Below are 57,671 nucleotides of genomic sequence, written 5' to 3'. Positions count from 1 at the left end.
AACTCATAAAAACCGATAGAGCTTAGCTTATCATTAAAGCCCGCGTAGCGGCAAAGCTGGCAAGCCTCGTCGCCGTAAAAGCCGTTTGGCGTAGCATTGGCATTCCCCATCGCATCGGCCGAACGGATAGCGCCCATATCAAAACTGATCATATTGGCATTACGGATAATCGGTTCGGTAACGGCTACCTGTCCGCTTAGTTCCCCCAGCCGGGTAGTGTCAAAATACAACTTGTCCATTACCCGCAGGCTGTCCTGGTTCACAAAATAGGTTTGATAGCCCAGGTTACTATAGTTAAACAGGTAATTAGGTTCGTGCAGAAATATTTTATTAAGGTACGATGCTGATGTAGTTTCAATGCTCTCGCCGGCGGTATCGTCTTCCAGGTCGAAGCGGGGATCAATCACCACCAGGTCAACCTTTTGTTCCAGTTCGCCATAGGCCAGGTATTGCGCGTAGGTAATGTCCTGCCCGCCGCCGATAATGATAGGCAGGATATCCTTTTTGATCAGTTCGGCCACAACGGTTTTCACCGCATAATAAGTATCGGTTACCTTGGCGCCCTGGCGGATATTGCCCAAATCAACTATTTTAGAGTTGTAATGCCCCTCGTAAAGCTGGTATAATTTTTCGCGCACATAATCCGGACCCAAAGCACAGCCCGAATTGCCGACGGCATGGCGGTCGTCCTGCACGCCGATGATGGCTATATCTATCTTTTCATTTTCAAGATCGGGGAAACCGACCGAAAAATGCTCGATCTTACTACCCAAATGGCTGTTGTAGTACCCGTTTTTAGGAACAATGGTTTTTAAGTCGACCGGCGAAAAGAAATCAGACAAGGACATACTTTGCAAAGGTAATATTTTTTGAATGTGCAGATGTGCAAATATGCAGATATGCGAATGGAGGAAATGCGTGCTTTGATTAATTATAACATCCAAAAATAATCTGCACATTTGCACATCTGCAATATGCACATTAAAGAAAAATGATCCTTATAACTGGCGCAACGGGTTTCCTGGGTTCGGAAGTAGCAAAGCAACTGGCTGAAGCCGGTAAGCCTGTCCGCTGTATTAAACGCGCTAAATCTGTTATCCCGGCTTTGCTGGTTCCTTACAGCCAGATTATTGATTGGGTTGATGCCGATATACTGAATTATTCAGATTTGGATGATGCCTTTGCCGGCGTTACGCAAGTGTACCATTGCGCTGCCTGGGTATCCCTTAAAACAGCCGATAAGGAGCCTATGATCCGCACTAATGTAGAAGGCACGGCTAATGTGGTTAACCTGTGTATGCTGTATGGAGCAAGGCTGGTGCACGTAAGTTCGGTAGCGGCTATTGGCGACGCCAAACCCGGCGAACTGATCACTGAAAATCACCACCTGGACCAGGCTGTCAGTCATGACGGTTATGCTACCTCTAAACTGGAAAGTGAGATGGAAGTATGGCGGGGTATTGCCGAGGGTTTGGATGCCGTGATTGTTAACCCATCTATTATTATTGGGCCTAATGCAGGTACTGAAGGTAGCGGCGCCTTGTTTGAGACGGTGCGCAAAGGCCTGAAATTTTACACATCGGGCAGCATTGGATTTGTGGACGTAGCAGATGTGGCTAAATGCATGATCGCCCTAATGAACAGCGATGTCCGCGATGAACGCTTTATAGTTAGTGCCGAAAACCGCGGGTATAAAAATATCACCACCGAAATTGCTAAATGCTTTAACCTAACGCCGCCTCAAATGCTGGCCAAACCCTGGATGATGGAACTGGCCTGGCGCGGCGCGGCATTTTGGGCTACTGTTAGCGGCGGCACACCCGCCATAGATAAGGTATCGGCACAAAGCGCCAGCGTGGAACGCAATTACGATCACAGTAAGCTGAAGAAAGCCATCGCCTTTAATTTTAAGCCCGTTAGCCAATCGGTAGCGGAGGTTTGCGCGCGTTTAAACGTGTAGATAAATAATCCTGCCCTCTTTCCGCCGCAGGCGAAGAGCGGGCAGACGGGCGGAGCCTCGTCGGGTGAGTCGCGGCGGTAATGCAAAGCCGGCGAGTTAACTCACCCGCTCATCGCTTCGCTGGGGCACCCTCTTCGCCTGCGGCGGAAAGAGGGGAAAGTAAGACTATTTAAACCAGTTAGTCTTCGGCAAGCACCCGCCCGGTCAAGCGTCCACGCTTGACTGTACTTCCTGATTAAGCGTCCACGCTTAATTTATTTCGTAAGCTTGAGATTTGACATACCTCGTAGAGGTTAAAGCTTTGTAGAAAATAATCAGAACGTTTCTCTGCTCCTTTAGGTGCAGCACTCCGTGTTGTGTACCTACGGCACACTGTTAAATTTAATACATGTTTCTACAAAGCTTTTGCTCCTGGCGGAGCAAGAAATCTCTAAATAATGAAATAAAAGGTCAGCATCACCGGGCTATAATTAAATCACCTATCCTAAAACATATTGCAATATATTTGCGGCTTATAAACTATTTAACCAGTTAAAGGTCTATACGCTATTAAAAAAGATATGCCGCAAAATTACTATCGACAAAAAATTACTGCCTTTTTAGGTTTTACCCTTGTTTTTACGCTGGCCTTTGCCTGCGCGAAGGCGCAAACCAATACAGGCGCTAATGAGGCTGGCGGCTTTAAATTTAAAACGGTAGTTATTGATGCCGGGCATGGCGGTAAAGACCCCGGCGCGCATGGCGTATCGGCCAAAGAGAAAAATGTGGCGCTGGGTATAGCCCTGAAACTGCGCGATGCCATTAACGAAACGCTGCCCTCGTTAAAAGTGATCATGACCCGCACTACCGATAAATTTGTGGAACTGCAGCAACGCTCGCAAATTGCTAATGATGCCAAGGCCAACCTGTTTATCTCCATCCATTGCAACTCAACGCCGCAGCGTACCGGCACCCGTAAAGGGACATTGCTATTGGTGTATGGCTACCACCGTAAAGGCGAACAATTAGAGGCCCTGCGCGAAAACTCGGCTATTTACCAGGAGAAAGATTACAGCAAAAAATACCAGGGTTATAAGGATAATGACCCATCGTACTTCATTTTATTAAATGCCTTTATGCAAACCTACCGCGAGCAAAGCATTAAGTTTGGCCGGCTGGTAAGCAAGGAGTTCAGCGAGCAGGATAACCGCCGGGGCGAAGGGGTGCACGAACAGGGTTTGCTGGTGCTGGCCCATAGCGCCATGCCATCGGTACTGGTAGAAACAGGGTTTATCAATAACCCGGATGAAGAGAAATACCTGGCATCAGACGAAGGGCAGAACGAGATAGCGCAATCTATACTGCGCGCGCTGAAGAAGTACAAGAAAAGTTTCGACAGGGACTGATTGCTGCAGGCAGTAAATATTTACGCAGACCTATAAATCCCTCCGCATAAATATTAAATTTGCTGAAACCAATAAAGCCCAATACCCTCTTCTTAATGCTATCGCCATGAAAAATATTTGTTTTTTGCTGCTTGTAATGATGTGTTTTGAAACGTACGCCCAGGACGGCCCGGTAGTTAAAACGGCTAATGGCACGCTACAGGGTGTGGCCGAAGTGAGCGGCATCCACTCCTTTAAAGGCATCCCGTTTGCACAACCGCCGGTTGGTAGTTTACGCTGGCGCGAACCGCAGGCACCCAAAAACTGGGAGGGCATACGCAAGGCCGATCATTTTGGCCCGCAGGCCATGCAGCGATATATTTATAGCGACATGATGTTCCGCAGCGATGGTAAAAGCGAAGACTGCCTGTACCTGAATGTGTGGACCCCGGCCAAATCAGCTAAAGAGAAACTGGCCGTACTGGTATATTTTTATGGTGGCGGCTTTACCGCCGGCGATGGATCGGAATACCGTTATGATGGCGAGACGCTGGCTAAAAAAGGAATTATAACCGTTACGGTAAATTACCGCTTAGGCATCTTTGGTTTTATGGCGCACCCTGAACTGACTAAGGAATCGACAAACCATGCATCGGGCAATTATGGTTTGCTGGACCAGCACGCGGCGCTGGTTTGGGTGCAAAAAAACATAGCGGCCTTTGGCGGCGACCCTAAAAAAGTAACCATCGGCGGCGAATCGGCAGGCTCTATGTCGGTTTGCGGACAAGTGGCATCACCCTTATCAAAAGGCTTATTTATTGGCGCTATCGGCGAAAGCGGGGCGTTATTAGGTAACCTGTCGCCTATGCCCCTGGTTACTGCCGAGCAAAATGGGGTTAAGTTTGCCACCACGGTGGGTGCCACATCGTTAGTCGATTTACGCAACATCCCGGCCGATAAACTGCTGGAGCTATCGGCCAATGCCCGGTTTGGTACTACTGTAGACGGCTATTTTTTACCCGAAGCACCAAAAGCCATTTTTGAGGCCGGCAAGCAAATGCATGTAAATTTATTAGCCGGCTGGAATTCGGAAGAATCAGGCGCGGGCAGCATCTTAGGTAAAGCTGAACCAACCGTAGCTAATTATACCGATGCTGTGCAAAAGCTATACGGTGATAAGGCTGCGGATATATTAAAAGTATACGCCCCGGCAAGCGATGCCGAGGTGCGGCAGGTAGCTACCGAACTGGCATCAGACAAGTTTATCGCTTTCAGCACCTGGAAGTTTATCGATATGCAAAGTAAAACCGGCGGGCGTCCGGTTTACCGTTATTATTTTACCCGCAAAAGACCAACTACAGTAAGCGGAAAGGTAAATACCGGCTTTGGCGCGGTGCATTCGGCCGAGATTGAATATGCGCTGGGCAACCTGCCTACCAATAAAGTTTACGCCTGGACACCGGAAGATTATCGGGTATCGGAAGCTATGCAATCGTACTTCGTTAATTTTGTAAAAACAGGGAACCCTAACGGGCCGGGCTTAAGCAATTGGGAAATTGTAGTGCCCGGTTTGCCTCGGGTAATGATGATAGATGTTAATTGCCGGCAAAGAATGTCGGCTACCGAGGCCAGGTATCAGTTGCTGGATAGTTTTTAACCGGAGAGATTTCTACAAACGAGATGCCACGCAGGGGCATAAATTTTTGGTTAATCATAATAACATCGACTGTGACAATAAGCACCTATTTTGAACCGGATTTGGACAGTGCTTGGTAGGATTTACCATCTAAAATTGCCTGTATACCGGCTGCAATGTCATAAACATTCCCCTGTCTTTGATTAGATAGGATAATGATTGTTCTGCCTTTGGTAGCATCCGTTAATTCCAATGCCTGGTAATGCGCTGCTATACCGTCATGCGTATGTTTAATAAGCTTATTGCCTTTCATTATACCGGCGCCCAGGCCGCATTGCTTGTCAGGTCCAATCGGAGTGAGGATTTTGCGAGTAGACACGGGATTGATCAGGCAAAAACTGGTGATACATTGTGACCATTTGTAAAAATCGTCTACGTTTAAACTGGTCCAACCCGATATGGGCACTTCAAGTCCATCCTGTTTAAAATCATTATTAAATGATCTGGCCACAAAAGTATCGCTATCAGTAGGATCAATCACCTCATTGTTGATACCTGCTTCTTGGAACATATTCTGCTTTACGAATTGATTAAAAGTAATACCAGTTACTTTTTGAATTATCTGTCTGCGTAAAAAAGTATTATTATTATTGTATGCATAACTACTGCCAGGTTCAAAATCTAATTTGTGCAGGGAGTCCAGATTCTTCCAATTATCCGAATCACCATGAACAGTCTGGTATTTTATTTCAGGTAGTCCACTTGTATACTGTAATAAATTTTTGATACTAATTTTTTCTGCCCATGCCGGTAAATTCGGGAAAAACTTAGATACCTTATCATTGATACTTAATTTACCCTGCTCTTGAAGCATCATAATGCCTACTGCATCAAACTCTTTCGCTATCGACCCAATATGAAAGCGATATTGCAGGGTAAGCGGAATATTTTTCGACGCATCTGCAAATCCGATTGCCTTTCTAACAATCACTTTTCCGTGATTGGCTATTAATATATTCCCATTGAAAAGGCCTGCTTGGTTTGCTTCGTGTAAATAAGTATTTATTAAAGCTGCTTTATCATTTTGGGCAAATGTTCGGGTTCCTATTAAAAATATTGTTAGAAAAATAAGTGAAGTACTTTTGTGAATTTTTTTCATAAACTTTTATTTGTCCGTAAGACGCGGTAAAAGTTTATTCGTTACATATTTCAGACGATATTAAAGCCATTTCCTGCCATCCAAATCATTAGGTAGCAATATCCTGGCCGGTACACCCTTAGCCAGCAATCGTATCATGCTCGTGGCTGAATTGTGCGCTACACTGCATGCAAGCCTGGTTTAATTAAACCACTTTTTGTGAATGGCCAGCTTAATGGCCGATGCTTTGTTGGTTACATGTAGTTTTTCGTAAATATTAGCGGTATGCTTGCGTACGGTGTGCGGACTGATAAACAGGCGTTCGCCTATTTGCTGGTAATTTAGTCCGTCAACAATGCGCTGCAATATCTCTATCTCGCGCGATGACAGGATGCAATCGTTTTGCGCGGCCACCGATTCTTCGGGCTTGCTGGTATTTTTTAACAAGGTTAAGGCTTTCTGCGCTATCCGCGGCGACATGGGCACGCTGCCATCGTAAACGCACTCGGTTATGGCCCTTACAATATGCCCTATCTTTTCGTCCTTGAGTAAGTAGCCGCAGGCTCCGGCCTTAATGGCTTCAAACAGTTTTTCGTCGTCATCAAAAACGGTCAGCATCAGGCATAGCACTTCGGGGTAAACTTCGCGGGTGATACCTACGGTTTCAATGCCATCCATATTGGGCATCTCAATATCCATCAGCACTACCTGTGGTAATTGCTCGGGCTTCAGCATTTTCATGGCCTGCAAAAACTCGTCGCCATCGGCGGCTTTCAGCACAACCGCTATCTCTTCGTAATAAGCTAACTGCTCGCATAGCGTTGTTCTTAACAAGCGCTTATCGTCAACAACTGCAATTCGGATGCCCATTTCGGTTGGATTAAAAAAGGATGATCAATAAGTTTAGTATAAACATAGGTATTTCCAAAGTAAAAATGGCTGCCTCTAAAAAGAGGCAGCCCACACCTCACACGCCTACAGGTTGCACTTGCTGAACCTGAAGTTAGAGTTTTTTTATAGGTAGCGTTTAAAAAGTAAAGCCTAAGCGCAGGCCAACAAAGCCGGCGCTGCTATAACCTTCGTACCTGATGCTTGGATCAAACGCGCCTAAATGCGCGCCTACGCCAAATGAGTAAGTAAAATCGGTACTGCTAACCGATGACAGGCTTGAAGTGGTAGTAGATGGAATGTATACCCTGGCTATGGTAAAACCGGCTTCGCCCAAACCATACAGGGTACCGTTAAACATATATTCGTAACCCGCTTTAATGGGTATGTTAAGCTGGGCCTTTGTGTTTACGCCGGTCATGCTTTTAGGGATGAAGGCCATAACACCGGTAGTACCGGTAACCGCGCTGTTATCGCTGATAGGCACGGCAACACGTAAGGTTGCACCCGCACCTACTTTGTAGCCCGCGTTGGTGGGTAAAGCGCCTTCAAGGCCAAGGCCGATACGGAATTTTTCGGAAGATTTGTCCTGTGCCGAAGCAGAAAGTGCAACAACTGATAACAACAGGGCGATTGCGAAGGTAAAGTTCTTTTTCATTTTGATTAAGTTTTTGATGGTTGATTAAAGTGTTAATTAATTGTGTGAAAGTGTCTGTTAAATCACACTGCTAAGCAACGGCTTATTGGCAGGCACATCAATAACTCATATGTAGTATTTTTAAAATCAATTACTTATGCTATTTTGCATGATAGATTTCGGGCAGAGAAAGGTACCCCTGATCAGCGGCCGGTAGCAGATCCATCTGCTACAACCAACCAATTATAAAAGATACGGGGGGCGTAAAGCAACCCGGCAAAATACCCCATATGTAGTATTGACGGCAATGGAAAAATGGCGTCAATTAGTACTGTACACCTTACACCAATTTGAACTATCCATGCGCAACCTAATTGGCCATACAAAAGCCCTGTTGATTACAACAGTGTTGTGGAGTAGCTCCATATCTGCAACGGCACAGGTAAAACGGATTACCGATAGCCTTGAAAACATTTTGCAAACAGGTACCGTAACCGGTAACGCACGTATTGATATCACCAATAAGTTAGCCACTTATTTAGTAAGAAAAAGCAGCGACCGCGCCAAAGCGTTTGCCAGCCAGGCCTTAGCCGAATCTATCAAAGCCGATTACCGCGAAGGTGAAGGGATGGCTTATATGACATACGGTATGATATACCAGCAAAGCGGGGTGTTAGATTCGGGCTTGTTATATGCAGATAAGGCTGGTAAAATACTTCCGGGTATCCCTAAAAGAGTTATTGAAGCCGGGGTTTGCTACCAGTTAAAAGCCATGATGCTGAGGATGAAGGATAAAAGCAGCGATGCGATAACCGCTTATATGGAAGCTATCAGGTACTTTGAAAAAGGGAATTATAAACCGGGCATAGCCGACGCCTACGTTGGGATAGCGGCCATGTTTGTAACGCAAACCCAGTATCTTAAAGCAATAGAATATCATCAAAAGGCCCTGAAGCTTTATACAGAACTAAACCTGGTGTCCTTTATTTCGCAGGAGACCGGTAACCTTGGTTTAGTTGAATCGAGGTTAAAGCATTACGATAAATCATTAAACTATTTTAAACAGGCGCTAAAAATACTGGAAGGAACGGACGATCAATCGGGGGTAGCGGATATTTACAACAATATGGGCGAAACCTATTTTGATATGAAAAACTATCAGCAAGCCATTAACTGTTTAAAGCAGGCCGAAACCATCCGTAAAAAAATAGATGAACCTAAAAACCTGAGCTATACGCTAAACTACCTGGGGATGGCTTATGAACAACTGGGCGATAAAGTTAAAGCGATAACCTATATGAAACAGGCCCACAGCCTGGCGGCAAAGCTGAATAATACCAGGCAGATACAGGATTCGTTTGAGGCCATGTCGGCTTTTTACGCGCATAACCGCCAGTTGGATTCGGCCTACTTTTTTAGCAATAAATTCAGGTTGTTAAAAGATTCGATTGATATTACCGACAATAAAAAAGCATTTAACAGTCTGCTGGTAAAATACGAAACCGAGAAAAAACAGCAGCAGATCAACTCCTTAAACCAGGAAAATACCATCCAAAAACTGTCTATCATTAACCGCAATAAAACCATTGGGATAATTATTGGCTTTATTTTGCTTGCGGGCATAGTTGGCGCATTGTTTTACAACCGTAATAAATTAAAACAAAAGGCCCAAATGCAGCAACAAATGCTGGACCAGCAGGATAACCTGACCAAAGCGGTAATTGAAGCCGAAGAAAAAGAACGCAAACGCATCGCCAGCGATTTGCATGATGGCGTAGGGCAGTTGTTTTCGGCCGTAAAGATGAACCTGGGCGGACTGATAGACCGGGTTAAAATGGAACGGGAGGAAGACCGTTTCCTGGCCGAGAAAACCATGGCGCTGGTAGAGGAAAGCTGCAAGGAAGTAAGGGTAATATCGCACCAGATGATGCCTAATATGCTGCTGCGGTCGGGCATAGCATCGGATGTGAAAAGCTTTATCGAAAAGATAGACTCGGAGCGGTTAAAGGTAAATGTGGAAGCTATTGGTTTTAAAAACCGCATTGAAAGTAATGTGGAAACGGTTTTGTACCGCGTGATACAGGAAACGGTAAACAATGTGATTAAGCACTCTAAGGCATCTAAACTGGATATTATACTTAACCGGGATACTGCCGGCATTACCGCTGTAGTAGCCGATAATGGTATCGGGTTTAATGCCGATCATAAAGATAGTTTTGATGGCATTGGCCTTAAAAATATTGCCACCCGTATTGAATATCTGAAAGGCACGGTGGTTTATTACTCATCGCCCGGTAAAGGGACTTCGGTAAACATTTGGGTGCCGGTTGCTTAGTCAACAGGTAAACCGTGCGCTAATCTCCATCGCCTGCGCTTAGCTTATAACTGTTTTTTATTATTTTTGCCCCAAGGCTGGGGTATGATTCCATTTTCATGGTCAGCTTCCTTAATCACACACCATGAGTTCAGCCGTTAAACGCGGGTTTATTAGAACCCTTAAAATAAGTGGCATTATAGTAGGCAGCTTATTGCTATTGATGTTCCTTCTGCCTTTTGTATTTCCGCAAACTTTTACTAAGAAGGTTAATTTGTGGGCTAACCAGCGTATTAACGGGCATGTTTCATTTTCGGGTACCGGTTTATCGTTCTTTAAGCATTTCCCGGCGCTTACCTTAACGCTTTATGATGTCAATCTTCAGGGGAGCGCGCCCTTTCAGCACGATACCCTGGTGGCGGCAAAGGAGATCTCTTTGGGCATAGATATTTCATCGATATTTAAAAGCAAGATCAATATTAACAAAATATACCTTAGCCAGGCGTTGATTAATATACAGGTAGACAGCGCCGGCAGGGCTAATTACAATATATATAAATCTGGCGCCAGCCAGACCAATGCGCCTGCCGATAGCAGCGGGGCATCATTAGGTATCGAACAAATTTTAGTTGAAAAAAGTCGCCTGGTTTATAATGATGAATCATTGCCCATGAAAATTATTGCCCGCGGTTTCAACTATAGCGGCAGCGGCGATTTAAGTAAGGATGTATTTGACCTGCATACCCATACCAATATCCAATCGTTCGATTTTTATTATGCTAAGCAGGCCTATATCTTATCAAAAAAGGTTAATGCCGACCTGGTAACCAAAATCAATACCAAATCGCTGGCATTTATATTTCAGAAGAACGATTTGATGATCAATGAACTTCCTGTACAGTTTACAGGCAATTTCGCTTTCCTGCAAGATGGGTATGACATGAATTTTAAGGTAGACTCGCACGAAAGTGACCTCAGTAATATGTTTACGGCTTTACCCTCATCATACCAAAAAATGCTGGAACATACCGATGTAAATGGCACGGGGCATATCCAGCTAACGCTGGCCGGTAAATACATTGTAAAGGATAACATTAAACCCAACCTCAGCATTAACTTAAGTGTGAGAGATGGTTATATTAACAGCCAAAAATCGCCTTCGCCGGTAAAAAACCTTTTCATTAATATGGATGCGAAGGTGCCTGGGTTAAACCCCGATAGCTTATACCTCAATATCGATTCTGTTTATTTTAATATCGATAAGGATTATTTTAGTTCGGTAATTAAAATAAAAGGGGTTAAACAACCGGATATCTACGCCAAAATAAATACCGAAATAGATCTGGAAAAATGGAACAAGGCGTTCGGCATAAAAACGGTTGATTTGAAAGGCCGCTACGCGCTCCATTTATTAGCGCAGGGTAAATATATTACCGCGCCGGTGCGTACGGGTTTGCGCAAGGTTGATACATTGCCTGTTAGTATACCCAGTTTTAGCTTACGCTCATCTTTTACAAATGGTTATCTGAAGTATGCTTCGTTACCGCGCGCTATAGATCATATTGCGTTTGATGTAACGGCCGATTGCCCCGATCATAACTACAAGCATATCAAACTGGCTTTGGCCAACCTAAATATCAAGGCGCTGGATAATTATATCAAAGGCAATTTTAATTACAGTAATACTGACAATGCCCCGGTTGACGCGGCACTGGAAGCCAGGTTTAACCTGGCTGATCTGAAAGAGATCTATCCGCTTGATAGCATCAGTTTACAAGGCAACCTTAGCGCAAGCCTGCATACCAAAGGCAGTTACCTGCCTGCCAAAAAGCGCTTCCCGGTAACCGTGGCTAATGTTAGTTTAAAAAATGGCGCTATTCAAACCAGGTACTATCCGCACCCTATTCAAAACATACAGGTAAGCACTACTATTAATAACAGTACGGGCACGCTTGCAGGCACCAGTATTTCTGTTAAGCCCATTTCCTTCAGCTTTGAAAACGAGCCGTTTTTTGTAAAGGCCGAATTGCACAATTTTGATAACGTAGCGTATGATATTGCAGCTAAAGGCACCCTTAACATTGGTAAAATTTACCAGGTATTTGCTTTGAAAGGTTACGATGTAAAAGGGACCATTGCTGCCAATTTTAATTTAAAAGGTAAACAAAGCGATGCGGTTGCCGGGCGTTACGATAAGTTATTTAACTCGGGCACACTTAAAGTGAACAGTGTTGCATTAAGTACCGACTTATTCCCCAAACCATTTATCATTAGTAAAGGCCTTTTTAGCTTTAATCAGGATAAAATGCGGTTTGATGCTTTTACGGCTAAATATGGTACATCGCAATTGGTGCTGGATGGCGCTATTTCAAATGTAATAGATTATGCCCTAAAGCCGGGCGCGGTTTTGAAAGGCGATTTTAACCTGCAAAGCGATCATATGGTAATGGATGACTTTATGGCTTTTTCGGGTACAGATATGCCCGGGGTATCAGCCGGCAAAACAAGCGGTGTGATCATGGTACCGCAAAACCTGGATGTGAGTATTAATGCCTCCGTAAAAAAACTAACCTATAATGGCTTGCTGATTAACGATGCCAAAAGCCAAATGACCATTAAGCAGGGAAGTGTAGCTTTAAAACAAACCGGCTTTAATATGATTGGATCGCCCGTAAGCATGGATGCCGATTATACTAATAAAGGCCCGCAAAAGGCGTTCTTTAATTATCACATCAACGCTAAAGATTTTGATATTAAAAAAGCGTATAACCAAATTAAACTATTTCATGATATGGCTACCTCGGCCGCGCATGCCCAGGGATTGGTATCGTTAGATTACCGCCTGAGCGGGCGCTTAAACAATAATATGGAGCCGGTATACGCATCGCTGAATGGTGGTGGGGTATTGTCTGCATCAAAAATAAAAATGCACGGGTTTAAATTGGCCGGGGCAATTGGCAGCAGCACCAATCACGATAGCCTTTCCAATAACCCCGACCTGACCAGGGTAGAAATTAAAACTACTATCGCCAAAAATATCATTACCATTGCCCCAACCAAAATGCGTATGGCCGGCTTTAGGATCAGGTTTGAGGGGCAGGCCAGTTTTGATAAGGCTATCAACATTAAGTTCAGGTTAGGCTTACCTCCTTTAGGTATTTTAGGTATCCCCATGACGATTACCGGCACACAGGATAAGCCCAAAATACGTTTAGGTAAAGGTAAAAAAGAAGACGAACTGCAAGGGGCTGCTGATGACGGGGATTAATGGCGTAATGATAAGCTTTATCTGATAATAGTTATTGATCCCGAAAGTACTTGTCCGCCTACATTTAGCCTGATCACATAGTAGTATGTTGCGGCGGGCAAGGGCTGGCCGTTATAGGTGCCATCCCAGGGTTTGCCGTAACCGATGGAATGATACATCCCAATCCCATAACGGTTGTAAATATCAACTACCACGTCAGTATAAGCCGATAAGCCGTTAATGGTCCATAGATCGTTAACTCCATCGCCATTGGGGGTAAATGTATTGTTGATTACAATAACCGGCGATACTTTTACAAGGGCCTGATCGTAGGCGGTACAGCCCAGGGCGTCAGTTATTGTTAAAGTATAAAGCTGGTCGTTATCGCCGCCGGTAATAACCGGGTTTTTTAAGGTGTTATCATTAATGCCAATATTAGGCGTCCATAAGTAAGTTACATTTTCATCGCTTACTGTTGGCTGTAAAACAATGGTATGGTCTTTTAGTACATATCTTGTCCCTCCGGCATATACTGTAGGCGGCGGGGTGAATTTGATAATCATCTCATCTGCGGGTATATCGCATACGCTGGCATTATTATAGGTTAATGTAAGTTTTACCGAGCCGCTTATAGTATCTGCTGCGCTTGGCTTATAAGTGGCATTAACCTGGCTGGGCGATGAGAATGTGCCCGTACCCGATGTAGTCCAGGTTGCGCTGCCCGGTTTTAATAAAGTTCCGCTTAATACTACGCCGGTGGTTTGCGCGCAAACTTCCTGATCGGGGCCCGCATCAACCGCCGGGGTAGGGCCAAAGGTAATAACGGTATTAGCCGAAGCCGGGGTGCAATCATCCCTACTGGTAGATGTTAAGGTAAGTATAACCGAGCCGTTGGCTTTATCCTGTGCCGATGGGATATATTGATTATTAAGTTGATCTAACGGAGCGCTAAACCTTCCGGTGCCTGTTGTTGGTTGCCATATCCCGGTGGTAGTGCCGCCGGATACGGTACCGGTAACATTTATAGCGTTTTGTGTTATACAAACTGTTTGATCGGGACCGACAGTTACTACCGGCCTGGCATTTATTGCAACACTAACAATAGCTGGCGGGCTTGGACAACTGGTAGAGACGGTAAGGCTATAATTGCCCGCATCAGCCGGTGTAGCATTACTGATCTGGGGATTTTGCTGGTTAGATGTAAAACCATTGGGGCCGGTCCACGAGTAGGTTGCCCCGGCTATTGAAGGCGTTAGTAAATAGATCGTGTTCCCTTCGCAAACAGGCGAATTACTGTTAGCAACAGGGGCAGGAGGCAGGGGATACACGCCAACATAAAAAATAAATGGCTGCCCCTGGCATCCATAGGCCGATGGTATAATGGTGTATTGCACATAGTTTACCGTAGTGCCCGTATTAAAAAGTGTTTCATCAATACTACTGCCCGGTTGATTATTTACCGGTGGGTTACTGATATTAGGCGATGCAGCACGGCTCCAGGTAAAAGTTGCGGTGGGCACGTCAGACGTTATCTTATAACTAAAGGGGATGCCATTACAAACACTAAAATCTTTAGGGCTGGTAACGCTAACACCGGGATTTACCGTAGTTACAAAATTAAAGGTGCCGGTACAGTTGCCTTCTGCATAGGTGAAAACGTAGGTTACATCTACCGGAGCGGTTGTAGTATTAAACAAACTTTCTTTTATAGTTGCAGCAGCCTGATCTGATACGGTAATATTACTAATACCCGGTACGGCGGCCCTGCTCCATCTGAAATTTACCCCGGGATGACTGAACATAAAGGTGTAGTTTACCGGTTCGCCGTTACAGGCAGGAGATGAAGGGACGCTGGTTACACTACCCAATGGATTAACGGTAACCACATATTTAAATAATGAACTACAGGTGCCTGCCGTGGCTGTTATATTATAAGTTACTTTGATAGGCGTATTGCCGTTATTGACCAAAGTTTCGTTAATACTACCCGAAGTATTACCAATAACCGCCGCATTGTTAATACCGGCAACTGCCGGTCTGTCCCAGCTGTAAGTTGCGGCCACATCTGATGTAATGGTATAGCTTAACAAGCTGCCGCTGCAAACCTGCCCTGTAGGGACGCTGGTAACCGTTGGTGGTTGTATAATCGTAACATCAACCTTAGTGCGGGGCCCGGGGCAGCCGGCGCTGCTTACAGCCTGCACATAATAGGATGCAGGGCCGGTTAAAGGTGGAGTAGTGTAGGTATCACCACCCGGTAAAAGTGCTGAGCCACCCGAAGCAGAGGCATACCATTCATAGGTGTTGCCCGCCACAGGGTTTACTTTTAATACGGCCGGTGTATTAAAACAAGTAGTCACAGGAGGGGCATTGGGTGCAAGCGGTAAGGGGTTTACGGTAATATCTACCTGGGTACGGTCACTGGTATTTCCCCCTACTGTGGTTTGCACCCAATAAGTAGTGGAGGATGGTAAAGGCGGTGTGGTAAATGTGCCGCCGGTAAATACGCTACTGCCGCCCGTAGCAACGGTAAACCATTGATAATTGCCGCCACCTGTTGCTACAAGTGTTACCGTACTACCCGCGCAAACAGCAGGCGGTGGGGCCACCGTAGGGGGGGGCGGCTTTGGCGATATAGTGATAACTACCTGATCGGATGTAGTGCCGCAATTATTGCCTGATGTGGTTGCAAGGGTCAACGTAGCTGATGTTTCTCCCGGCCCCGGTGTGTAGATCGGGTTTACAATATTGGCGTCAGAGAAACTACCCGTCCCGCTGGTGGTCCATTTGATCCCTGTTCCTGTAGGTGTAAAACTGCCTGCCAATTGCGCGGTATTGCCTGCTTTGATGGTTTGGTTAGGGCCTGCATTAACATCAACCCCGGGATTAATAACCATGGTTTGCTGGGCTGAAGTTGTCGGGCAGGTACCGCTGGCCGCAATGGTATTAGTAATGGTGTAAGTACCCGGCTGGCTATTTTGCAGATCGATAACACCTGTGCTAATATCGGTGAAAACCAAATTTGGGGATGAGGCAGAGAATGTACCGGCGCTTGCTATGCCCGAAAATACCGGTGCAGGATTAGCAGCAAACTGACAATAAGTGCTGCTGCTATAAGTGAAATTAGCATCAGGGGTTACAACTATCGATACCGTAGTACTGGTAATGGTTTGACACGAATTGTTACTTTTAAAAGTAATGGTGTATTTACCTAAAGGACTGGCGCCAACATTTATCTGTCCTGTAGTACTGTTAATTGCAAGCGTATTAGGCGAAGCGGTAAATGTGCCCCCTGCCGCGTCAATATACGTTGGTGTAAAAGTGGGGGTAGTGCTACAAACAGTGGCCGATGAATATTGAAATTGCGGAAAAGCGACTGGCGTGGTGGTAACGGTTACACCTGCGCGGGGGCCAACGCAGGTACCCAAAGTATTTTCGGCATAATAGGTTGTTGTGGTATTTACGGTGGGTGTGTAGGTATTCCCAGTAGCCAAAACAGTGCCGCCTGTAGCCACATTATACCATCTGATAGTGCCGCCATCAGTAACCGATGCGGTTAATGTGGTTGATGTAAGTGGGCAAATGGTAGTTGCCCCGCTTACCGTAGGTTGCTGGGGTATTGGGCTTACGGTAACAGTTACAGCGGTACGTGCGCTGGTGCAGCCATTAACCGTGGTTTCTACATAATAGGTAGTGCTGGTGGTTAAAGCCGGCGTTGTAAAAGTATCGCTTGATGAAAGCAGACTACCGCCGGCAGCGGCATCATACCACTTGTAGTTATCAGACCCTGTAGCGGTTAGTGTTGCAGCAGTATTATAACATATGGTAGTGGGGCCAACTGTAGGCGGCGTAACCGTTGGTAGCACAGTAACATTTACGGCGGTACGTGTACTAACGCAGCCATTGGTATTGGCTACCTGCACATAATATGTGGTATTGGCCGAAACGATGGGGTTAAAGGTATCACCGGTAAATAGCAGGTTACCCCCGGTAGCGGCATCGTACCAGCTGTAGGTGCCGCCGGGTGCAATGGCCGATAAAGTAGCGGCTGTGCCGGGGCATACTTGCGTAACAGGGGCAACCGTGGGGGGGGCAGGGTTGTCGGTAACGGTTATGGTTACAGGTGTCAGGCTACTATAGCAAGCGCCATTGATGGTTTGTACGTAATAAGTTGTTGTAGCAGTAAGGACCGGAGTAATAAATGGATTGGCGGTATTATTAGGTAATGGCGTAGTGCCCGTGGCATCTGCAAACCAGGCAAAGTTGGTGCCCGAGGCGGATGTTGCCGTTAATACCGCGCTGGTGCCCGAACAGGTGGTAGCCGGGGATGGTGTTACCGTAGGTGCGTCGGGGGCGGGGGTAACGGTTATGGTTACAGCAGCGCGTGGGCTCTCACACGTTCCCAGCGAATTTTGTGCATAATAAGTAATAGTGCCGGTAAGATTGGGTGTAGTATAATCGGGGCTGATAATGAGCGGCACACCACCCGAGGGTACATCATACCACGCGATGGTCCCGCCGTCGCCCACATCGGCATGCAGGTTTGCAGAGGTGCCGGCGCAAATAGTAAAATTTGTTTGTACAGGTACAGGCGTTTGCGGGTAGGGGGTTACGTTAACTGTAACAGGTACAGGGTTGCTGGTACACCCATTAGTTACGGCTACCACATATAAAGTGGTAGTGGTTGTAAATGTTGTGCTATAAGTTGGCCCTTGCGATATCGGAGCACCGTTGGGAGTAGCATACCAGGTATAAGTATCGCCACCGCTTGCTGTTACTGTAGCTGTACTCCCCGCGCAAATGCTGGCGCCAGTAACTGTAGGATCGGCAGTAATATCAACAACTACAGGGGTTCTGGGCCCGGTGCAGCTCCCAACTGTGGCTTCTACATAAAAGGTTGTACTGGCGGTAATAGGGTCTGTAATATAGGTGTCACCAGTAAACTTAATATTGCCATTTACATCATACCATTGGAAAACGCCGCCGGCGGGTGCCGTGGCTGTAAGCGTTGCCGGGCTGCCTTTACAAACAATCGCTCCGGCTACCGTTGGCGCAGGCGGGGGCGATGTTGCTATTACCGTAAAGTTTTCTTTAACCGCCGGGCATGCCGAATTGTCGTTTACGGTAACAGTATAAGTGCCGGCTTTATTGACAGTAATTGATGCGGTGTTCTCGCCGGTGCTCCACACATAGCTGTACGGCACCGTACCTCCCGAAGCATTGGCTGTTAAAACAACGCTATTGCCCCCGCATATTACACCATTATTATTAGCGGTTATATTAACACTTAGGGTGCATTGAGAAAGCGCGGGGATGGCGCCCAGTAAAAATGTTATCAGTAATACTATCCTTTTGTATCGAGTCATCGTCAATATAATAGCCCTTTAACCAGTCTAATAAACTGTATTATAATGTTGATGTTTGATATTGATCAAATTAAGATGATCAGCGTATTTGTGCCCTTTTATACGTGAAATCACGTGTCTTTGTTCGTTTCAGTGTAGCTTGTAAGCAAATATACATGTTTAAGGGCAGGAAATCCAGTTGAAAGGAATAAAATAGCTTCGATAAAGATAGAAATCAGCTGTGGATAGATGAGTTGCGCAAAAATAATCATCCCCGTCTGTGATTTTTTTCTAACTTCTTACACTAATTGTGTGATTGAAAAATCTCATGGACAAAAAAGAGCTGTTTATCAAAGTTATTAAGGAAAATGAAGGGCTGATCTATAAGGTTACAACCCTTTACACTAACAGCCCGGAAGACAGGAATGACCTGTCGCAGGAGATCATCTATCAGCTATGGAAATCGTTCAGCTCTTTTAACGAGCAATCTAAACTAAGCACCTGGATGTACCGGGTAGCGTTGAATACCGCCATTTACCACCTGAAGCAAAATAAAAGAGGGATAGCTACAACACCGATAAATATGGACGCGCTAAGGTTTGCCGACGAAAAAGACACAGGAGCCGAGGAAAGAATAAAAACGCTTTATCAACATATCCAGCTGTTGAATTTACTGGAAAAAGGGATCATACTGCTTTATCTTGAAGGGAAGAGCCACGAAGAGATCGCAACGATCATTGGCCTCTCCGTTACTAACGTGGGGACAAAGATCTCCAGGATCAGGGAAAAACTGAAGACACAAATTATTAATACCAAAGCATAATGGAATTAGAAGAAATGAAAGCCTCGTGGGAGGCACTCAGTAAAAAAGTAGAAAAACAGGAACAACTTACCACACAAATCATAGAAAACATGACACAACAAAACTTTAAATCGAAATTAAATAACATCACCAAATGGGAATTATCCGGTACGGTGATCTGCTTTGCAAGCGCGGGATATGTGATCTTTAATTTTGCAAAGCTTAGCCAGGTTTACCTGCAGGTGTTTGCGCTTATCGGGATAGCTATATTAGCTGTTCTGCCGGTTATTTCTCTTTGGCTTTTAAAAGGTATGGGGAATTTAAATGTTTCATCAAAAACATATTCGGAAACTATTTCGGCTTATGCGCACCGAAAAATACGGTTCCAGCGGTTTCAAAAATTAAGTGTTTTATTTACAGTGGTTTTAATGATAACGGGTATGCCGGTAATAATGGCCATTCGTGGAATTGATATAGGTAAAATGCCCCATTACTGGAGCATTACCTTCCCTGTTATGCTGGTGTTTTTATTTGCATTTGCCTGGCGTGTACTACGCTATTATGATAGCAACCTTGAAAAAGCAGAGCATATCCTTACCGATATGGAACATTAACCAGTTAAACAAAAGAAGCGCCGTTGCTTTAACAACGGCGCTTCTTACTTCGGACTTCAGACTTCAGTCTTCCCGTCTTTCGAACTACTCCACCACAAATTCCTTCTTCAATTTAATATCCTCGCTCGACTGGCCTATGCGCACTTCAAAGGCGCCCGGCTCAACGGTCCAGTTCATGTTTTTATCCAGTATGGCCAGATCGTCCGGATGCAGGGTAAAAGTTACGGTTTTCTTCTCGCCCGGATTAAGGGTGATCCGTTCAAACCCGCGCAGGTCGCTATCATAAACCGTTACGCTGCTTACTTTATCTTTCAGGTATAATTCTACTACGTCATCGCCTTTGCGCGTGCCGGTGTTGGTTACATCTACAGTTACGGTAATATCGGACTGGTTAGCTACTTTAGCCGGCACTACCAGGTTGCTGTATTCAAAGGTAGTGTAGCTTAAGCCATAGCCAAATGGATAAAGCGCGCCGTTAATACTGGTTTTGCCATAGCCATTAGGGCCGCTTGATGGCTGTCCTGCCTGCGATGCCGGTTTAAAAGGGAAATTAAACTCTAACTGACCGGTACTTTTAGGGAAGGTAATAGCCAGTTTACCGCCGGGGTTATTATCGCCAAATAAGGTTTCGGCAATTACCTTACCGCTTTCGGGGCCGGGGAACCAGGCCTCTAAAATAGCCGGCACAAAGCGGTCTTCCCAGTTAATAGTAAGCGGCTGCCCGTTAATCATTACCATTACCACCGGTTTGCCGGTAGCTACTAAAGCCTGTATCAGTTTCAGCTGGCGGCCCGGCAGGTTAAGGCCTGTGCGCGAAAGGCTTTCGCCTACGCGTTTTTCATCCTCGCCCACAACGGCAATTACCACATCAGCATTTTTAGCCTGGGTAACGGCAACTGCAATACTGGCTTCTTCCTGCTGGGTAAGCGGGGTTTCAATTATTTCGCTTTCGGGCCAGTTAGCATCAACTATATCACAACCTTTTGTGTAAGCTACCATTCCCTTATCGCCTACATAATTCTTAATGCCATCTAAAACGCTGGTCACTTTATTGTTCGACGGGCCATAGCGGCTCACGGCATAGCTGGTGGCATCGGCCAGGGGACCGGTTACCAGTATTTTAGGCGTTTTTTTAAGATCCAAAGGTAGCAGATTGCCGGTGTTTTTTAGCAGCACCATGCTCTCGCGGTTCATTTTAAGGCCCATTTCCAGCGCCTCTGCATTTTGTACAATTTTATCGGCCGCTTTAGGGTCTTTCACATAAGGATCGTCAAATAAACCCAGCCTGAATTTTACCCGCAGCACATCGCCCACGCGGCTGTCGATGGTTTTCATGGAGATCTTGCCTTCGTTCACCAGTTCGCGCAGGGGGTTAATAAAGGTTTGCGGCATGGTGAAATTGGTGCGCACATTCAGCCCGGCCTCTACCGCTTGCCTTACGGCTTCCTTATAAGTATCGGCTACGTGATGCTTGCTGAAGATATACTCTACCGCTTCGCTATCACTCACCACATAACCATTAAAACCAAATTGCTGACGCAGTAATTCGGTTAAAAAGTAATAGCTGCCGGTAACAGGTACGCCATCCCAATCGTTATAACTGCTCATTACCCCCATAGGGTGCGCTTCCTGTATTACCCTGCGGAACGGGTACAGGTAAATCTGGTGCATCTCGCGCGGGGCCACATGCGGGTCGGTACGGGCATTCCCGTCGCGGCCGCCTTTGGGTACGCTGTACACCGCGTAATGCTTTAAGGTTGAAGCTACACCTTCCTCCTGTATGCCCAGCACCATTTGCTTGCCCAGTTCGGCAATATGGAAAGGGTTTTCGCCGTAACATTCTACTACGCGGCCCCAGCGCTGGTCGCGCGCGGGGTCTAATATCGGCGCGTAAACATTGGTATAGCCCAGTGCTTTGGCTTCGCGGCCAACCACATTACCGGCCAGGCGCACTAAATTTTTATCCCAGGTTGCACCAATGCTGATAGGCGCGGGTAATGATGTAGCCCTGTCGTGGTTAAGGCCATGGATTCCTTCGTTTGTAAAATCTACCGGGATCCCTAAACGGGTTTCTTCCACAAACCATTTTTGCACGGTATTAATAGCGCCGGCATGTTTGCTGTAAGGGAAAGAATACTGGCTTTTAGCTTTATCGTTAAAAGGCAGGCTGTTCAGTTCTTCATCAATATTGGCAATCCCATCTTTCCACACTTCGTTTTTCCAGCTTGGGGTGGGCATTTCCTCTTTTAATACACGGCCATAGCCATAAAGGGTGGCCATCTGCGCGGTTTTTTCATTCACCGTCATCTGGCTAAGCAGGTCGGTAATGCGTTTTTCGATAGGTTGGGCGGGATCCTCAAAAACATCCTTTTTGCCGTTCTTGTTAAAATCGACCCACCCTTTGTGGTAAATATTTTTTTCCTGTGCTTGTGCGGCAATGATTATCCCGCTAAAGGCAGCCGATGTCAGGCATGTACGTAAAAATTGATTAAAGTTTCTCATATTGGTTTATTATGCAGAATTATCCCCAAAAATAAGTTTCGTTTCAGCATAAAATTAAATCTAATATGCATAAGGTTAAGGCTAATACACAAACAGGGGAATATTGGTGTGAATTTTTAAGCTAAACTTAGGCGGTGCAGCGGCCCGGCTATTGGTACAGTAGAGGCGACGCTGGATAGTGGCTTAAAATTAATGTGCAAATGTGCGTATATGCAGATGTGCAAATGAGGAACCATACAAATTCCTCATCTGCATATTTGCACATTTTACATATCTGCACATCAAAAAAATGCTAATTTTGATACCGATGCTTACCCTTACCAACCATACGCTGGAAAAACTGGAACTGCTGCTGAAAACGGCCGGTTACCGGGTGCGTTATGAGCGTGGGAACTTTAAAACCGGGGCTTGCCTGTTGCAGCATAACCGTATGGTAGTAATTAACAAATTTAGTAACCTGGAAAGCCGCATACAGGCCATTGCCGAACTGGCCCGCGAACTGGAGATTGATCAAACCCTGCTGGATGATAAGCAAACCGCTTTTTTGCACCAGCTTAAACAAACTAAATTAGCGCTGTGACCATTACTTTTTTAGGAACCGGAACTTCGCAGGGCGTACCTGTTATTGCCTGCGATTGCGAGGTATGCACATCGGCCGATGCGCGCGATAAGCGCCTGCGTACCTCGGTTTTAATTGAAGCTGAGGGACAGGTGATTGTGATTGATTCGGGTCCTGATTTTCGTTACCAGATGCTGCGCGCCGGGGTTAAACACCTGGATGCCATTTTGTTTACGCATGAACATAAGGACCATATTGCCGGTTTGGATGATATACGCGCCTTTAATTACAGGCAACAGCGGGCAATAGATGTGTACGCGGATGAACGGGTACAAAAAGCCCTGAAGCAAGAGTTCTCCTATATTTTTCACGATACTAAATATCCCGGTGTGCCCGAATTAAACCTGCATACCATCGGGCTTGATCCTTTTGATATCGGCCAGGTGCATATTACCCCTATCGAAGTGATGCACTACCGGCTGCCGGTGCTGGGTTTCCGCATTAAAGACTTCACTTATATTACTGATGCCAAAACGGTAACTGAAAGTGAAAAGGCGAAAATTAAAGGCTCGGAAGTATTGGTGATCAATGCCCTGCAATTTGATAAGCACATATCGCATTTTACTTTTGAAGAGGCTATTGCCTTTGCCGAAGAAATGGGTGCCGGAACCACTTACTTTACCCACATCAGTCACCGGCTGGGCCGGCATACAGATATTACCGCCCAATTGCCACCCCATATCAAACTGGCTTATGATGGGATGAAATTAGTGTTTTGACCATGATTCAAGGATTTTGGGATTTCCCTGATTGTGTACGTAGCTGAATGTATGCCATTTGCTTACTGCACCTCGGCATAAATTTCTGTTTCAACCAACTGGGTCAGTATGGTTTTCAGCATGGCTTCGCGCGCCCATAATTGCTCGGTTGGCGATGCATCCTCCTGGTACCAGCGGATAGGTTCGTTAATGGTGATGCGGCTTTTATAGGCAAAACTTTTGTTGGGATGTACCCTTGTCCCTTCGTAACTGTTCAAGCCTTCAGTTTTTATTAACCGGGCGAATTGTTTCAGGTGGATATCGGCCTGCAGGCATTCGTCCAGTGAATTTTTAAAATCGTGTTTATCCTCCAGCCATAGGGTAAGGATATCGCCGTTAATTTCATGATCGGCAATGGCTATGCGGCTGTAATCAAAATCTACCGAGATGATAAGCCACCATAGTTCGTTTTTTAATTTGTGCGGAATTTTTATCATAAAAATGTTGCTCCCCAGCCCCCTGAAGGGAGAGCGTTTTGTTTAATATGAACAGGGATATGTATTTGAATAAATTATGAGTAGTTGAATGGGAGCGCCGCGCTGTTAAACAACTCCCCTTTCAGGGGACTGGGGGGTAAAGGTTCCCAACCCGGCAGATATTCGCGGATAGCGGCTATGGTTTGCCCGTGCTTTTGGCAGGCGGCAAGATATCCCCGGTAACGGGCTGATGTTGTTTTATTGGCCCGGTGTTTCCCGGTGGTGCGGAGTGCAGAGTAAGCGATATGCATGTTGATGGTATGGTAATGAGATGGTTAGTTAGCTATCAGGTATTAATTCTTTAATTCTTTATTCATAATTATTTGATTTATTGATTTATTGTTTTAGTTTTGATTATTGAATGAACAAATATAAAGAAATATCTTTATCTATGTCAAGATTAATCTTTAAATAATTATCCACATTATGCCATTGTACGATAAGCCGTCGAAAATAAAAACCATCCGCCCGGAGACGCTGGAGTTTATTATCCTATATAATCAATTAAAGGGAAAAGCCTTTACCGGCAATATTCAATTAGCCGAGGTACTGGGTTTTAATTCGGCCAGTTCTATTACCGAGATCATCAAAAGCCGGCAGAATATCGATCCAGAAAAATTAAAGATATTTAAGGATAAATACAGAGATTACCTGTCTCCTGTAAAAAAACAAGAAATTACAGAAAACGGGCTGGCAAAAAAGGCTTTTGAAGGTATACCGATGTATGAAGTGATTGCCACCGCATCGGGCGTGGAGGTTTATAATGATATTAACGATGCCCAGCCGGTAGGCCATATGAATTTTCCCGGGATTGAGGAATGCGATTTTGCCTTGCCGGTTTGGGGGCACTCTATGTATCCTTATCTCGAAAACGGCTGCTGGGTAGCGCTAAAGGTAATTCATGATAATAAGATACTGCCCGGCGAGGTATATTATATTGAATGGGGGGATTACCGTATGTATAAACGCCTGCTGGCGGGCGATCATCCGGATGAGGTGATCGCTCACTCGGATAATACAACCGAGATGATAGGTAACCGGCTTAAATACGCGCCCTTTGTTATTAAACTGGAAGAAATTAAGAAGCTTTGCCTGGTAAAGGATATCCATAAAAAGCATAATCATTAATTGCTTTACTTCGCGATCCACCCGGCTTATAGGGTGGACAAATTAAGGACATGAAATTTGCCATAAATTTCCCGGTGTTGAAATATATATGGCCTGGTAGTTATTATTTGCGGTTTTTTGATCCCCGCCCTCGCCATTGCATGATTGTAATTTGCCGGAAGAAGCAAAGGCTTTTAGAAATTAATTGCACAAATCATGCTTTTCATTAAATTTGATGTCCAAACCTATTTGAATTTCTATTTATGGATATAACTACAATTGGCATTATTGGTGCCATAATAGTAGCTGTTGTGCTTTTTTTTACTTTCAAGAATAAGCAGACAGCCAGCAAAATGATGGAAGGCAATACCGATGTGGTGCCCCTGATGATGCAGAAGGCAACCCAAATGAAAGTGAGCCGCCTGCAACAGGTTACCGCAGACGATCCTAAGGCTAACGAACAACTACAGAGATTGGTAGCCGCCTACAAAAACAATCAGATCAGTATACAAGCGTATAACGACAAACTGGATACCCTGATCCAGCGGTTGGAAATTGAACTTTAATACCAATAATCCAACAATAAGCCTTTAACTTTGTTGCTTCTATTTTAAGGTGATGGGGATTATTGCACTAATCATATTTGGCTTTTTGCTACTGGCTTTTATCCTGGTGTTTAGGAAAAAGCGTAACGAAGGTGTGCAGAGCATCATGCAGCAAAACCGCGATGTGCCCCCGCTTTTTAAAGAACGATCGGCCAGGTTAAAATACCAGGCCCTGCATGAAACCCTTAAAAATAACCCCATCCCGCTGCAAACGCTGAAGCAATTAAAACGCGACTATCAAGACAAGCTGGTTAATATAGAAATATACCACAACGAGCTGGAAGAACTGGAGCGGCAGTATCTGAAACATTAATTACTAATATTTGCCGTACTTAATGGTATTTTTATATCATTGCAATATAAAACAGCAATACCAATGGCATCAGCAGCAGATGACGGAGTAGTTAAACGCTTAAAAGTGATTGTTAAAGAGCATGGCGGTCAGCTGGCTTTAGCCAACCTGATTGGGGTTGACCAGGGCTTTATCAGCAAAGTGATCAATAAAAAGCAGGACGTTAGCTATTACCTGATCCGTAAGCTGTGCTTTCAGCTAAAGTACTCGCCCGAGTGGCTGATACTGGGCACCGGCAACAAACAGATCCTTAAACAGGAATCGGCCAAACTCATTACCGAAATACAAATGCTGCGTACCGAAGTGGATATACTACACGCCCGCATGCGCGCCTACGAAATGGAACTGAAACAAATGCAGCCCCCCAACCCCCTAAAGGCCGGGGCTTAATGTGCAAATGCGTGTATGTGCAAATATGCAGATGTTAAAATGCATTCATTTGCACATATGCATATCCTCGCATTTGCACATTCGTTACTCGCTCGCTTCCTCGCCCTTTTCGCCTAACTTAACAATATCGCCTTCCTGAAAAAGGATAGCTTGCAGGGTTTTGCGCCATACCGGTTTTTGCCGCAGCAAAAACTCCAGGTCCATGCCAAAGTGTTTAAATTCCTCGTGCTGGGCGTTTTGCATAATGGCTTTTGCCTGCGGGTCTTTCTCAACCGAGATGCGCTGCTCGTACCAGTTAATGGCCTCGGCTTCTTCGCCCAGGGAAACAATCATACGGGCAAAAGTGCGGGTTTTATCGGATAGTTCGTTAGCCGGTTCGTGATACTGATCAAATGCCATAAGTTATGTTTTAAGTTGATAAGCAATAAGCAGATGAACAGGCAAATTGTTTTGCATACAACCGAGAAGCTATTAGCTTAGGTTTTCCAGTTGCTATAATCGCCGGGATTAATGGGTATATAATCAGCCGCTTTAGCTTTGTCTAAAGGAGTTTTTAATAGTATAATTGAAAACAAAGCCGATCCGCCCGCGAAAGCCAGCAGTATCCACCATATGCTGTTGCCATTATGCTGGGCAAACGGCCGCTGATAAGGTTCAAGTATAATTGCCGGGCGGTTTTCATTATTGTTGTATAAATCAAGGGCATTTCTGTAAAACTCGCGTTTTTTATTATTGCCCAGTCTGTCCAGGTAAATAAAGTCATCGGCATCCGTCCGCATAAAATTGGCCAGCGTGCTTGCTTTAAATTCGGCATAGGCCTGCTCTTTCTCTATTGCAGATCCTCTGTTACTTATATTTACACCGTAGTGCCGGCCTAACCATGCGTGCGGCAAATTTTGGCGTAGCTGTGTAGTATCCGGCAGCGAACTGTATATGGGGGCAATAACATAAGCATCAAAATTTAGCCGGGTATTTCCTTTGCCGCTGACGTGCCGGTTAAAGTAAGCATGGTTATCCTTTACATCGGTATAATGCTGTTTAAGTGTATAGTACTTTGTTTTAGGTAGTTGGCCCATCTGGCTAATGTTTTGCAGGCTGGTTAGTTTACCGGTAGCCGTAAGCAGGTAGTTTTGCACGGTTAATGTAGTTAGGGCAGTAGCAAAAATCCCCATGATGATACCTGCGCCTACAGGCTTTCTCTTTTTATCACTACTATCTAAAAAACGCAGGCGTGGTAACAAAAAAACAACCACCGGTATAAAGGCTAAAACCGCCGGGATGGCAAAAGTGGTAATAGCTTCGTCCAGATGTAGCCAGCCGCGTTGTATAAACATGTAGTAGTTAAAAAACGAGTACAGCGCTGCAAACCCTGCCTGTACCAGCACAAAGGGTATAAAAATCAGTTTAAGTTTAAGGCCAATGTTTTCCATAATTCTTCCATTATATTCATTAAGATAAATATAGGGATAGGATGTTACTTGTACATTCATAATTTTTTGCTAATAATATTTGCAATTGTAAATTAATCTTCGTATCTTTACATCTGTTATATGCCAATCGGCATTTTATACATACAACACTCATCTTCATGTATTTTACAACTACCCATCAACTGGATAGCCTTATTGATGCGTATTTTACGCGCATTGCCGGCGAGTTCCATTTTAAAAACATTCCCGCCAAACGGAGCCCTACCGGCAAAGCCACCAGGCAAATAGTTTGGGACCGCGAGCCCGAGCCGCCGACTATTAGCGGACTGGTATTGTTCCTGGGGTTTGCGGACCGGGCCGCATTTGATAAAAAAGAACGCAAGGGGAAATACGCGCAATCCCTTAAACGGGCACGCCTGCGTATTGAAACGGAGTACGAGAAAAAACTGCACAATCCCACCGCCTCAGGCGCCATCTTCGCCCTTAAAAACCTGGGCTGGAACGAAAGGGACATCGCCGCGGCGGGCAATAATGCCCCAAAATCAATGAATGTAAATGTTAACGACAGCCCTATACCTACAGCCTCGAGCGAAAGGGAAGTGGATGTTTAATGTGCAGATATGTAGATGTGCAAATATGCAGATGATTAATGACTCAATGACAGCGAAGCGAATGACCCAATGACAACTATAAAAACCACCATATTATTTAAGCAAAACTACTATGCCACGGCGCAGGTGGTGGTAAACCAGGGCGGCAGCAGTTCGGGTAAAACATATGCTATTTTGCAGGTGTTGTTTGTACTGGCTTGCACCAATAAAGTGGTGATAACCGTTGTAGCGCAGGATATCCCCAACCTTAAGGTAGGGGCCATGCGCGATGCGCTGGAGATCTACAACCAACTGTCCGGATTAAAAAATGTAGTGAAAGCTTTTAACCATACCGATCGTTTTTTTGAGTTCGGTAATGGCAGCCTGCTCGAGTTTAAAAGCTACCACGATAGCCAGGACGCCAAAAGCGGTAAGCGCGACTACCTTTTTATAAACGAAGCCAACGGCATTAGTTGGGAGGTATATACCGAACTGGCCCTGCGCACCCGTAAGCGTGTTTTTATTGATTATAATCCTAATGCGGCCTTTTGGGTGCACGATAATTTATTAGGAAAACCCGGAGTGCAATTGATCATCAGCGATCACCGGCATAACCCCTTTTGCGAGGCCGGCATCCGCGAAAAAATTGAAGGCTTGCGTACCGATAACCCCGAACTGTGGAAGGTATACGCCCGCGGACTAACAGGTAAGGTGACCGGACTGGTATTAAGCAACTGGCATGTATGCGATGCTATTCCGCCGGATGCTAAGCGTTTGGCCTGCGGGTTAGATTTTGGCTTCACTAACGACCAAACCGGTTGCCTGGAAGTATACCTGCAAAATGGCGAACTATGGGTGAACGAATTGTTTTACTCGACCGGATTAACCAACCCTGATATATCGCGACGATTAGAGCAATGCGGGATCAGTAAAAACGTACTGATCATAGCCGACAGCGCCGAACCCAAATCGATAGAAGAACTGCGGCGCATGGGCTGGAATATTACCGGCGCTGTTAAAGGCCCCGGAACGGTAAACCTATCGATAGATATCCTGAAGCGTTACCGCATTAACGTTACCCGCAACAGCGTAAACCTGATAAACGAATTGGGCCGCTACAAGTGGAAAACCGATATTAATGGCCGCAGTTTGAACGAGCCGGTTGATAGTTTCAATCACCTGGTAGATCCATTGCGGTACGTGGCTTTAAACAAGCTGCGGGTAAAAGCGCTGAAGCCCGGCAAATCGCGCCTGCCATGGAAGGAGGCAAACTTTGGCGAGCGGGATTATGACTGGGTGTTTAATGCCACTTAATATTGTATTTTAAATTTATAATATCTATATTTACCAATATAATTAGCAATTATGAAAAACTTAATACTTATCACATTATTATTTGTCGTTTTCCAGGGGGAAGCGCAAACTACCAAACCTATTGATGGATTTTTGGGGATAAAATTTGGCAGTTCGGCCGCGCAGGTTACCGAAGCTTTAAAGGCTAAGGGTGCGGTGGTGAATGCCAACCCAACAGATTATTCTATTAGTTTCAGCAACCTTTCGCTTGGCGATCGAAAAGTAAGTACGCTTTTTGTGCATTTTGTAAATGATAAAGCATTTGAAACCTTATTTGTATTCAAACCAGATATGGAAGCTAAAAGTATTGAATTTTATAATAGTCTTATAACCGACATTAATAATGTATACGGTACTGGTAAGGAATCAAAAAAGTTTAAGCAACCGTACAGCGATGGGGATGGATACGAAATCACAGCTATTAAAACTGGAAATGCTGATTATCGTACTGAATGGGAAAGTGGGGATAATTATATATCAGCAACAATTGTACCCAATGCGCCATCCGGCGATTTGCGTATAAGATTGTTTTATAATGATGGCAAGCTGAGGGATTTGTATGAGAAGCAGAAAAAAGAAAAAAACAAGTCAGAATTTTAGGTAAAACACATTAGCCCTTATTGGGCTAATATTTTTAATAATACTATGCCAATAGGCATTTAAAACATAAATAAATATATTATGCCACCTCCAGTAAATAACCCATCAGACGATGCTCAGAATCAAACTGAACAACTAAAAAAAACCATGGCCGACCTGAATTCCGTTTTGCTGCAATTAGCTAAAACACAGGAAGAATTAGGAAAAACCATTGAAAAAAACAGCGGAAAGTTTGATGGCCTGGCCAAATCGTTAGACGACGCGGCCAAATCCATTAAAGAATTTAACAAACAAATAGGCGACACGGCCAAAACTATTGATGTATCAAAAAAATCGTTAGAAGAGAACAAAAAAGCGGTGGCCAGCCTGGAGCAGGTGTATGATACTTTACAAAAATCGCACAGGGTAAGCTCGAAACAGTTGAACGTATTACGCGAAGATATTGACCTGCTGACGCAAAATATACAGGACCAGGAAAAGGCGATTGCGGCAAGCGCCGAAGCTTTTGATTTTCAAAAAGGAAGTATCGATCAGTTAAAATCGGCCCTGGACAAACTTAAAGCATCCAATAAAGATTTTGGCCCGGTGCTGGAAGATGTAACCAAAGGCTTTAATATGATGAAAGATGGCCTGGCCGTAGTGAAAACGGGCTTTACAGGTGTGGGTGCCGCTATTAAGGCTACAGGCTTTGGTCTGCTGGTTTTAGTATTACAATCGGTAACCGAGTACTTTACTAAAACTACCGAGGGGGCTAAAAAACTAAAAGGAGGTATTGCCGCCATCAGCTTGGTAATTAAAACCGTAAAAGAGACCGTAAGCAAGATACTTAGCGCAATTGGTAAGGATATTGCCGACGCCGTAAGCCACCCGGCCGAAACAGTAAAAAAGGTTTGGAACGCGGTAATTGAAAATATCACCAACCGGTTTAAGGGGATCTCGGTATTTTTTAAGGGGCTGTTTAGCGGGGATTTAAAAACTATGGGCGATGGTGTGATACAAATGAGCACCGGTGTAACCCACGGTATTGATAAAATAAGCAAGGCTGTTAAAACGGTTAAAAACGAAGTAGCCGGCTTAGGGACTGCTATAGTAAAAGCTTATAATGATGGGGCCAATGATAGTGGTGAGGTAGTAAAGAAAATTGAGGGGAATGGTAAAACAGGGAAAAGATTATCAGTTGATAAAAAAGACAAAACACGAGGTGGCCAATTAGATGCGGCCAGATCGGGAGGGTTTAATAAAGAACCATCTGCTTCAAGTACAAAACATGAAATTTCAGTGGCTGACGATGATGGAGATTCTATTACATTACCTAATTCAAATAAAAAAAATGAGGATAATCTGCTACAAGATGGCATTATTATATCACATAACAGTGGCGATTGGCAAGTTGAATTTGAATTGCGCCAACAACAATTAGATAAAGAACGGGCGCAGGCCGAGCAAGCTGCACAGGCGCGTAACGAGTCGGTATTGAAAGTTGACCAACTGTACGATGAAAAACAAAAACAACTGGACAAGGCTCAGTTAGATGCGCAATTTGCCAACCAGCAAAACTATTTAAAATCGGTTGATAAACTTTCCGGCGCGTTGACAGGGATATTTGGCAAAAACACCATAGCAGCCAAAGCCGCCTTTAAAGCGCACCAGGCAGCAGCGGCCGGTCAGGTCATAATCGATACCCAAAAATCTATCATGGGTATCTGGTCGGCCAACGCGTCCATACCATTTATTGGTGTACCCAAAGCCATTGCCGAAACGGCTATCGCGGTAGCTGCGGGCGCTTCATCGTTAGCCGGCATTGTTAAGCAAAAGCCCGGCTTTGCCCAAGGCGGCTATTATGCGTCTGATGGCCGCGGCGCCTTGCTATCCGGCTATAGCCGTACCGATGATACCAACGCCTACCTCCGCTCGGGCGAAGCCGTGGTGGTATCCGAGGCTATGCGCAACCCTTGGGCACGCAATTTGGTCAGCGCCATTAACGTGGCCCATGGCGGCAGGGATTTCTCTACAGCTAATCCCGGTAAAGGTTATGCCATAGGCGGCATATTTACCGATGGCGGCAATGCCAACCGCTATTACAACCAGCCGGCTAACGATGTGAAGGATTTGGCTAATACGCTGGCTTACCAAATGCTCAACAACTTCCCGCCTATTTATGTGGATGTAAAGGATGTAAACAACCAGCAAAATATTTTGGCGCAAACGGTAAACCGGGTAAATCTGTAATTTCCACGGGTGATTATTTGGAAATATAATTTTATAGAAGTATATTTACCAATATAATTAGCAATTATGAAAAACTTAATACTTATCGCATTTTTATTTGTTACTATTTGCTGCAAAGCACAAACCACTAAGCCTATTGATGGGTTTCTGGGTATAAAATTTGGCAGTACACCAGAACAGGTTATTGAGGCTTTAAAAGCTAAAGGCGCAGTGTTAGATAAAGCTAACAGCAAGGTAACTGAACTTACTTTTAATAATGTAACATTAGGCAACAGGAAGGTTGAGGAATTTTGGGTAAGGTTTATTGACAATAAAGCTTGCGAGGCCCAATTTTTTTTTAAAGATGCATTAGAAACCAAAACTATTGAATATTATAATGCCCTCGTAAAGGACATTAATGATGTTTATGGTAGTGGTGTCAGCACCAAAAACTTCAAACAACCATATACGGATGGGGATGGGTATGAGATTACTGCTATAAAAACGGGCAATGCTGATTACAAAACATTATGGAAGGATAACGAAACTAAAAATACCATATCATCAAAAATACTAAATGACACATTTATTCGTCTGGTTTACCAGGATCGTAAATTGTTAGATATAGTTATTCAGAAGCAAAAAGAAAAAAACAAATCCGAGTTTTAAGGCAAACGGTAAACCGGGTAAATCTATAATTTCCACGGGTGATTATTTGGAAATATAATTTTATAGAAGTATATTTACCAATATAATTAGCAATTATGAAAAACTTAATACTTATCGCATTATTATTAATAACTGTTTGCTGCAAGGCACAAACCACAAAGCCTATTGATGGGTTCCTGGGCATTAAATTTGGCAGTAGCCCTGCACAGGTTATTGAGGCTTTAAAAGCAAAAGGGGGAATAGTAAATACAGGCCAAACACCTTTTTCAATTAGTTTTAGTAATGTATCATTAGGCAGCAGGAAAACGGCTGCGGTTTTTGTGCATTTTGTAAATGAACAAGCTTTTGAAGCCGCATTAGTATTTAAACCTGAATTGGAAACAAAAAGTATTGATTTTTATAATTTACTTGTAAAGGATATTAGTGAAGTATACGGTGTCGGAAAAGAATCAAAAAAATTCAAGCAACCTTACAGTGAAGGCGATGGCTATGAAATAACAGCCATAAAAACAGGCAATGCAGATTATGCAACATTTTGGACCGATGCCAATGAAAATGAACTTTCAGTAGTAATTGCAGTTACTTCAACTAATGAACTACGAGTGAGATTATTTTATGATCATGGCAAACTACGTAAGTTATACGAGGATCAACAAAAAGCAAAAAACAAATCCGAGTTTTAAAACACTAACCAAATAAATAGTCATTGACTATTTATTTTTTACAGGTATTATGCCAATTGGCACTTAAAACATATTTAAATGATTCAACAAAAAATAAAAACAACTACCGGGTTTATCCACCTCAGCATCCCCGAAAAACTGCACGAAGTAACGCTTGCCCAACTGATGGAAATGCAGTCGGCTGGTAACTTAAGCGATTTACAGGCTATCAGTATACTATCTAACACACCACTTAGCAAGCTGCAACATATCAGTAATGGCAACGATTTGCAGGCATTCAGCACACAGTTGCTAAACATTGCCCACCAAATTAAATATCTGTACAAAAGTGATGCGGTCCCGCAAAAGATCAGCCTAACCGTTGATGGTAAACCAACAAACGTGAAGGTGATAAATAATCTTTCTGTTGAACCCGCCGGCGCCTTTATGGCCGCGCGTGAGATTATTGCTGACGAGATTAGCAAACATATTGCCCAGCATGGCGAAGCAAATTGGCAGGACCATTTTAACCCATCGCTAAATGCCTGTACACAGGTTTTGGCGCAATACTTTTATTGCCGCGCCACCGGCAACCCTTATAATGAATACGCCGCCGCCGAGTTTGAAGGGCAGGTTAAACAACTCCCCGTAACCGATGCGCTGCCCATAGCCAAGTATTTTTTTTTGAGCTATCCAAACTTATCGAAACCGAAAACCGGCTTCTGGCATCGCCTGCGTCGGCGCTGGAGCAGCGCGCCGGCATAAAAACTTTCGAGCCGTTTAAATACATCAATACCATCAATGCCCTCAGCGGCGGCGATATCACCAAATGGGATGCCATCCTAAACCTACCCTACGATAGGGTACTCACCAAACTCCTGCTTAACAAAACCGAAGCCGCCTACCAAAAGCGGTACGGGGAGTTGCTGCAGGGAGGTTCATAGTCTTTAGTCTAAAGTCTTTAGTCGTAAGTCTATAGGCTAAAGAACATCCCGATAACTCACTTAGAACTTCAGACTCAAAACTTAAGACTTAACCCATGCCCATACGCAATCAAATAGCTGCCATAGCGCAGACCTTAACCGGTACGCCCGGCTTTATTTACGGCACCGCCGGCGAGTTGAACGCCCTGGCCGATGATGCCAGCTTCCCAACCGTATTTTTATACCCGCTGCAAAACATCGGGATTAACCCGGCGGTAAATGGATCGGTAGATAATACCTTCTCCATCTATATCGAGTTTCTGTACAAAACCGATTTTGGCCAGTACACCGCCGATAACGAAACCTATGTAGCGCAGGCCCTGCAGCTGGCCAACCAGTTTTTGGTAAAGGCCGCTACCTACCGCGAAGGAGATGGCCGCTACTTCCGGCTAAAAATTACCGAAAAAGCCAAGTGTGTACCCGTCTACAACAAGTTTGATGTAAACACTACAGGCGTAGGCCTCACGGTAACGCTATCGGCCATGTATTCGCCCGCTGTTGCTTAAGGCATCCTCTTGCTATTGAACCATCATCCATTAACCACGAACCCTCTTTAAAATGAATATCGACCCCCGGATAACCCTCGTCTATCTCGACCCCACCGACAATATCATCACCACCAGTTATAACGCGGCCTTTTATATCAGCATTTATGATGCGGCCACAGGCGAGCTAACACCCGGCAACGGCGTAGGTGTAAATTACCAGTACTTTAATAATGGCATCCCCGGAGCAACCTTCAGCCGCAATGTAATTGGCTCGCAGGTAAAAATAACCCAGGGCACTTATCGCGAGGTACGCAATTTCGACGGCGAGATCCTGTCGGAGTTTGAGATCCGGATCACCGGCTTCGACCAGGTGATCCCCGATGAACCGCCACCCAACACTACTGTTTGCGATGTAATGATCACCGCTGTAAACGTAGATCATAAAGAAAGCGCCATCGGCGCCGCCGATGCACAGGTGACTATCCTGGCACAGAGCAGCCAGCTGCCCATAACCTACAGTTTGGACGGTGTAACGTTCCAGTCGTCGGCCACATTTACCGGTTTGCATGGCGGCGGCTATGTGGCTTATGTAAGCGATGCGGGTGGATGCACTGCCAATCGTAGCTTTACCATTGAGGTGATACAAAACCTGCTAACGGCCGATCCGTCGGTTGACGTAGGCACCAGCAACCTTTCGCGCTGGAACGCCGCCTTTAACCCCGTAGTGTTTACCTATCAGCGTAAAGATTACCAGGTAACCGGCATCGGCGCCGATGGTAACGGTAACATGATTGTAAGTGTAAATACCAACCTGGCCGGACTTACCGAAAACGATAAAGTGTACCTGTGTGCCGGTGCATATAAAGGTATTTACGCGGTTAAATCAACATCGGGCGGGCAAATTTATATCGATTCGCCTTACATCGCTTCAGGTAATAACACAGGCTACATAAACATTAACCGTTTACGGCCTTATTACGAGGTAAAAACCGAGATCACTTATTTTGATAAGGCTGCGGGCATGATGAAAAGCATTACATCCACAAACCGGCCAGATCAAACAGGTTTGGTTAAGGCTGATATTTCCAGCTTTTTGCAAAGCCTGCTGCGCGTGCAGGATGAGAGTGATTTTACAGCTATTAACTTCCGTGATGATAACCTCAGCGCCAGCTATACCATCCGCTACGCCGAAGCCTGGGACGGGCACCCTCCGGTTTATATCAGCATGGATCACCCGTATTATGTAATATATGCCGCCAAACAATTGGGCGATGCTTATGGCGGTAACCTGGCTGCTTATGTACCTTTCCCATCGGTAAACAGCCAAAGCAAACGGGCTAAATGGATAACTGATTTTACCGAGCCGGTTTTTTCTAATAGTTATCCGTTTGATATTGGTTTTATTTATAGCGATGCCATAGCCGGCTTAGCCATTTATTGCGAACTTACCCTGCTGGATATTAACCGCCAGCCTATTACGGGCAGCATCCAAACAACCGGCTTACTTAATGAAGACGGTTCTTTCCTGCTTAACCAGGACGGGAATAAATTTATTATAGCCGATGCATCTGCAACCACTTTCCCTGTAGCGCAGTATATCGGGTTAAACCGTCTGCTGATCAATCAAAGCTTCCCGCCCGATGCTTATTACTTTACGCTTACGCTGAAGTATGATGAAGGCGGAACCTGCCACACCATTACGCAAACCCAAACTGTCAGGATTGATGATATGGTCGACGATCAATCGGTTTACCTGCGCTGGATAGGCTTGACCGGCAGCTGGAACTATTACCGCTTTGTTTATAACCAGGAGATCAGTCTGGATGTGCAGAACGCCACTATTATTAAAAACTACGTGAACGATTGGGCTAATCAAAACAGTATAGAAGAAGTGATCAGCAAAACGGCAGGCCAAAAAATGAAAGTAATGGCCGAAGATCTTTCGGTAGCCGATATTAAAGGTTTGCAATCCATCAAGTACTCGCCCAAAGTGCAGCTACTGGTGAATAAAAATCCGGTAAAATGGCAAACGGTAGTACTCAACACCGCCACCTTTGCCGAGTACGAAACCCGTAACGGCCAGGCGCCTTTTAGTGTAACGTTTAACCTGCCGGGGATTAATATACAAACGCAGTAGCCCCCCCCAGCCCCCTAAAGGGGGAGTAATGGCAAATGTGCGTATATGCAGATGTGCAAATATTCTCTGTGATTTGCCTACAAATGACTTAATGACCCAATGACCAACTTACAACTATACCTTAACGACCAATTGGTTGACCTGGCTGACGACAGCCCTATAGCCCTTACCTTCCAGATCAATAACCTGGCCGAGGTAAAGAATCAGCAGGGCAATACCAGTAACCAGTTTAAACTACCGCTTACCCAGCGCAACCGGCGTATTTTGGGTTTCCCCGATGAGGTGGCTTTTACCGATGAAAAACCTTACCAGCAATACCAGGCAAAAATGATACAGGATGGGCTGGAGATATTGCCCTATGGTATAGCCGAATTGAACGGTATCGATCAGGATACGGCGGCAATTACCGTACTATCGGGCAATGTGGATTTTTTTGACGCCATCAGCGGAAAGATCTATGAAATGGGCGATAAAAATACAGCTTATGGCACAGGTAATCCGTTTCTCCCGTATCAGCATACCTGGAATGTTGCTAATGTGGTAGCTTCGCAAACCAAAACCGATGGCTGGATCTGGCCCGTTGTTGATTATGGAAACCTCATTTATAATTCCGCTGACCAATGCGAGGTGAATGTGCGCTACCTGCGCCCCGGATTTTTTATTAAAACCGCTATCGATCTGATGCTGGCATCAAACGGCTATAAAGCAACCGGATCATTATTAAGCAACCCCATATACCCAAAACTGATTGCCCAGTTTAGCAACAGCACGTTTGAGCATGGTACCGACTATCAGAACCAGCCTAATCCGCACGGGTTAAATGCTGCCATCACCACCAATTTAAATGTAAGCCATATCCCAATAAATGATAATGTTGGACTGATTAACTTCCCATCTTATTCAGATCCGTCTAACCAGTTTATTAATGGTAACACATTTATAGCTAACCAAATTAATAATGTTGATATCACAGTAACGATACCGCGCTTAATCTTCGCAGGGAAAATTGCCGGCAGCCATCCGTCCAACCTCAAAATCTATATTCAGGTAAATAGTGATATTGTTGCTACAGCCAACTTTGATTTTTCGGGCCCTTTTACCAGGGAGGGTAATACCAGCGGCAGCGGCTTGCGCGGCAGTACAGACACGGCCAACACAGTGTTATCCGCTTCTGCCGACTTATCCATCAACGATCAGGTATCCATTACTTACGAGTTTTTGGGCGATAGGCCCGCGTATTTTACCATTTATGCAGGCGCATCCTTAGTGATTGCGCCAACGGGGAAGGGGATACTTTACGGCCAGGATGTACAATGCGAACGGATCTTCCCGGATATAAGTCAGAAAGATTTGCTGAAGGATATTTTGCAGCGTTTTGGTATCATCTGCCAAACTGATAATAACACGCGTACCATCAACTTTGCCTCGTTCAGGGATATTGTGAATAATATACCCGTCGCAAATAACTGGACGGATAAATGCCTGAACCAGGGGAAAAGTATCAGCTTCCAGTTGGGCGGTTATGCCCAGGTAAACTATATGAAGTATAAGCAGGATGATAATGTATTGCCTGTGGGTTTTGCCGATGCGCAGATAAACGTGGCTGACAAAACCCTGCCTGCCACTGCCGACCTGTTTGAGAGCCAGTTTGCACCAACACTTAACCGCCCCTACATCGGCGGTAGCATAGCCCAGATAAAAATGACGGATATAGCCGATGATAACCACGAGTTTAATATCGGCGTATCGCCGCGGATACTGATAGATCAAAAGATAGACCTGCGCAATTACAGCGGCGCCAGCATTAAATTTACCGATGGTGATGCCAGCCGCGACAGGATTGTGAACGATTGGATCTCGACCCCATATTTTTACAAACCCGATGGCGACTACCATCTTTGCTTTGGCGATATGCCCGGCACAGGCAGCCCTTTGCCAGGGTTAAAAAAACTCTATTATCCAGAGCTGGAAAAAATATTGACCAACAGCAAAAAAGTAGTGCGCTATTTCCTGCTCAGTCCGCGTGATATTTTAGACCTTGATCTACTGGTGCCTGTTTACCTGCAGCAGGATGGGGCTTACTATTATATCAACAAAATAGATAACTGGCGCAAAGGCCAGCCAACGAAAGTAGAGTTAATAAAATTAGGATAATATATGCCATTTAGCATTTAAAACATAATTCATATATGAATATCAATACCATCAACCAATTATATAACCAGGGCGTTTTTACAGAGTTGTACAAAGCGGGGTTTATTACAGCCAAGGTATTTACTTACCGTGAAATATATTTATGGGTTCAGGCCCAAATGCAAACCCGCGGTATCAACAAAAATCAGGCAGTGCTGGAAGCGGAAGTGAAGTTTAATAAAGATGAGCGTACGATATGGAGGGCGCTGAATAGTTTCACGACCGCTGATTAGAGATGATTTGTTTGATTGCGTTGAGTATCAGGACTGACATAGTTGTGTCACCATTGCATTAAACTATTCTCCCGATCTTTGATTGTTGTCTGAATCAGAATTAACAGAATTAAAGGATTAGCAAAATATTCATTCTTTCTTCAAATTCTAAAATCCTGAACTACTGACACACTTCTGTCACCAACAACATAAAGTTTTATCCCGACCTTTGAATATACCAAATCATCAGAACTAAAATTTAATAATCGCCCGGTTCTTCGGGCAGTCAATTAAGGTTCTGCTCATCAAATATCCGGGACTTTCAATCTAAACCCAATCGGCATAATCATGCCCAAATCGGTGAAATCAAAACCGCAATCGTCGAAATCTTCTAACAATCTGTGAAATCTAAAACAATGAAAATATACCTATACGATACCGAACAGGACTGCATCGGCACGGGCAGCCTGTCATCAGCTTATATACAGCAACAGTTGGAGGTCGCCGGCGGCCAGGATGTGGAAGTGCATATCAGTTCGGTAGGTGGCAGCGCGTTTGATGCCATCGCCATTTACGATATGCTGAAAAAATATCCCGGAAACGTAACCACTTATGTGGACGCGCTGGCGGCCTCGGCAGCGAGTGTGGTAGCCATGGCCGGCAAAACAGTAGTGATGAGCAAATACGCCCTGCTGATGATCCACAAGCCTATGGTAGGCAGCGGCGGTAATGCCGATGAACTGCTGAAAGATGTACACATGCTCAATATCGTCCAGTCGCGCCTGGCGCAGATCTATATGGACCGGTCCGGGTTGGACGAAGTAACTATTAACAGCTTCATCAACTCCGTCACCTGGATGACGGCCGACCAGGCGCTTGACCTGGGCTTTATTGACCGTGTGGAAGATTACAGCGCCGATATTACCAACAGCGCCATCCTTAAAAAATACACCCATAGCGCTCCTGCCGTTTACCAGCGATGCATCAACAAAATCTTAAACATAAATAACAAAAAAAGCAACATGAACATGGAAAACAAGGACCTTATCGAAAAAACCGCTTCGGTTTTGGATAAGATGATGAATTTCTTTAAAAAAGTGGTGAACAAGCACACCATTACCGACAAGGGCAAACTGCACCATGCCGGCGAACTGGACGAGGGTACTGAGGTGTACCAGGATGAGGATATGATCACACCGGCCATAACCGATACTTACATCACATCAGCAGGCAAAAAGGTAGCCGTAAAAGATGGTAAAGTACAGCAGGTTGACCCATGCCCTGATGCGGAAGATGAGGATGACGACATGCCGGCAGACAAGCTAAAAAAAGGTGATGTGCAAAGCCGGATCCAAAGTATCAAAGCTAAACTGCATGCCCAAAACGCGCTGCTGACCGAAGCCCGTACGGCATTGGAAACAGCCAACGCCCGCTTAAAACAAACCCGCGACGAAGTGCGCAACGAAATAAAATCAGACTTTACACCCGAAGGCTCGCGCCGCAGCAATAAAGCCCAAACAGAGGCTCAACCCTTTTTTGCCCCGCAAACCACCCTGGCTAAAAACGCGGTACGCAAAGCTGTAACCCCCTAACCCCCTAAAGGGGGAATAGAAAACCAATTACTCACAAAATATCAATCCCTATAGTAAACATTAAATCAAAAAGCTCCCCCTTTAGGGGGTCGGGGGGCTAAACTTTATGGCTCAATTTACATTTACAAACAACACCTATGCCGGCGAAGCGCTGGCAGGTTTTATGGCCAGTACGCTGCTGGAAGCCGACTCGGTAAAGCGCGGACTGTTAACCGTAATTAACGACGTGAAATCGCGCAAGATCATTCTTGATGTGGATGATGACGTAAAACTGCAGGATCCATCCGGCATGTTTAACGACCAGGGCACTACCACCCAACAGGTTGAAAGCTACCTTGACCCGGTAGTGTACGAATTTATGAAACAGGAGCAATGGGATAAACTGGCCCAAAGCTGGGAAACCCAAAGCCTGGCCCCGGGTGCCTTCGGCGACTATGAAGGCGTGGTAGACCTGTCGGACTTTATGGTTCAGCGTTATTTGACCAAAATACAAATAGCTAACGAGCGCTTGTACTGGCTGGGTAAGGCATCAACCAAAGAGGCTACCTTTACAGCCGATTTTCAGGGCTTGCTGCCGGCCATTGCAGGTGCATCGGGTGTGTTTAAAGTTGGCCTGGGTAAATCGGCCACCAGCATGGCTGCAACTGCCATCAGCGCTTCAGGCGTGGTAACCGTAAGCAGCACAATTACTTTATCAGACGGTGACGTGGTAACCATTACCGGCGTAACCGGCACCAGCAAAGACACTACTAATGGTGGGCCGGGGATTGATGTACAAGGCCAATCGTACTTTATACAGGTGCTAAGCGCTACTACTTTTAAACTGGTGCGTAACTACAATGAGATCAATACCCGTAAGGCAGCCACTTTCACAGGCACATCAACAGCAGCAACCGTTAGCTATATTAATGCCAGCAATGTATTGGGTGTGTTAAGCGGCGTATTCAGCCAGCTTGACCCGGCCGACCGCAGCCAGGAGGATTTTAATCTGCAGATCCCATTGCATGTAGGTTATGCCTACGCGCAGGCACAGGCCACACAGGCCACCAACGTGTTGAATGCCTTTACAGATAAAAAGAAAATGGATTACCTGGGCATCCCATTGCAACTAATGAACCACTGGCAGGCTAATACCATTTTGGGTGCGCGCTCATCCAACCTGTTCCTGGGGGTAGATCTGTTAGGCGATGCATCCGAACTATCTACCGTGTACATGAAGCCTTATACCAACGACAACGTGGTGCGTATGAAGGCCCGCATGAAAGCTGCCGTAAACTTCAAATTCGCTAACGAATTATTTTACCTGAGCGCGTAAGCCCCCCAGCCCCCTGAAGGGGGAGCAGGATATCGATCTAACTATATCTATTACTCATTTTTCACAATGCCATCCTATTCCCCCTTTAGGGGGTTAGGGGGCTAAAAATTAAATTCCATGCCCATTTACAATAAAATAAACGCAGGCTTTGCCCTTGGGGCAGCCGAACCGGTAACATCCGGTATCGAAGATGTGATCTACATCTTTAACGAAAGTGATATCACCCTTACTTATGACACCATGAACCCGCTGATCGTAACCGATTTAACCGCGGTAGGCAGCGCCAAGGTTTATAAGTTCACAGGTACCAACAACAGCTTTAACAGTATATCCAAACTGGCCAAAACACAGGTTGGGCCACGTTATACCGAGGAGATCGACTTTAATATTGCCGGTCTTTCGGCAGATGTTAAGGCACAATTAATGGCCATGGGCTACGGCCGCGTACGTGCTATTACTATTAATAACTACAAAGCGGGAGATTCGGCCGTTGAACTGTTTGGCGCCGTAAACGGCCTGATCCTGGCTGAAGCCGAGCGCAATGCCGCCGATGAGGGTGTTGAAGGTGGCTACAAATTAAAGCTAACCAACCCTGACAAATTGAGGGAACCTTACCCTCCGCGTGCGGTATCTATTCCGCCGGTATCGGGCTCGGCAACTTATGCCAGCACCCTGGCCGCTTTGGAAGCGCTGGTAGCTTAAGCACCCCTCTAATCTCCCCTAAAGGGGAGACTTCTAAAAATTAACTAAATCATAAATTAAGAAGTCCTCCCCCTCGGGAAGGATTTAGGAGGGGTCATGAACCAAAAGAAATACACCCTAAAACCCGGCAAGCACCAGTTTGCGCCCGGCGAGCATGCCCGGCATGATAATGATAACCTGACCGATGCCGAAGCGGAATGGTACCTGGAGCGGTACCCACATATTGCGAAGCTGTTTGTTAGTAGTCCGGAAGTCGGAAAGACCGGAAGTCCGGAAGTAAAAGTTCGCATCAAAAGAAAAAGAATCGGTGTAATCACACCGGAAATCTGTGAAATCTCCTCAATAATCTGTGAAATCCCTCAAAAATGAAGACCTATCTGCCACAAATTGAACGACGCATAGTAGTACGCCCCAACCAAACCTATGGCATACTTAACTATGATAAAGATAACGCCTATCCGCAGCGTATGCTGGAACTGGTGGGTGCTTCGCCAACGGCAAAGGATTGCTGGAACAAACGCGCCAAATTTATAGCCGGTAATGGTTTTGAAGAGGTCGATCTGGGTAAACAGATCATCAATAGCAAAGGCCTTACACCGGCTAAGTTATTAAAAGCGGTAGCTGCGGATAAGGCGCTTTTCAGCGGGTTTGGGATCCATGTAAACTACAATGCAAATTTTAAAGTATCCTCGGTTAATTATGTAAAATTTGAGGATATCCGTATGGGGGATACCGATTGTGCAGAAACTGCCGATAAATACGCCATCTATTTTGACTGGGGCCGGAAAACCTGGAAAAACATCATGCGCAGCAAGATCACTTTCCTGGATAAATACAATCCCGATCCCGAAGCCATCAAACAACAGGTTTTAGCCGCACACGGATGGGAAAACTACAAGGGCCAGCTATTTTATTTCAACCCCGAAGTAGATGATTACCCGCTGATTGAAGCCGATAGCGTTTGGGAGGATTTTGAAACCGAGGCCGGGATCAAGATCTTTAACAACCGCGAAGTTGTTACCGGTTTCCTGCCATCAACCATGTTGTTTATGCCGGCACGCCGCGAGGAGGCCGATAATTCAGGTCCGGATACCGGTGATGAAGCTTATCGCAATATGCCATCGCAACTGGAGAAAGACCTGGGTGCTTTCCAGGGGGCCAAAAGCGCGCAAAAGATCATTGTGATTGAGTATGAAGATGAGGCATCGAAACCGGAGTTTAAGCCTTATGCTATTCAAAATAACGATAAACTGTTTGAAACAACAGAACGGTCGGTTGAGGCACGCATCATCAAAGGTTTCTCGGTCCCCAAGGAATTGATCAATGCCGAAAAATCATCGGGCCTGAGTAATGGTGGCGAAAAGAAACAGGCCATCCGCGAGTTTAACGATAACACCGCACCCGAACGGCTGGAAATATCAGAAACCTTCGCCGAAATATTCGACCGGTTTTATACCGATATCAACCCATCAGGCAACTGGAATATTATACCTGTACCGGCCGATGTAGCCGACGATAGTGCAGGTATGCAAGCCGGTAGCAGCATTAATCAATTACTGTTATCCGATCTGCCGGCCTCGAGTAAAACCGCCATCCTGGTCTATGCCTATGGCTTTAAGCAAACAGAAGCCGAAGAGATGGTGGGCGTTTAAGGTCAAAGTCTTTAGTCCTAAGTCATTTGTCAATCACTCATCTACCCATTACAACATGAATATCATAAACCAAACCACATTTCAACGCTTCGAGGATATCAGCCTGAATATAAAACCCGAACGCCTGGCGGTGTATATCGCTAAAGCGCAGGAACTTGACCTGAAACCGTTTTTAGGCTATGCCTTGTATTACGATCTCATCAAAAATTTTGAAGAAGACGGCAGCCTGAAAAACGATGCCCCGCAGCCTTATAAAGACCTGGTGAACGGCGCTGAATACCTGGATAAACGCGGCCATATTGTACTGTACCAGGGCCTTGGCCCGCTGCTGGTGTACTTTGCCTTCGCCCGTTTTATCGAAGACGATTCGGTGCATTATACAGCTACCGGTCCCGTGATGAAGCAACGCGAAGGCGGAAACGCTTTAACGGCAGCCGATATTACCAAACTGGTACAGCAGCAACGCAGCATAGCTAATGCCTATGCTAATGAAGCCGAACGCTTTTTAAAGGATCATCAAAGCGATTTCCCTTTGTGGACCTATAATGCAAAAAACAAATCGGCCAGGCAGGCGGGTCCGCGCATCAGGGCGGTGGATAAAACCGCGTTCAACTATTCCGGGAGTGACGAGTTTAATTGCCTGTCGCCGGTATAACCTATAAATTATAACCAACATGGATAAAAAAATAAGCGATCTCACATCAGCATCGTCTATCGACGCGGCCGATGTTTCCATACTCGTCCATAATAACTCCGATTACCAATATACCTTCGCCACCCTGCTAACATTTATTGGTAATAACCTGGCAACGGGTGCCGCCGTTAGTTTTGGTACAACGCTGCCGCAAAATACAACCGGCAAAAACGGGGATGTGTTTATCAATACTTCGGCGGGGGCATTTGCACAAAAAACAGCGGGTACCTGGAGTGTGGTATATACCCTGCCCGCCTCTGACGGCCTAACCGATAGTACTGTATTATATGGTTTGGGCGCTCCGGCATCAGGGACGGGCAATAACCTCGATACCTATATTAACACCGGCACCGGCATCTTCTACAAAAAAACAGCCGGATCCTGGAGCTCGGTTTTTACCATGCTGAATGGCCCGGCGGGGGCAAAGGGCGACAAAGGCGATACCGGCGCTAGCGGCCGAACCATTTTACAAGGCACAGCCAATCCGTCCAATACAACCGATGGTGCAAACGGCGACTTTTACATCAATACCAGTACTTATAAGCTATTCGGCCCAAAAACCGCCGGCGTTTGGGGAAGCGGTACCTCTTTAGTGGGACCCGAAGGCGCCAAAGGCGATACGGGAGATACCGGAGCGGCGGGCGCGGATGGGGCAACAGGAGCCACCGGAGCAAAAGGTGACAAAGGCGATACCGGAGATACCGGGCCGGCAGGCGCGGATGGGGCTGTTGGAGCTACCGGAGCAACCGGTGCAGGTGTTGCTGCAGGCGGAACAGCCGGGCAGGTACTGGCCAAAATTGATGGGGTGGATTATCATACGGAGTGGGTTGATGCGGCGAGTGGGGGTGGATTTGATATGACCACCTACATTGAATCTGCACCAACCTTTGCAGATGAAGCAGCCGCTATAATTGGCGGCATTTCTGCGTATACGCTTTATAAAACGGATACCGGAGAAATTAGATATAAATTATTAGACACGGTAACGCCCAGTTCACCAACAGGTGGCATCGTTGATGATGACGAAGATACATTCACATTTACAGGAGGAGAAGAATAATGATAAGGCCACTTACAGATCATGAGTACAAAATCAATGCCGGTGCCTGGACGGGGTGCATATCTGGCAACACTACAGATAATGGGGACGGTACGTATACAATCCATTCGGGTTTAAATGTAGATATACCTATTGGTGGTTTAAAAGTACGTGTAAAAACGATAGGTATTAACCCTCCAAGCTCAGAGTTGTCTAACTCTGTAGCATTTAATGCGCCATCATCGCCTAAAAGCATACAGCTAATATTTATAGGAGACAGTATAACTGCTGGCCAGGGAACAACTACAAATGGGGATAGCGTTACGGGGCCTCTATTCGGTGCTAATTCCTATCCTGTAAAAACCATTAGTAAATTGTCAAGTTTAGACGTTACTCCGTTTTATCGGGGCTTTCCGGGCGGCTACCAATCGCTATACCTTTCCTATGACCTTGCCACTACAATTTCAATTTTTGACAAGCATAATTACACAGATATTTATTGTATTTTATTTTTTGGGGCCAATGATTTACTTGACCCCTCAAGTGTAGCACCTTTTCAATCTGATATTGCTACTATTAGCAATGCTTTAAAAGAGGCGGGTGCAAAGGTTATTGTTATGCCTGTTTTGAGCAGGAAAGATACTTTTGCCGCCTCCGTTAGCTATGGGAACATAACGAGGCGAAACATAATAAACACTTGGCTTGTTGATAATTATACAGACTTCGCAGATGGCTTAATTGACTTGTCTCCATATCCTGAAATATTCGCAGATGCTGCGCCGGATAACGCTACTTATTTTAATGACTCAGACACGGATGGATTGTATAAAGTCCACCCTACAGATGTGGGCGCTGATATCCTTGCGACCGCCGCTGCTGATGCGGTAATCGAACTATCTGAAACTACATCACTACCTATTGAGGATACTGATGATGCGGCTACTTTTATTACCGCTACAGGAATTTCGGATGGCGACCTAATAGCAGCTATAGAGCAATTCGTTACTGATTTAAAAGAGGCGAAATTATGGAACCGGCTTGCGGTGATATATCCTTTTGTAGGTGGAACAGCTACCACTCATAAGTTTAATCTCAAAGACCCGCGCGACCTTGATGCAGCTGCGAGGTTAGAGTTTTTCGGTTCTCCTATACACAACTCAAACGGCGTTACGTGGGCATCTGGCGCTTATGCTGATACTAAATACATACCGCCATACGGCAATTATTACAATGCCTCAAACTATTCGTTGCATTATTATTCAAGGACGGCGAGTCCTTCAAGTGCGGGTATTGACATTGGTGTTAATCCAGCACGTATAGGTATAAAATTAGGCGGGGCGGTATATGATGAATGTAACAGTAACTTCATAGGAGGAACAACCGTATCTTATGATGAGACAGGTTTATTTACAACCTCTCGATATTCACAAAACTCACACGTCCATACGCTTTATAGAAATGGGGTCTTTGTACATGATAAATCGATTGATGGCCGAGCAAACATGCCTATACACCCTCAGTTTATTGGAGCCGAGAATGAGGTCGGTTCAATTGCTTACCCATCAAATCGAAATTGCGGCTATTGTGCTATTGGTTATGGTTTAACCGCAGATGAAGAAGCGGCTCATTATGCAGCCGTTCAAGCATTTCAAACGGCATTAGGGAGGGCTGTGTAGATTTAATTACAGGTATTTGGACACTTCCTTTTTCCATATAAGGTAGCCCGCCGCTGTTAAGTGGATGCCGTCAGTAGTGAGTTCTTTTTTCATAGAGTTATTTCCGAGGTAATAAGGATAAAGGTTAATAAATGGTATACTTTGGGATTTGCAATACTGTTCTACCTTTTTGTTATATGCTTCAATTTTAGGTGTTAATGACTTACCGAATGGTAAAACAGATTGCACATAAATTTTAGAGTGGGCTGTCTTTTCCTTAATCGTTGAGATAATTCTGATAAGTTGGTTAAAAGTGTAGTTTATGGAATATTGGCTGAGGTCGTTTGTGCCTACTTCTAAGAAAATTTTTTGAGGGTGGCCATCAGTTACCTCCGAAAGTCGATTAATTATATCGGCAGTGGTATTACCAATTACGCCACGATTTTTTAACCGGCAGTCATTAAATAGTTCTTGCAAAGGAAATCCCCTTGTAAGACTTGTTCCTAAGAAAACAATGTCAGAAGTGTCATGTGGAATGGCTTTAAATAAGTCAACCGCGTATTTGTTAAAGTTTCGCTTATATTGCTTTTCTGCTGCGATATCAGTTCTGTTTTCAGGTAACCCGCTCCTGTAGTAATAGTACCGCTTACCTACCAGGAACGAAACTATGAAAAGATTAAGTAATAACGAGGAATATAAAAGAAGATTTTTTCTATTGACAATATCCATTAATCACCTTTTTTAAGTGCCTTAAAATTACTTTAAAAAGTTATTTAATTAAGATTTAAGGAATTTTTTTGTTTGCTAATATTCCTTCATGAAACCCTCTATGCTTATTCCGTAATCGCGCTAAGCTTCAAAAAGTTTACCCAACAAATAATTTTTCTCATGCATTGGTTGTGTTTAGCAACCTCCAAAATCTCCCTTCATGAAAACATCTCCCCTCTACACCCTCAACCTGCAGGATGCGGTTAAGGGCCTTGTTGTCGCCATTGGCGGCGGCGTTATTTCGGCTATCCAGGCTGACTTATTAAGAGGTAAGATTTTAAAGAAGGCCACTTGCGCCTCGGAAAGTTTATAGCGATTGATTGTGTAAGTTATAAGAGAGTCGTTATTGCCGTTTGGATGCTCATTAATATAATTCTGATGTGCCCAGTATTTGCGGTTTTTAAGATATAAATACCCGCCCATTACATTGCCAATAAAGGGAATAAATAAAATTAGTAACGTTAATTTGTAGTACTTTGACATTCTGCATGCAGGATACTAAAGAACCTTTAATTATTGCTTAAAATAACCTAAGGCCTTTTTAACATGATTTATTACACCAGGCTGCCCTGCTGCAATTAGGCTAAAAAAGTTACAACTGGTTTTAAATCCTGTTACTTCTCGTTTTTCGCGACCTTATAATCCTTAGGCAGATGTCAATAATAATATTTCTATAGCTAAATTATTAAACTGTATTTAGCAGTTTTACCCGTCTTTGTCTATAGTTTTCAAGTGGAGTAGCAATAAAATAATCGAGCATTATACTAAATATTATTGTACATAAAAGTGTAGTAAATCCTAAATCTACAATCTTAGGTATAGCTTTAGCTGGCAGAGTTTTTACGAATATAATTTGACTAATATAAATGGGATAAGAAAGATTACCGAGTCGTCGATCAAATTTAAACGATTTGGTAAGTTTAAAAACAACAGGTATGCACAGAAAAAAACTTAAAAATAATATGCTCTGTTTAATATATGACTCTTTAAAAAAAAGATTATATAATAGAGTTATTATACATAAGAATATAAAAATTGAGCATTCTAAAAAATAGCTTTTAATAGGATATTTGTTCAAATAAATATATATGTGATAAGATAAAATTCCTGCCATAAAAAACATTATTTGAGCTGGTAAAAACATATAATTCCATTGTGGGGCAGTTAAATTGATGTGGACAAGGTATATTTTTAACAAGAGGCTAATTAATAATATTAATACAATATACTTAGTGGACTTTTTAACAATAAATGGCGCAAAAAGATAAAATATAAGTTCAATGCTAATTGTCCAAGCCATAAAATTAAAGGCCATGTCATAAACTTTAGCGGGTTGGCCCATTCCATTTTTTGTAAAAAAAGTGTGCCATCGGGCCTTATACCTAAGAAAAAATACCAATCAAGACCAACAATAAATAAATTAGACAATATTAAGAAAGTCATTGTACCGGCAGATAACGGCCAATTTTGAGAATAATGATCTAATGTTCCAGGATAGCTAAAATATAAGGTGATAATAGACCAAATAACACGTATCACCAAAACAATCCAATAAATAGGATAGATTTTAAGTGTTCTGTTAGTGTAGAATAAATAAAGTGATTTTTTGGTATTATACTTTTCACTTAAAATTAAGGCCATATAAAAACCGGAAATTATATAAAAACACTGTACTGCTAAATCACCTCCTAATGGTGAATAACCAAGAATACCACCTGTGTGGATCAAAACAACACCACAAGCTAAAAGAAAGCGTATAAGACCCATCTAAATATTTCGCGTAAATGTAAATAATTGCTGAGTCACAATTCAAAAGGATTTCAGCAACCTTCAACCCGTTCTCTCTTCATGAAAACATCCCCTCTATACACCCTCAACCTGCAGGATGCGGTTAAGGGCCTCGTTGTCGCCATTGGCGGCGGCGTTATTTCGGCTATCCAGGCTGGCTTAAATGCCGGCTCATTCGCCATCAACTGGAAACAGGTAGGTGCAACGGCTTTAGCAGCCGGCTTGGCTTACCTGGGTAAAAACTTCTTCACACCCTCAAAAATTGTTCATCATGATGCAGCTGAGTGATCGTGGCGCGGCCCTTATTAAAAGTTTTGAAGGGTTGCGGCTCTCGGCCTACCGGGATACAGCAGGCGTGTGGACCATCGGCTATGGATCTACCCGTTACCACGATGGTAAAGCTGTAAAACCGGCAGATCAACTGGCCTCGGCGGCGCAAGCCAATGCCTTATTAGGCAATACCCTTGGTTTGTATGTGGATGCGGTTAACCGCAAAACCCGTGTGCCTTTAACCCAAAATCAGTTTGATGCGCTGGTATCGTTCACGTACAATACTGGCGTAGCATCGGGCAAAACCCTGTTTGCCAAACTGAATGCTAAGGATTATCAAGGCGCTGCCGACCAGTTTTTAGAGTGGAACAAGATCACCGACGCGCATACCGGTAAAAAAATAGTATGCGATACATTAGTTAAACGCCGCGCTAAAGAGCGCGCATTATTTCTATCACCATGACCAGTATTGAACATCAGCAATTAAGAGGCATCACCGTAAAAAATCTGGTGGTAACCATAGTAAGCACAGCCAGTATTGTGGCATCGGTAATGGCAACCTATTTCCAATTAAAGGGAGATATCTACGAAGTGAAAGTGACCCAGGAGGCCCAAAACCGGGTAAATGAAGTGCGCCTGAAGGTATTAGAAGGCGAAGTGGCTGTATTACAAACCGAAGTAGCACAATTAAAAAAACAAACTAATTAACATGAGCTTAAAAACATTTTTATCAAAAATATGGGCAGGCATTAAAGCATTATTTGATGGTATGCCCGCCGAACTGAAAAACGCTATCCACATTGGTGTATTAGTTACCGAAAGTATCAAAAAGTTTGTGGATTCGCCCGTGGCCGATGTGCTGACGGTTTTGATTCCCGGGGATGTCGACGATCGGATTAAAGACCTGCTGCGGGTAAAGCTGCCATTCATCCTAACCGAACTTAAACTGGCCGATGGCTGTGCCGGGTTAACCGATCCGGCTGAAATAACCCGGTGTGCCGTTATCGTATTACAAAGTTTAGATGGTAATGTGCAAAGCGCGTTCCTGCATAACCTGTCTATCCTGGTGGCACAAGTTGCCGCAGACGGGAAATTATCGTGGAGCGACGGCGTATATCTGCTGGAATGGTATTATCAGCACCAGTATAAAACCGTTGCCTGATTACAGGGAATAAGTGCCCGGAACGAGATTCGAACTCGTACATCCTTACGAATGCCACCCCCTCAAGATGGTGCGTCTACCAATTTCGCCACCCGGGCCTGTATATAAGTACAAAGTCTTAAGTCCGAAGTCTATAATCGATTTGACTAATGACTTAAAACTTAAGACTTGTAATGGATGTGCCCGAAGAGAGACTCGAACTCTCAAGAGACAATTCTCAACGGCTTCTGAGACCGCAACGTTTACCAATTTCGCCATCCGGGCCTGATGAGCTGCTGATAGCAGCAATCGCTATCTTTTGCTTAACAAGGGTGCAAATATAAATGTTTTCATCAATAACCATTCAACAAATTCATTAAAATTAGCACGATTTTGTGTTAAGCGGTGTAAAGAGTATTTTAGTTAAATATTAAAGCTTATACCACATGCGCAAAATCCGCTGTTTCTTTATCGCCATCATCCTGCTATCTATAATTAACGCTGTTAAAGCTCAAACAATCGAATTGCTGCAGCAAGGCAAACCAACCAGCATCCGCGGCCTGTCGGTTGTAGATGATCAAACAATATGGATCAGCGGAAGCAAAGGATATATATCCATCACTACCGATGGCGGCAAAACCTGGAACTGGCAGCAGGTTAAAGGTTACGGGCAGGCCGATTTCAGGGATATTGAAGCGTTTTCGGATAAGGAGGCCATCATCATGAGTTCGGGCACACCGGCATTGATTTTAAAAACTACCGACGGCGGGATTACCTGGGATTTGAAATATAAAAATGATGATAAAGCTTACTTTTTAGACGCGATGGATTTTGCCAACAAAAAGCACGGTTTTATTTGGGGCGACCCGATCAATAACAAATTCCTGCTGTTAGAAACCGATGACGCCGGCAATAGCTGGCACCCATTTAAAAATCAACCGGACGCCATGCCTGGCGAAGCAGCTTTTGCAGCAAGCGGTACTTGTTTGCGGGTTAATAGTAAAGGGGGAATATCTGTAGTAACGGGCGGCGCCGTTGCGCGGTGTTTAGTTACCGATGCTCCATACAAAAAATGGAGCATATATACTTTGCCTATAACACACGGACCGGCAAGTAACGGCGCTTTCTCTATTTCAGCAGATAAGGAGATTGTAGTTGGGGGCAACTATTCGAAGGATAAAAATGCAGATTCGGTGAGTTGCATTTTTCAGGTAGATAGTAAAGCGGGTTTTGCGCAAATTGTAAAAGGACCGGCGGGGTATCAGTCTTGTGTGGAACAGGTTAACGGTAAAGTTTACCTTTCAACAGGGACCTCCGGAAGCAATATTACTATTGACGGCGGCGTAAACTGGAAACAATTTGATACTGTTAGCTATAATGTTTGCCGCAAAGCCAGGAAAGGAAACTTAGTGTTTTTAGCTGGCGACAGAGGTAAAATAGCCATTTTCAGGCCGTAGCTTATTGGTTATGAAGTGCTTAAAACCAGCCTGAAAATAAAATAAAAAAAGGCTTGCAAGCATAGTCAAATACTCCTATATTTGCACCACTTTAATCGGAAACGGTTAGACGATTCCGTAGCTCAGCCGGTAGAGCATAACACTTTTAATGTTGGGGTCCTGGGTTCGAGTCCCAGCGGGATCACAAAACGTCCCCAACGACGTTACTGTTTTTAGGTTAGAAAGGCGCAAGAGATTGCGCCTTTTCTGCGTTTATAGCTTTTTTAAAGCCTTTTTTAGCGGCATAAGCTTTCCACAGAAAAAATAAGCAGATCATTTCTAATCATTCCGGATCAGTCTGACTGGTGCCCTTTTAGTTGGGCACCACGGTTCACCCATGGTGCCCTATATTTGCGTAAGAGGCGAAAAAAGCAGGGCACCAGTTGGTAGCGATACGCTGCCCCGGTGATCCCTAAACGGGCACCACTTTTTTGGTGGAAAGACGCCCCAGTGATCCCTCATAAAGGCGGTTTTTGAGGTCGTGAGGTAGGATTTTAAGAACAATTCGTGTTTCCGGAGTGATCCCTCCGGATTAACCGAATGTTTAATTAAAAGTGATGAAGGATGAAAAGCACACAAAAACTTACGCTGCTGTTCTGGCACCGTAAGTCAAAAGCGGACACGAACGGATTTGCACCTGTAATTTGCCGGATTACTATTGACCGCGACACCGAAGAACTCTCTATCGGCAGAAAAGTTCATGTGAACAAATGGAACACAGAATTCAAACAGGCCTTTGGTGGCACGGAGGAAAAGAAAACGAATCTCAAGATCAGCCAGGTGACCGTGGAACTGGAAAACCATTTTGCGGTCCTGCAAAACATATATGAGTACATTTCCCCGCTGATGCTCAAAAATGCTTATCAGGGATTGCCTATTGACAACAAAAAAAAGGAAATACCTAAACCTGTCCCGAAACAACCTGTTTTAATCCCATCGTTTTTACAAACCGCAGATCTGCTCATTTCAGATTTTGCAAAAAAGGTTGAAAAGAATTTGCGGTCGCCGGAAACATTGAAACAATGGAAGGCAACAAGAAATAAGATCGAAGAGTTTATTATTTACCAATATCAATGCAGAGATATCGAATTGGCCGAGATACAATATTCATTCGCGTTGAATTTCTATGATTACCTGACCCTGGAAAGAAAAGAGGTTTTACAGGAAGCGGCCGCAAAAAAGCAGATTAAAAACACCAAGCAGATCATCACTTACGCTGCGGATCGCGATTGGCTATCTAAAAACCCGATAGCACGTTTTAAATGTGGCGGGGACGAAACGGATATACCACCATTAGAATATTTGGAGATCGAGCAGCTTTGGAGAAAAGATTTTCATATCGACAGGTTATCCGAAGTACGGGATGTTTTTATTTTCCAGTGTTTCACCGGCTTTGCGTTTCAAGATGTTTATGCTTTAACAACCGAAAACATAATCCTGGTTGGCCTGACCGGCGAGCGTTGGCTTATCAAAGACAGAGGGAAAACGGGTGTGTCAGAGATGGTGCCGATTATGCCCATCGTAGAAGAGATCATTCAAAAATATCAATTTCATACCTGTCGTATCCGGGATGGCTTGTTGTTACCTGTGAACAGCAACGGCCGTTATAATGGCTATCTCAAAGAAATCGCTGTTATCGGCGGGATTAATCGTGACTTGAATACGCACCTCGCAAGGCACACTTTTGCGGATATTATGCTCAATATCTGTGGGTTTTCATTGGAAGAGGTCAGCAAGATGTTGGGCCATAAAACGATACGCACCACACAACGGTACGCAAAAGTGAGAAAGACCAAGATCAGCCAAACCTGGTCGAGGGTTAAACATGTGATGTTCGCGGATGACGGACAACTCAGGCAAATAGCAAATTAAATATTTGAAGTCGCAAAATACGACTTCAAGTTTGAGGTCACAATTTGTGACCTCAAAACTTATTCAATAATTGATTGATCGTAATACAGTTTTAAACAACAGATAATTATTTTACCATGAATGCTATAACAACAGTGAATGAAGAAGTGATAACCGGGAAAATCTATTTTATCCGGGGACAAAAAGTAATGTTGGATCGTGACCTGGCCTCACTTTATAAGATTGAAACAAAAGTATTAAAGCAATCTGTTAAACGACATATAGCGCGGTTTCCACCCGACTTTATGTTTGAAATGACAAAGCAAGAGTTTCAAGATTGGAGGTCACAATTTGTGACCTCCAATTCAGATCAGATGGGTTTACGCTATGCCCCGTTCTGTTTCTCCGAGATGGGCGTAGCCATGTTATCCAGTATTTTAAATAGTGACCGGGCGATAAATGTCAATATTCAAATTATGAGAATATTCACTAAAGCGCGTCAAATGTTCACGGATAATACAGAATTACGTTTGGAGGTTGAGAAGATCAAAGGTAAGCTGGATAACCAAGATAAAAATATGGAAGTTGTTTTCCGCTATTTGGATGAATTATCAACCCATATCCCCAAAATTGCGGAACCTTCCCCAAGAAAGAGAATAGGCTACAAATCTGATGATATCTAACATACCAACACTCAGGAGTCGCATTGGCCTCCAGAATAGAGAAAATTAAGGTGTTTTACTGTAGTTTATATATAGGCTCGGTATGCTCTCTACTAACGTAATGGTTCTCCAGGGCCAACCTTTCGTACAGATGATGAGCCTGCCTTTTTTGAAGTAGAAATATTGTCATTTTGCTTTTAAAACGATGTTTTTCCTGTAGATGATGGCCAAAATGAGGTGGCAGTGATAGAGATGGTATTTTGTTGTCCCTCAAACAAAAGGAGTATTAAACTTTTGCCGATAGCATAAACAGATAAAATCTATTCGTTACTTAAAATATGATTATTGCAGGTGAAGGGTACTTCTGCGGTCAGCAAAAAAGGTGAGTAATGATATAACCGCCAATACACCAATCGGCCATTGTGCATAACCTGCCGCCTGCGTAACAAATATGGATATAAAATTGCTTTCACCTGATACCCGTTAACGGTCGGCGAACCGTCATTGGCTAACGCTCATAGTCATTTTCTTCATCCGGCTCAAAAGTAAAAATGGTTTCATGTATAGTTATAGTGTTGACGATGCTTTTAGAAAGTATCATTCAGTAAGAAGTGCTATTATTTTTATTTGGATTTATTCTAAATAAGGCTTTTCTTTGCGGTGAACAAACAATACCTGCCTATGTAACAACTTCCCTTCATAAAAAAAGCCGGTGATCCGTCGCCAAACATCACACCGGCCAATGTTAACAGATCCTTCAACCCATT

52 protein-coding genes and 3 tRNA genes (1 of these 55 running past the window's edge) are annotated in these 57,671 nt (G+C 44.4%); 41 read left to right on the top strand and 14 right to left on the bottom strand.

The window, feature by feature from the left end; all coding sequences use genetic code 11:
• Positions 1-848: the 5' portion of a formimidoylglutamase gene (locus AC07M6_RS04275; RefSeq protein WP_494887683.1), read on the bottom strand. Its footprint begins 337 nt before the window's first position; the window shows 848 of its 1,185 coding nt (coding positions 1-848); the start codon lies at positions 846-848; its stop codon lies off the left edge, out of view.
• Between the two features lie 143 nt (positions 849-991).
• On the opposite strand from AC07M6_RS04275, the gene AC07M6_RS04270 reads away from it, so the two are divergent.
• The 3 genes from AC07M6_RS04270 (at position 992) to AC07M6_RS04260 (ending at position 4,981) form a co-directional block, all read left to right on the top strand.
• Entirely contained in the window at positions 992-1,960 is a 969-nt protein-coding gene (locus AC07M6_RS04270; protein WP_494887682.1) for an NAD-dependent epimerase/dehydratase family protein, read from the top strand.
• Between the two features lie 560 nt (positions 1,961-2,520).
• Positions 2,521-3,345, top strand: coding sequence for an N-acetylmuramoyl-L-alanine amidase family protein (locus tag AC07M6_RS04265; RefSeq protein WP_494887681.1), 825 nt, complete (start codon positions 2,521-2,523; stop codon positions 3,343-3,345).
• A gap of 106 nt (positions 3,346-3,451) precedes the next feature.
• The gene (locus tag AC07M6_RS04260) at positions 3,452-4,981 is read left to right on the top strand and encodes a carboxylesterase/lipase family protein (protein ID WP_494887680.1); all 1,530 of its coding nucleotides are present in this window, start codon (positions 3,452-3,454) and stop codon (positions 4,979-4,981) included.
• 85 nt (positions 4,982-5,066) lie between these two features.
• On the opposite strand, the gene AC07M6_RS04255 is transcribed toward AC07M6_RS04260, so the two are convergent.
• The 3 genes from AC07M6_RS04255 to AC07M6_RS04245 all read right to left on the bottom strand — a co-directional run bounded on the left by AC07M6_RS04255 (position 5,067) and on the right by AC07M6_RS04245 (position 7,644).
• Positions 5,067-6,119 carry a serine hydrolase domain-containing protein gene (locus tag AC07M6_RS04255; protein WP_494887679.1) on the bottom strand — a complete coding sequence of 351 codons (1,053 nt, stop codon included), beginning with the start codon at positions 6,117-6,119 and terminating at the stop codon, positions 5,067-5,069.
• A gap of 180 nt (positions 6,120-6,299) precedes the next feature.
• Positions 6,300-6,968 (bottom strand): response regulator transcription factor, encoded by a 669-nt coding sequence (locus AC07M6_RS04250; RefSeq protein WP_494887678.1) that lies wholly within the window; start codon positions 6,966-6,968, stop codon positions 6,300-6,302.
• A gap of 157 nt (positions 6,969-7,125) precedes the next feature.
• Complete coding sequence (locus AC07M6_RS04245; RefSeq protein WP_494887677.1) at positions 7,126-7,644, bottom strand: outer membrane beta-barrel protein; 519 nt, start codon at positions 7,642-7,644, stop codon at positions 7,126-7,128.
• Between the two features lie 286 nt (positions 7,645-7,930).
• Between AC07M6_RS04245 and AC07M6_RS04240 the strand changes: the two genes are divergently transcribed.
• The gene (locus AC07M6_RS04240; RefSeq protein ID WP_494887676.1) at positions 7,931-9,958 is read left to right on the top strand and encodes an ATP-binding protein; all 2,028 of its coding nucleotides are present in this window, start codon (positions 7,931-7,933) and stop codon (positions 9,956-9,958) included.
• Between the two features lie 124 nt (positions 9,959-10,082).
• A complete protein-coding gene (locus tag AC07M6_RS04235; RefSeq protein ID WP_494887675.1) occupies positions 10,083-13,205 on the top strand; it encodes an AsmA family protein in 3,123 nt (1,040 codons plus the stop codon).
• 17 nt (positions 13,206-13,222) lie between these two features.
• On the opposite strand, the gene AC07M6_RS04230 is transcribed toward AC07M6_RS04235, so the two are convergent.
• Positions 13,223-18,550: an Ig-like domain-containing protein gene (locus tag AC07M6_RS04230; RefSeq protein ID WP_494887674.1), complete on the bottom strand. Its 5,328-nt coding sequence runs from the start codon at positions 18,548-18,550 to the stop codon at positions 13,223-13,225.
• A gap of 307 nt (positions 18,551-18,857) precedes the next feature.
• Between AC07M6_RS04230 and AC07M6_RS04225 the strand changes: the two genes are divergently transcribed.
• On the top strand, positions 18,858-19,352 hold the full coding sequence (locus tag AC07M6_RS04225; RefSeq protein WP_494887673.1) for an RNA polymerase sigma factor: 495 nt from the start codon (positions 18,858-18,860) through the stop codon (positions 19,350-19,352).
• The gene (locus AC07M6_RS04220; RefSeq protein ID WP_494887672.1) at positions 19,352-19,945 is read left to right on the top strand and encodes a hypothetical protein; all 594 of its coding nucleotides are present in this window, start codon (positions 19,352-19,354) and stop codon (positions 19,943-19,945) included. Before AC07M6_RS04225 ends, AC07M6_RS04220 begins: the two co-directional genes overlap by 1 nt.
• 84 nt (positions 19,946-20,029) lie before the next feature.
• On the opposite strand, the gene AC07M6_RS04215 is transcribed toward AC07M6_RS04220, so the two are convergent.
• Positions 20,030-22,447 carry a glycoside hydrolase family 3 N-terminal domain-containing protein gene (locus AC07M6_RS04215; protein WP_494887671.1) on the bottom strand — a complete coding sequence of 806 codons (2,418 nt, stop codon included), beginning with the start codon at positions 22,445-22,447 and terminating at the stop codon, positions 20,030-20,032.
• Positions 22,448-22,736: 289 nt separating this feature from the next.
• Here AC07M6_RS04215 and AC07M6_RS04210 point away from each other — a divergent pair, with 289 nt between their 5' ends.
• Together AC07M6_RS04210 and AC07M6_RS04205 are read left to right on the top strand one after the other, a co-directional pair.
• A complete protein-coding gene (locus tag AC07M6_RS04210) occupies positions 22,737-23,027 on the top strand; it encodes a hypothetical protein (protein WP_494887670.1) in 291 nt (96 codons plus the stop codon).
• Positions 23,024-23,785, top strand: a complete 762-nt coding sequence (locus AC07M6_RS04205) for an MBL fold metallo-hydrolase (RefSeq protein WP_494887669.1) — start codon at positions 23,024-23,026, stop codon at positions 23,783-23,785. Before AC07M6_RS04210 ends, AC07M6_RS04205 begins: the two co-directional genes overlap by 4 nt.
• Positions 23,786-23,847: 62 nt before the next feature.
• On the opposite strand, the gene AC07M6_RS04200 is transcribed toward AC07M6_RS04205, so the two are convergent.
• Both AC07M6_RS04200 and AC07M6_RS04195 read right to left on the bottom strand, forming a co-directional pair.
• Entirely contained in the window at positions 23,848-24,261 is a 414-nt protein-coding gene (locus AC07M6_RS04200; RefSeq protein WP_494887668.1) for a hypothetical protein, read from the bottom strand.
• A 74-nt stretch (positions 24,262-24,335) separates the two neighbouring features.
• Positions 24,336-24,551: a hypothetical protein gene (locus tag AC07M6_RS04195; protein WP_494887667.1), complete on the bottom strand. Its 216-nt coding sequence runs from the start codon at positions 24,549-24,551 to the stop codon at positions 24,336-24,338.
• A gap of 175 nt (positions 24,552-24,726) precedes the next feature.
• On the opposite strand from AC07M6_RS04195, the gene AC07M6_RS04190 reads away from it, so the two are divergent.
• The 4 genes from AC07M6_RS04190 to AC07M6_RS04175 all read left to right on the top strand — a co-directional run bounded on the left by AC07M6_RS04190 (position 24,727) and on the right by AC07M6_RS04175 (position 26,754).
• Entirely contained in the window at positions 24,727-25,428 is a 702-nt protein-coding gene (locus tag AC07M6_RS04190) for a S24 family peptidase (protein WP_494887666.1), read from the top strand.
• Between the two features lie 242 nt (positions 25,429-25,670).
• Positions 25,671-25,973: a hypothetical protein gene (locus tag AC07M6_RS04185; protein WP_494887665.1), complete on the top strand. Its 303-nt coding sequence runs from the start codon at positions 25,671-25,673 to the stop codon at positions 25,971-25,973.
• A gap of 52 nt (positions 25,974-26,025) precedes the next feature.
• Positions 26,026-26,325 carry a hypothetical protein gene (locus AC07M6_RS04180; RefSeq protein WP_494887664.1) on the top strand — a complete coding sequence of 100 codons (300 nt, stop codon included), beginning with the start codon at positions 26,026-26,028 and terminating at the stop codon, positions 26,323-26,325.
• Between the two features lie 63 nt (positions 26,326-26,388).
• On the top strand, positions 26,389-26,754 hold the full coding sequence (locus AC07M6_RS04175) for a hypothetical protein (protein ID WP_494887663.1): 366 nt from the start codon (positions 26,389-26,391) through the stop codon (positions 26,752-26,754).
• Between the two features lie 84 nt (positions 26,755-26,838).
• Here AC07M6_RS04175 and AC07M6_RS04170 read toward each other — a convergent pair whose 3' ends face one another.
• Entirely contained in the window at positions 26,839-27,153 is a 315-nt protein-coding gene (locus AC07M6_RS04170; RefSeq protein ID WP_494887662.1) for a ferritin family protein, read from the bottom strand.
• Between the two features lie 77 nt (positions 27,154-27,230).
• Positions 27,231-28,244 carry a hypothetical protein gene (locus AC07M6_RS04165; protein ID WP_494887661.1) on the bottom strand — a complete coding sequence of 338 codons (1,014 nt, stop codon included), beginning with the start codon at positions 28,242-28,244 and terminating at the stop codon, positions 27,231-27,233.
• Positions 28,245-28,342: 98 nt separating this feature from the next.
• Between AC07M6_RS04165 and AC07M6_RS04160 the strand changes: the two genes are divergently transcribed.
• The 19 genes from AC07M6_RS04160 to AC07M6_RS04070 all read left to right on the top strand — a co-directional run bounded on the left by AC07M6_RS04160 (position 28,343) and on the right by AC07M6_RS04070 (position 48,949).
• A complete protein-coding gene (locus AC07M6_RS04160) occupies positions 28,343-28,795 on the top strand; it encodes a terminase small subunit (protein WP_494887660.1) in 453 nt (150 codons plus the stop codon).
• Positions 28,796-28,864: 69 nt separating this feature from the next.
• Positions 28,865-30,088 (top strand): PBSX family phage terminase large subunit, encoded by a 1,224-nt coding sequence (locus tag AC07M6_RS04155; protein WP_494887659.1) that lies wholly within the window; start codon positions 28,865-28,867, stop codon positions 30,086-30,088.
• 51 nt (positions 30,089-30,139) lie between these two features.
• Positions 30,140-30,727, top strand: a complete 588-nt coding sequence (locus tag AC07M6_RS04150; protein WP_494887658.1) for a hypothetical protein — start codon at positions 30,140-30,142, stop codon at positions 30,725-30,727.
• Positions 30,728-30,808: 81 nt separating this feature from the next.
• On the top strand, positions 30,809-32,956 hold the full coding sequence (locus AC07M6_RS04145) for a hypothetical protein (protein WP_494887657.1): 2,148 nt from the start codon (positions 30,809-30,811) through the stop codon (positions 32,954-32,956).
• Between the two features lie 66 nt (positions 32,957-33,022).
• The gene (locus tag AC07M6_RS04140) at positions 33,023-33,604 is read left to right on the top strand and encodes a hypothetical protein (protein WP_494887656.1); all 582 of its coding nucleotides are present in this window, start codon (positions 33,023-33,025) and stop codon (positions 33,602-33,604) included.
• 95 nt (positions 33,605-33,699) lie between these two features.
• Positions 33,700-34,287, top strand: a complete 588-nt coding sequence (locus AC07M6_RS04135) for a hypothetical protein (protein WP_494887655.1) — start codon at positions 33,700-33,702, stop codon at positions 34,285-34,287.
• Between the two features lie 78 nt (positions 34,288-34,365).
• Entirely contained in the window at positions 34,366-35,031 is a 666-nt protein-coding gene (locus tag AC07M6_RS04130; protein ID WP_494887654.1) for a hypothetical protein, read from the top strand.
• Positions 35,032-35,305: 274 nt separating this feature from the next.
• Positions 35,306-35,755 carry a hypothetical protein gene (locus AC07M6_RS04125; RefSeq protein WP_494887653.1) on the top strand — a complete coding sequence of 150 codons (450 nt, stop codon included), beginning with the start codon at positions 35,306-35,308 and terminating at the stop codon, positions 35,753-35,755.
• A 52-nt stretch (positions 35,756-35,807) separates the two neighbouring features.
• Complete coding sequence (locus tag AC07M6_RS04120; RefSeq protein ID WP_494887652.1) at positions 35,808-37,874, top strand: hypothetical protein; 2,067 nt, start codon at positions 35,808-35,810, stop codon at positions 37,872-37,874.
• A gap of 99 nt (positions 37,875-37,973) precedes the next feature.
• A complete protein-coding gene (locus AC07M6_RS04115; RefSeq protein WP_494887651.1) occupies positions 37,974-40,028 on the top strand; it encodes a hypothetical protein in 2,055 nt (684 codons plus the stop codon).
• 35 nt (positions 40,029-40,063) lie between these two features.
• On the top strand, positions 40,064-40,300 hold the full coding sequence (locus AC07M6_RS04110) for a hypothetical protein (RefSeq protein ID WP_494887650.1): 237 nt from the start codon (positions 40,064-40,066) through the stop codon (positions 40,298-40,300).
• 395 nt (positions 40,301-40,695) lie between these two features.
• Positions 40,696-41,871 (top strand): head maturation protease, ClpP-related, encoded by a 1,176-nt coding sequence (locus AC07M6_RS04105; protein ID WP_494887649.1) that lies wholly within the window; start codon positions 40,696-40,698, stop codon positions 41,869-41,871.
• 106 nt (positions 41,872-41,977) lie between these two features.
• Entirely contained in the window at positions 41,978-43,186 is a 1,209-nt protein-coding gene (locus AC07M6_RS04100) for a hypothetical protein (protein ID WP_494887648.1), read from the top strand.
• A 117-nt stretch (positions 43,187-43,303) separates the two neighbouring features.
• A complete protein-coding gene (locus AC07M6_RS04095; RefSeq protein WP_494887647.1) occupies positions 43,304-43,888 on the top strand; it encodes a hypothetical protein in 585 nt (194 codons plus the stop codon).
• A gap of 96 nt (positions 43,889-43,984) precedes the next feature.
• Positions 43,985-44,257, top strand: a complete 273-nt coding sequence (locus AC07M6_RS04090; protein WP_494887646.1) for a hypothetical protein — start codon at positions 43,985-43,987, stop codon at positions 44,255-44,257.
• A complete protein-coding gene (locus tag AC07M6_RS04085; protein WP_494887645.1) occupies positions 44,254-45,540 on the top strand; it encodes a hypothetical protein in 1,287 nt (428 codons plus the stop codon). Before AC07M6_RS04090 ends, AC07M6_RS04085 begins: the two co-directional genes overlap by 4 nt.
• Before the next feature lie 55 nt (positions 45,541-45,595).
• Positions 45,596-46,195, top strand: coding sequence for a DUF6712 family protein (locus AC07M6_RS04080; RefSeq protein ID WP_494887644.1), 600 nt, complete (start codon positions 45,596-45,598; stop codon positions 46,193-46,195).
• A gap of 19 nt (positions 46,196-46,214) precedes the next feature.
• The gene (locus AC07M6_RS04075) at positions 46,215-47,294 is read left to right on the top strand and encodes a hypothetical protein (RefSeq protein ID WP_494887643.1); all 1,080 of its coding nucleotides are present in this window, start codon (positions 46,215-46,217) and stop codon (positions 47,292-47,294) included.
• Positions 47,294-48,949, top strand: coding sequence for an SGNH/GDSL hydrolase family protein (locus tag AC07M6_RS04070; protein WP_494887642.1), 1,656 nt, complete (start codon positions 47,294-47,296; stop codon positions 48,947-48,949). Before AC07M6_RS04075 ends, AC07M6_RS04070 begins: the two co-directional genes overlap by 1 nt.
• Before the next feature lie 6 nt (positions 48,950-48,955).
• On the opposite strand, the gene AC07M6_RS04065 is transcribed toward AC07M6_RS04070, so the two are convergent.
• Entirely contained in the window at positions 48,956-49,657 is a 702-nt protein-coding gene (locus tag AC07M6_RS04065) for a GDSL-type esterase/lipase family protein (protein WP_494887641.1), read from the bottom strand.
• Between the two features lie 199 nt (positions 49,658-49,856).
• On the opposite strand from AC07M6_RS04065, the gene AC07M6_RS04060 reads away from it, so the two are divergent.
• Positions 49,857-50,009, top strand: coding sequence for a hypothetical protein (locus tag AC07M6_RS04060; protein WP_494887640.1), 153 nt, complete (start codon positions 49,857-49,859; stop codon positions 50,007-50,009).
• A gap of 902 nt (positions 50,010-50,911) precedes the next feature.
• Here AC07M6_RS04060 and AC07M6_RS04055 read toward each other — a convergent pair.
• The gene (locus AC07M6_RS04055; protein WP_494887639.1) at positions 50,912-51,463 is read right to left on the bottom strand and encodes a hypothetical protein; all 552 of its coding nucleotides are present in this window, start codon (positions 51,461-51,463) and stop codon (positions 50,912-50,914) included.
• 81 nt (positions 51,464-51,544) lie between these two features.
• On the opposite strand from AC07M6_RS04055, the gene AC07M6_RS04050 reads away from it, so the two are divergent.
• From AC07M6_RS04050 to AC07M6_RS04035, 4 genes are read left to right on the top strand one after another with little or no spacing between them, the layout of a single operon-like run.
• Positions 51,545-51,772 (top strand): hypothetical protein, encoded by a 228-nt coding sequence (locus AC07M6_RS04050; RefSeq protein ID WP_494887638.1) that lies wholly within the window; start codon positions 51,545-51,547, stop codon positions 51,770-51,772.
• Positions 51,756-52,217, top strand: coding sequence for a lysozyme (locus AC07M6_RS04045; protein ID WP_494887637.1), 462 nt, complete (start codon positions 51,756-51,758; stop codon positions 52,215-52,217). The genes AC07M6_RS04050 and AC07M6_RS04045 overlap by 17 nt, the downstream gene beginning before the upstream one ends.
• Positions 52,214-52,462: a hypothetical protein gene (locus AC07M6_RS04040; protein ID WP_494887636.1), complete on the top strand. Its 249-nt coding sequence runs from the start codon at positions 52,214-52,216 to the stop codon at positions 52,460-52,462. Before AC07M6_RS04045 ends, AC07M6_RS04040 begins: the two co-directional genes overlap by 4 nt.
• A gap of 1 nt (position 52,463) precedes the next feature.
• Positions 52,464-52,916, top strand: a complete 453-nt coding sequence (locus tag AC07M6_RS04035; RefSeq protein ID WP_494887635.1) for a hypothetical protein — start codon at positions 52,464-52,466, stop codon at positions 52,914-52,916.
• Positions 52,917-52,930: 14 nt separating this feature from the next.
• Here the strand turns inward: AC07M6_RS04035 and AC07M6_RS04030 are convergent.
• Both AC07M6_RS04030 and AC07M6_RS04025 read right to left on the bottom strand, forming a co-directional pair.
• Positions 52,931-53,014 (bottom strand) — tRNA-Leu (locus AC07M6_RS04030).
• 82 nt (positions 53,015-53,096) lie between these two features.
• A tRNA-Leu gene (locus tag AC07M6_RS04025) sits at positions 53,097-53,180 on the bottom strand.
• A 161-nt stretch (positions 53,181-53,341) separates the two neighbouring features.
• Here AC07M6_RS04025 and AC07M6_RS04020 point away from each other — a divergent pair.
• The 4 genes from AC07M6_RS04020 to AC07M6_RS04005 all read left to right on the top strand — a co-directional run bounded on the left by AC07M6_RS04020 (position 53,342) and on the right by AC07M6_RS04005 (position 56,925).
• Positions 53,342-54,352 (top strand): WD40/YVTN/BNR-like repeat-containing protein, encoded by a 1,011-nt coding sequence (locus AC07M6_RS04020; protein WP_494887634.1) that lies wholly within the window; start codon positions 53,342-53,344, stop codon positions 54,350-54,352.
• Between the two features lie 111 nt (positions 54,353-54,463).
• Positions 54,464-54,536: transfer RNA gene (locus tag AC07M6_RS04015), tRNA-Lys, on the top strand.
• A 419-nt stretch (positions 54,537-54,955) separates the two neighbouring features.
• Entirely contained in the window at positions 54,956-56,263 is a 1,308-nt protein-coding gene (locus tag AC07M6_RS04010; RefSeq protein WP_494887633.1) for a site-specific integrase, read from the top strand.
• Positions 56,264-56,379: 116 nt separating this feature from the next.
• Positions 56,380-56,925 (top strand): ORF6N domain-containing protein, encoded by a 546-nt coding sequence (locus tag AC07M6_RS04005; RefSeq protein WP_494887632.1) that lies wholly within the window; start codon positions 56,380-56,382, stop codon positions 56,923-56,925.
• The last annotated feature ends 746 nt before the right edge of the window (positions 56,926-57,671 follow it).

The organism is Mucilaginibacter sp. GW821-FHT07H05 (assembly GCF_059418485.1).
Note: the sequence above shows the minus strand (reverse complement) of the source record. Positions and strands in the feature narration are given on the sequence as shown.

What these genes read in the sequence shown, in the direction of transcription:
- AC07M6_RS04270 (WP_494887682.1), top strand. Translation starts at nt 992, where the DNA reads ATGATCCTTATAACTGGCGCAACGGGTTTCCTGGGTTCGGAAGTAGCA.
- AC07M6_RS04265 (WP_494887681.1), top strand. Translation starts at nt 2,521, where the DNA reads ATGCCGCAAAATTACTATCGACAAAAAATTACTGCCTTTTTAGGTTTT.
- AC07M6_RS04260 (WP_494887680.1), top strand. Translation starts at nt 3,452, where the DNA reads ATGAAAAATATTTGTTTTTTGCTGCTTGTAATGATGTGTTTTGAAACG.
- AC07M6_RS04255 (WP_494887679.1), bottom strand. Translation starts at nt 6,119, where the DNA reads ATGAAAAAAATTCACAAAAGTACTTCACTTATTTTTCTAACAATATTT.
- AC07M6_RS04250 (WP_494887678.1), bottom strand. Translation starts at nt 6,968, where the DNA reads ATGGGCATCCGAATTGCAGTTGTTGACGATAAGCGCTTGTTAAGAACA.
- AC07M6_RS04245 (WP_494887677.1), bottom strand. Translation starts at nt 7,644, where the DNA reads ATGAAAAAGAACTTTACCTTCGCAATCGCCCTGTTGTTATCAGTTGTT.
- AC07M6_RS04240 (WP_494887676.1), top strand. Translation starts at nt 7,931, where the DNA reads ATGGAAAAATGGCGTCAATTAGTACTGTACACCTTACACCAATTTGAA.
- AC07M6_RS04235 (WP_494887675.1), top strand. Translation starts at nt 10,083, where the DNA reads ATGAGTTCAGCCGTTAAACGCGGGTTTATTAGAACCCTTAAAATAAGT.
- AC07M6_RS04230 (WP_494887674.1), bottom strand. Translation starts at nt 18,550, where the DNA reads ATGACTCGATACAAAAGGATAGTATTACTGATAACATTTTTACTGGGC.
- AC07M6_RS04225 (WP_494887673.1), top strand. Translation starts at nt 18,858, where the DNA reads ATGGACAAAAAAGAGCTGTTTATCAAAGTTATTAAGGAAAATGAAGGG.
- AC07M6_RS04220 (WP_494887672.1), top strand. Translation starts at nt 19,352, where the DNA reads ATGGAATTAGAAGAAATGAAAGCCTCGTGGGAGGCACTCAGTAAAAAA.
- AC07M6_RS04215 (WP_494887671.1), bottom strand. Translation starts at nt 22,447, where the DNA reads ATGAGAAACTTTAATCAATTTTTACGTACATGCCTGACATCGGCTGCC.
- AC07M6_RS04210 (WP_494887670.1), top strand. Translation starts at nt 22,737, where the DNA reads ATGCTAATTTTGATACCGATGCTTACCCTTACCAACCATACGCTGGAA.
- AC07M6_RS04200 (WP_494887668.1), bottom strand. Translation starts at nt 24,261, where the DNA reads ATGATAAAAATTCCGCACAAATTAAAAAACGAACTATGGTGGCTTATC.
- AC07M6_RS04195 (WP_494887667.1), bottom strand. Translation starts at nt 24,551, where the DNA reads ATGCATATCGCTTACTCTGCACTCCGCACCACCGGGAAACACCGGGCC.
- AC07M6_RS04190 (WP_494887666.1), top strand. Translation starts at nt 24,727, where the DNA reads ATGCCATTGTACGATAAGCCGTCGAAAATAAAAACCATCCGCCCGGAG.
- AC07M6_RS04185 (WP_494887665.1), top strand. Translation starts at nt 25,671, where the DNA reads ATGGATATAACTACAATTGGCATTATTGGTGCCATAATAGTAGCTGTT.
- AC07M6_RS04180 (WP_494887664.1), top strand. Translation starts at nt 26,026, where the DNA reads ATGGGGATTATTGCACTAATCATATTTGGCTTTTTGCTACTGGCTTTT.
- AC07M6_RS04175 (WP_494887663.1), top strand. Translation starts at nt 26,389, where the DNA reads ATGGCATCAGCAGCAGATGACGGAGTAGTTAAACGCTTAAAAGTGATT.
- AC07M6_RS04170 (WP_494887662.1), bottom strand. Translation starts at nt 27,153, where the DNA reads ATGGCATTTGATCAGTATCACGAACCGGCTAACGAACTATCCGATAAA.
- AC07M6_RS04165 (WP_494887661.1), bottom strand. Translation starts at nt 28,244, where the DNA reads ATGAATGTACAAGTAACATCCTATCCCTATATTTATCTTAATGAATAT.
- AC07M6_RS04160 (WP_494887660.1), top strand. Translation starts at nt 28,343, where the DNA reads ATGTATTTTACAACTACCCATCAACTGGATAGCCTTATTGATGCGTAT.
- AC07M6_RS04155 (WP_494887659.1), top strand. Translation starts at nt 28,865, where the DNA reads ATGACAACTATAAAAACCACCATATTATTTAAGCAAAACTACTATGCC.
- AC07M6_RS04150 (WP_494887658.1), top strand. Translation starts at nt 30,140, where the DNA reads ATGAAAAACTTAATACTTATCACATTATTATTTGTCGTTTTCCAGGGG.
- AC07M6_RS04145 (WP_494887657.1), top strand. Translation starts at nt 30,809, where the DNA reads ATGCCACCTCCAGTAAATAACCCATCAGACGATGCTCAGAATCAAACT.
- AC07M6_RS04140 (WP_494887656.1), top strand. Translation starts at nt 33,023, where the DNA reads ATGAAAAACTTAATACTTATCGCATTTTTATTTGTTACTATTTGCTGC.
- AC07M6_RS04135 (WP_494887655.1), top strand. Translation starts at nt 33,700, where the DNA reads ATGAAAAACTTAATACTTATCGCATTATTATTAATAACTGTTTGCTGC.
- AC07M6_RS04130 (WP_494887654.1), top strand. Translation starts at nt 34,366, where the DNA reads ATGATTCAACAAAAAATAAAAACAACTACCGGGTTTATCCACCTCAGC.
- AC07M6_RS04125 (WP_494887653.1), top strand. Translation starts at nt 35,306, where the DNA reads ATGCCCATACGCAATCAAATAGCTGCCATAGCGCAGACCTTAACCGGT.
- AC07M6_RS04120 (WP_494887652.1), top strand. Translation starts at nt 35,808, where the DNA reads ATGAATATCGACCCCCGGATAACCCTCGTCTATCTCGACCCCACCGAC.
- AC07M6_RS04115 (WP_494887651.1), top strand. Translation starts at nt 37,974, where the DNA reads ATGACCAACTTACAACTATACCTTAACGACCAATTGGTTGACCTGGCT.
- AC07M6_RS04110 (WP_494887650.1), top strand. Translation starts at nt 40,064, where the DNA reads ATGAATATCAATACCATCAACCAATTATATAACCAGGGCGTTTTTACA.
- AC07M6_RS04105 (WP_494887649.1), top strand. Translation starts at nt 40,696, where the DNA reads ATGAAAATATACCTATACGATACCGAACAGGACTGCATCGGCACGGGC.
- AC07M6_RS04100 (WP_494887648.1), top strand. Translation starts at nt 41,978, where the DNA reads ATGGCTCAATTTACATTTACAAACAACACCTATGCCGGCGAAGCGCTG.
- AC07M6_RS04095 (WP_494887647.1), top strand. Translation starts at nt 43,304, where the DNA reads ATGCCCATTTACAATAAAATAAACGCAGGCTTTGCCCTTGGGGCAGCC.
- AC07M6_RS04090 (WP_494887646.1), top strand. Translation starts at nt 43,985, where the DNA reads ATGAACCAAAAGAAATACACCCTAAAACCCGGCAAGCACCAGTTTGCG.
- AC07M6_RS04085 (WP_494887645.1), top strand. Translation starts at nt 44,254, where the DNA reads ATGAAGACCTATCTGCCACAAATTGAACGACGCATAGTAGTACGCCCC.
- AC07M6_RS04080 (WP_494887644.1), top strand. Translation starts at nt 45,596, where the DNA reads ATGAATATCATAAACCAAACCACATTTCAACGCTTCGAGGATATCAGC.
- AC07M6_RS04075 (WP_494887643.1), top strand. Translation starts at nt 46,215, where the DNA reads ATGGATAAAAAAATAAGCGATCTCACATCAGCATCGTCTATCGACGCG.
- AC07M6_RS04070 (WP_494887642.1), top strand. Translation starts at nt 47,294, where the DNA reads ATGATAAGGCCACTTACAGATCATGAGTACAAAATCAATGCCGGTGCC.
- AC07M6_RS04065 (WP_494887641.1), bottom strand. Translation starts at nt 49,657, where the DNA reads ATGGATATTGTCAATAGAAAAAATCTTCTTTTATATTCCTCGTTATTA.
- AC07M6_RS04060 (WP_494887640.1), top strand. Translation starts at nt 49,857, where the DNA reads ATGAAAACATCTCCCCTCTACACCCTCAACCTGCAGGATGCGGTTAAG.
- AC07M6_RS04055 (WP_494887639.1), bottom strand. Translation starts at nt 51,463, where the DNA reads ATGGGTCTTATACGCTTTCTTTTAGCTTGTGGTGTTGTTTTGATCCAC.
- AC07M6_RS04050 (WP_494887638.1), top strand. Translation starts at nt 51,545, where the DNA reads ATGAAAACATCCCCTCTATACACCCTCAACCTGCAGGATGCGGTTAAG.
- AC07M6_RS04045 (WP_494887637.1), top strand. Translation starts at nt 51,756, where the DNA reads ATGATGCAGCTGAGTGATCGTGGCGCGGCCCTTATTAAAAGTTTTGAA.
- AC07M6_RS04040 (WP_494887636.1), top strand. Translation starts at nt 52,214, where the DNA reads ATGACCAGTATTGAACATCAGCAATTAAGAGGCATCACCGTAAAAAAT.
- AC07M6_RS04035 (WP_494887635.1), top strand. Translation starts at nt 52,464, where the DNA reads ATGAGCTTAAAAACATTTTTATCAAAAATATGGGCAGGCATTAAAGCA.
- AC07M6_RS04020 (WP_494887634.1), top strand. Translation starts at nt 53,342, where the DNA reads ATGCGCAAAATCCGCTGTTTCTTTATCGCCATCATCCTGCTATCTATA.
- AC07M6_RS04010 (WP_494887633.1), top strand. Translation starts at nt 54,956, where the DNA reads ATGAAAAGCACACAAAAACTTACGCTGCTGTTCTGGCACCGTAAGTCA.
- AC07M6_RS04005 (WP_494887632.1), top strand. Translation starts at nt 56,380, where the DNA reads ATGAATGCTATAACAACAGTGAATGAAGAAGTGATAACCGGGAAAATC.